The organism is Sulfitobacter sp. 1A12779 (assembly GCF_043557315.1).
Taxonomy (GTDB): domain Bacteria; phylum Pseudomonadota; class Alphaproteobacteria; order Rhodobacterales; family Rhodobacteraceae; genus Sulfitobacter; species Sulfitobacter faviae.
On the sequence record NZ_JBIFFU010000004.1, the window covers coordinates 167,066 to 224,214 of the forward strand.

Annotated in this window: 47 protein-coding genes and 1 tRNA gene (1 of these 48 cut by a window edge); 14 read left to right on the forward strand and 34 right to left on the reverse strand. The window is 64.0% G+C overall.

Annotated elements, in window-relative coordinates; translation table 11 throughout:
• Nucleotides 1–1,044: the 3' portion of a PhoX family protein gene (locus tag ACGYLQ_RS07190; protein ID WP_394441545.1), read on the forward strand. It extends 978 nt beyond the left edge of the window; only the last 1,044 of its 2,022 coding nucleotides appear in the window; its start codon lies off the left edge, out of view; its stop codon occupies nt 1,042–1,044.
• Between the two features lie 99 nt (nt 1,045–1,143).
• Here ACGYLQ_RS07190 and ACGYLQ_RS07195 read toward each other — a convergent pair whose 3' ends face one another.
• Nucleotides 1,144–2,343 (reverse strand): zinc ABC transporter substrate-binding protein, encoded by a 1,200-nt coding sequence (locus ACGYLQ_RS07195; protein WP_394441548.1) that lies wholly within the window; start codon nt 2,341–2,343, stop codon nt 1,144–1,146.
• Nucleotides 2,344–2,426: 83 nt separating this feature from the next.
• Between ACGYLQ_RS07195 and ACGYLQ_RS07200 the strand changes: the two genes are divergently transcribed.
• The 3 genes from ACGYLQ_RS07200 to ACGYLQ_RS07210 are packed head-to-tail and all read left to right on the forward strand — an operon-like array spanning nt 2,427 to nt 4,460.
• Nucleotides 2,427–2,906, forward strand: a complete 480-nt coding sequence (locus tag ACGYLQ_RS07200) for a Fur family transcriptional regulator (protein WP_394433925.1) — start codon at nt 2,427–2,429, stop codon at nt 2,904–2,906.
• Nucleotides 2,903–3,661 (forward strand): metal ABC transporter ATP-binding protein, encoded by a 759-nt coding sequence (locus ACGYLQ_RS07205; RefSeq protein ID WP_067267519.1) that lies wholly within the window; start codon nt 2,903–2,905, stop codon nt 3,659–3,661. The genes ACGYLQ_RS07200 and ACGYLQ_RS07205 overlap by 4 nt, the downstream gene beginning before the upstream one ends.
• Nucleotides 3,654–4,460, forward strand: coding sequence for a metal ABC transporter permease (locus tag ACGYLQ_RS07210; protein WP_209218728.1), 807 nt, complete (start codon nt 3,654–3,656; stop codon nt 4,458–4,460). The genes ACGYLQ_RS07205 and ACGYLQ_RS07210 overlap by 8 nt, the downstream gene beginning before the upstream one ends.
• An 18-nt stretch (nt 4,461–4,478) precedes the next feature.
• Here the strand turns inward: ACGYLQ_RS07210 and ACGYLQ_RS07215 are convergent, their stop codons facing one another.
• From ACGYLQ_RS07215 to ACGYLQ_RS07280, 14 genes are all read right to left on the reverse strand, one after another.
• Complete coding sequence (locus ACGYLQ_RS07215; protein ID WP_394441551.1) at nt 4,479–4,877, reverse strand: RidA family protein; 399 nt, start codon at nt 4,875–4,877, stop codon at nt 4,479–4,481.
• Nucleotides 4,878–4,900: 23 nt separating this feature from the next.
• Nucleotides 4,901–5,590, reverse strand: a complete 690-nt coding sequence (locus ACGYLQ_RS07220; protein WP_394441554.1) for an ABC transporter ATP-binding protein — start codon at nt 5,588–5,590, stop codon at nt 4,901–4,903.
• A complete protein-coding gene (locus tag ACGYLQ_RS07225; protein WP_394441677.1) occupies nt 5,587–6,342 on the reverse strand; it encodes an ABC transporter ATP-binding protein in 756 nt (251 codons plus the stop codon). The genes ACGYLQ_RS07220 and ACGYLQ_RS07225 overlap by 4 nt, the downstream gene beginning before the upstream one ends.
• 4 nt (nt 6,343–6,346) lie before the next feature.
• A complete protein-coding gene (locus ACGYLQ_RS07230) occupies nt 6,347–7,330 on the reverse strand; it encodes a branched-chain amino acid ABC transporter permease (protein ID WP_394441557.1) in 984 nt (327 codons plus the stop codon).
• A gap of 3 nt (nt 7,331–7,333) precedes the next feature.
• Nucleotides 7,334–8,251 carry a branched-chain amino acid ABC transporter permease gene (locus ACGYLQ_RS07235; RefSeq protein ID WP_394441560.1) on the reverse strand — a complete coding sequence of 306 codons (918 nt, stop codon included), beginning with the start codon at nt 8,249–8,251 and terminating at the stop codon, nt 7,334–7,336.
• 97 nt (nt 8,252–8,348) lie between these two features.
• Entirely contained in the window at nt 8,349–9,494 is a 1,146-nt protein-coding gene (locus ACGYLQ_RS07240; RefSeq protein WP_394441563.1) for an ABC transporter substrate-binding protein, read from the reverse strand.
• Nucleotides 9,495–9,581: 87 nt separating this feature from the next.
• The gene (gene kynU / locus ACGYLQ_RS07245) at nt 9,582–10,769 is read right to left on the reverse strand and encodes a kynureninase (RefSeq protein ID WP_394441566.1); all 1,188 of its coding nucleotides are present in this window, start codon (nt 10,767–10,769) and stop codon (nt 9,582–9,584) included.
• Nucleotides 10,770–11,597: a tryptophan 2,3-dioxygenase gene (locus ACGYLQ_RS07250; RefSeq protein WP_394441568.1), complete on the reverse strand. Its 828-nt coding sequence runs from the start codon at nt 11,595–11,597 to the stop codon at nt 10,770–10,772.
• Nucleotides 11,594–13,216 carry an AMP-binding protein gene (locus ACGYLQ_RS07255; RefSeq protein WP_394441571.1) on the reverse strand — a complete coding sequence of 541 codons (1,623 nt, stop codon included), beginning with the start codon at nt 13,214–13,216 and terminating at the stop codon, nt 11,594–11,596. Before ACGYLQ_RS07255 ends, ACGYLQ_RS07250 begins: the two co-directional genes overlap by 4 nt.
• The gene (locus ACGYLQ_RS07260; protein WP_394441574.1) at nt 13,213–14,364 is read right to left on the reverse strand and encodes an acyl-CoA dehydrogenase family protein; all 1,152 of its coding nucleotides are present in this window, start codon (nt 14,362–14,364) and stop codon (nt 13,213–13,215) included. Before ACGYLQ_RS07260 ends, ACGYLQ_RS07255 begins: the two co-directional genes overlap by 4 nt.
• Nucleotides 14,365–14,408: 44 nt before the next feature.
• Nucleotides 14,409–15,209, reverse strand: coding sequence for an enoyl-CoA hydratase family protein (locus tag ACGYLQ_RS07265; protein ID WP_394441577.1), 801 nt, complete (start codon nt 15,207–15,209; stop codon nt 14,409–14,411).
• On the reverse strand, nt 15,199–15,660 hold the full coding sequence (locus tag ACGYLQ_RS07270; protein WP_209218718.1) for a MarR family transcriptional regulator: 462 nt from the start codon (nt 15,658–15,660) through the stop codon (nt 15,199–15,201). The genes ACGYLQ_RS07265 and ACGYLQ_RS07270 overlap by 11 nt, the downstream gene beginning before the upstream one ends.
• The gene (locus ACGYLQ_RS07275) at nt 15,657–16,388 is read right to left on the reverse strand and encodes an SDR family NAD(P)-dependent oxidoreductase (RefSeq protein ID WP_394441580.1); all 732 of its coding nucleotides are present in this window, start codon (nt 16,386–16,388) and stop codon (nt 15,657–15,659) included. Before ACGYLQ_RS07275 ends, ACGYLQ_RS07270 begins: the two co-directional genes overlap by 4 nt.
• A complete protein-coding gene (locus ACGYLQ_RS07280) occupies nt 16,385–18,676 on the reverse strand; it encodes a bifunctional salicylyl-CoA 5-hydroxylase/oxidoreductase (RefSeq protein WP_394441583.1) in 2,292 nt (763 codons plus the stop codon). The genes ACGYLQ_RS07275 and ACGYLQ_RS07280 overlap by 4 nt, the downstream gene beginning before the upstream one ends.
• A gap of 181 nt (nt 18,677–18,857) precedes the next feature.
• Here ACGYLQ_RS07280 and ACGYLQ_RS07285 point away from each other — a divergent pair, with 181 nt between their 5' ends.
• A complete protein-coding gene (locus ACGYLQ_RS07285; RefSeq protein WP_394441586.1) occupies nt 18,858–19,736 on the forward strand; it encodes a 2-dehydro-3-deoxygalactonokinase in 879 nt (292 codons plus the stop codon).
• 26 nt (nt 19,737–19,762) lie between these two features.
• On the opposite strand, the gene hpaR is transcribed toward ACGYLQ_RS07285, so the two are convergent.
• Nucleotides 19,763–20,233, reverse strand: a complete 471-nt coding sequence (gene hpaR / locus ACGYLQ_RS07290; RefSeq protein WP_331710992.1) for a homoprotocatechuate degradation operon regulator HpaR — start codon at nt 20,231–20,233, stop codon at nt 19,763–19,765.
• 186 nt (nt 20,234–20,419) lie between these two features.
• Here hpaR and ACGYLQ_RS07295 point away from each other — a divergent pair, with 186 nt between their 5' ends.
• The gene (locus ACGYLQ_RS07295) at nt 20,420–21,820 is read left to right on the forward strand and encodes a pyridoxal phosphate-dependent decarboxylase family protein (RefSeq protein ID WP_394441589.1); all 1,401 of its coding nucleotides are present in this window, start codon (nt 20,420–20,422) and stop codon (nt 21,818–21,820) included.
• On the opposite strand, the gene ACGYLQ_RS07300 is transcribed toward ACGYLQ_RS07295, so the two are convergent.
• A complete protein-coding gene (locus tag ACGYLQ_RS07300; protein WP_394441592.1) occupies nt 21,817–22,692 on the reverse strand; it encodes a hypothetical protein in 876 nt (291 codons plus the stop codon). The genes ACGYLQ_RS07295 and ACGYLQ_RS07300 overlap by 4 nt on opposite strands.
• A 127-nt stretch (nt 22,693–22,819) precedes the next feature.
• Here ACGYLQ_RS07300 and ACGYLQ_RS07305 point away from each other — a divergent pair.
• Nucleotides 22,820–22,895: transfer RNA gene (locus tag ACGYLQ_RS07305), tRNA-Thr, on the forward strand.
• Nucleotides 22,896–22,983: 88 nt separating this feature from the next.
• Here the strand turns inward: ACGYLQ_RS07305 and purU are convergent.
• Together purU and ACGYLQ_RS07315 are read right to left on the reverse strand one after the other, a co-directional pair.
• Nucleotides 22,984–23,868 (reverse strand): formyltetrahydrofolate deformylase, encoded by an 885-nt coding sequence (gene purU / locus ACGYLQ_RS07310; protein WP_067263074.1) that lies wholly within the window; start codon nt 23,866–23,868, stop codon nt 22,984–22,986.
• 234 nt (nt 23,869–24,102) lie between these two features.
• Entirely contained in the window at nt 24,103–29,220 is a 5,118-nt protein-coding gene (locus tag ACGYLQ_RS07315) for a GEVED domain-containing protein (RefSeq protein ID WP_394441595.1), read from the reverse strand.
• 373 nt (nt 29,221–29,593) lie between these two features.
• On the opposite strand from ACGYLQ_RS07315, the gene ACGYLQ_RS07320 reads away from it, so the two are divergent.
• Both ACGYLQ_RS07320 and cueR read left to right on the forward strand, forming a co-directional pair.
• A complete protein-coding gene (locus tag ACGYLQ_RS07320) occupies nt 29,594–32,113 on the forward strand; it encodes a heavy metal translocating P-type ATPase (protein ID WP_394441598.1) in 2,520 nt (839 codons plus the stop codon).
• A gap of 9 nt (nt 32,114–32,122) precedes the next feature.
• On the forward strand, nt 32,123–32,515 hold the full coding sequence (gene cueR, locus ACGYLQ_RS07325) for a Cu(I)-responsive transcriptional regulator (protein WP_067260948.1): 393 nt from the start codon (nt 32,123–32,125) through the stop codon (nt 32,513–32,515).
• Between the two features lie 68 nt (nt 32,516–32,583).
• On the opposite strand, the gene choV is transcribed toward cueR, so the two are convergent.
• From choV to dctP, 14 genes are all read right to left on the reverse strand, one after another.
• Nucleotides 32,584–33,600 carry a choline ABC transporter ATP-binding protein gene (gene choV / locus ACGYLQ_RS07330; RefSeq protein WP_394441601.1) on the reverse strand — a complete coding sequence of 339 codons (1,017 nt, stop codon included), beginning with the start codon at nt 33,598–33,600 and terminating at the stop codon, nt 32,584–32,586.
• The gene (gene choW, locus ACGYLQ_RS07335) at nt 33,597–34,430 is read right to left on the reverse strand and encodes a choline ABC transporter permease subunit (RefSeq protein ID WP_067260944.1); all 834 of its coding nucleotides are present in this window, start codon (nt 34,428–34,430) and stop codon (nt 33,597–33,599) included. The genes choV and choW overlap by 4 nt, the downstream gene beginning before the upstream one ends.
• A gap of 86 nt (nt 34,431–34,516) precedes the next feature.
• Nucleotides 34,517–35,437, reverse strand: a complete 921-nt coding sequence (locus tag ACGYLQ_RS07340; protein WP_394412750.1) for a choline ABC transporter substrate-binding protein — start codon at nt 35,435–35,437, stop codon at nt 34,517–34,519.
• A gap of 128 nt (nt 35,438–35,565) precedes the next feature.
• On the reverse strand, nt 35,566–37,182 hold the full coding sequence (locus ACGYLQ_RS07345; protein ID WP_394441603.1) for a caspase family protein: 1,617 nt from the start codon (nt 37,180–37,182) through the stop codon (nt 35,566–35,568).
• A gap of 118 nt (nt 37,183–37,300) precedes the next feature.
• Nucleotides 37,301–37,696 carry a monovalent cation/H(+) antiporter subunit G gene (mnhG, locus tag ACGYLQ_RS07350; protein ID WP_394412756.1) on the reverse strand — a complete coding sequence of 132 codons (396 nt, stop codon included), beginning with the start codon at nt 37,694–37,696 and terminating at the stop codon, nt 37,301–37,303.
• Nucleotides 37,693–37,980, reverse strand: coding sequence for a K+/H+ antiporter subunit F (locus ACGYLQ_RS07355; RefSeq protein WP_067260936.1), 288 nt, complete (start codon nt 37,978–37,980; stop codon nt 37,693–37,695). The genes mnhG and ACGYLQ_RS07355 overlap by 4 nt, the downstream gene beginning before the upstream one ends.
• Complete coding sequence (locus ACGYLQ_RS07360) at nt 37,977–38,477, reverse strand: Na+/H+ antiporter subunit E (protein ID WP_067260934.1); 501 nt, start codon at nt 38,475–38,477, stop codon at nt 37,977–37,979. Before ACGYLQ_RS07360 ends, ACGYLQ_RS07355 begins: the two co-directional genes overlap by 4 nt.
• A 1-nt stretch (nt 38,478) precedes the next feature.
• Nucleotides 38,479–40,023, reverse strand: a complete 1,545-nt coding sequence (locus ACGYLQ_RS07365) for a monovalent cation/H+ antiporter subunit D (RefSeq protein WP_394441606.1) — start codon at nt 40,021–40,023, stop codon at nt 38,479–38,481.
• Complete coding sequence (locus ACGYLQ_RS07370; RefSeq protein ID WP_067260931.1) at nt 40,020–40,367, reverse strand: Na+/H+ antiporter subunit C; 348 nt, start codon at nt 40,365–40,367, stop codon at nt 40,020–40,022. Before ACGYLQ_RS07370 ends, ACGYLQ_RS07365 begins: the two co-directional genes overlap by 4 nt.
• Nucleotide 40,368: 1 nt before the next feature.
• Nucleotides 40,369–43,227, reverse strand: coding sequence for a monovalent cation/H+ antiporter subunit A (locus ACGYLQ_RS07375; protein ID WP_394441609.1), 2,859 nt, complete (start codon nt 43,225–43,227; stop codon nt 40,369–40,371).
• 174 nt (nt 43,228–43,401) lie between these two features.
• The gene (locus tag ACGYLQ_RS07380) at nt 43,402–44,919 is read right to left on the reverse strand and encodes a malonyl-CoA synthase (protein WP_394441612.1); all 1,518 of its coding nucleotides are present in this window, start codon (nt 44,917–44,919) and stop codon (nt 43,402–43,404) included.
• 165 nt (nt 44,920–45,084) lie between these two features.
• Nucleotides 45,085–46,401, reverse strand: coding sequence for a TRAP transporter large permease (locus tag ACGYLQ_RS07385; RefSeq protein ID WP_209218702.1), 1,317 nt, complete (start codon nt 46,399–46,401; stop codon nt 45,085–45,087).
• 1 nt (nt 46,402) lies between these two features.
• Nucleotides 46,403–46,885: a TRAP transporter small permease gene (locus ACGYLQ_RS07390; protein ID WP_394441615.1), complete on the reverse strand. Its 483-nt coding sequence runs from the start codon at nt 46,883–46,885 to the stop codon at nt 46,403–46,405.
• 19 nt (nt 46,886–46,904) lie between these two features.
• Nucleotides 46,905–47,876: a TRAP transporter substrate-binding protein DctP gene (gene dctP, locus ACGYLQ_RS07395; RefSeq protein ID WP_394441617.1), complete on the reverse strand. Its 972-nt coding sequence runs from the start codon at nt 47,874–47,876 to the stop codon at nt 46,905–46,907.
• Between the two features lie 223 nt (nt 47,877–48,099).
• Here dctP and ACGYLQ_RS07400 point away from each other — a divergent pair, with 223 nt between their 5' ends.
• Together ACGYLQ_RS07400 and ACGYLQ_RS07405 are read left to right on the forward strand one after the other, a co-directional pair.
• Nucleotides 48,100–49,335, forward strand: a complete 1,236-nt coding sequence (locus ACGYLQ_RS07400) for a putative DNA modification/repair radical SAM protein (protein WP_394441619.1) — start codon at nt 48,100–48,102, stop codon at nt 49,333–49,335.
• A complete protein-coding gene (locus tag ACGYLQ_RS07405; protein ID WP_394441622.1) occupies nt 49,335–50,765 on the forward strand; it encodes a UdgX family uracil-DNA binding protein in 1,431 nt (476 codons plus the stop codon). The genes ACGYLQ_RS07400 and ACGYLQ_RS07405 overlap by 1 nt, the downstream gene beginning before the upstream one ends.
• Here ACGYLQ_RS07405 and ACGYLQ_RS07410 read toward each other — a convergent pair.
• On the reverse strand, nt 50,762–51,400 hold the full coding sequence (locus ACGYLQ_RS07410; RefSeq protein ID WP_394441625.1) for an SOS response-associated peptidase: 639 nt from the start codon (nt 51,398–51,400) through the stop codon (nt 50,762–50,764). The two genes, ACGYLQ_RS07405 and ACGYLQ_RS07410, sit on opposite strands and share 4 nt — an antisense overlap.
• A gap of 145 nt (nt 51,401–51,545) precedes the next feature.
• Between ACGYLQ_RS07410 and ACGYLQ_RS07415 the strand changes: the two genes are divergently transcribed.
• Genes ACGYLQ_RS07415 through ACGYLQ_RS07425 form a run of 3 tightly spaced genes read left to right on the forward strand, consistent with a single transcriptional unit; the run spans nt 51,546 to nt 57,044 of the window.
• Nucleotides 51,546–52,280, forward strand: coding sequence for an ImuA family protein (locus ACGYLQ_RS07415; RefSeq protein ID WP_394441628.1), 735 nt, complete (start codon nt 51,546–51,548; stop codon nt 52,278–52,280).
• Nucleotides 52,228–53,715 (forward strand): Y-family DNA polymerase, encoded by a 1,488-nt coding sequence (locus ACGYLQ_RS07420; protein ID WP_394441680.1) that lies wholly within the window; start codon nt 52,228–52,230, stop codon nt 53,713–53,715. Before ACGYLQ_RS07415 ends, ACGYLQ_RS07420 begins: the two co-directional genes overlap by 53 nt.
• Entirely contained in the window at nt 53,715–57,044 is a 3,330-nt protein-coding gene (locus ACGYLQ_RS07425; protein WP_394441631.1) for an error-prone DNA polymerase, read from the forward strand. The genes ACGYLQ_RS07420 and ACGYLQ_RS07425 overlap by 1 nt, the downstream gene beginning before the upstream one ends.
• The last annotated feature ends 105 nt before the right edge of the window (nt 57,045–57,149 follow it).

The window sequence follows — 57,149 nt, forward strand, 5'->3', positions numbered from 1 at the left end:
CCCAATAAGTTCGGCTGGGTGGTCGAGGTTGACCCGATGGACCCGACCTCAACCCCCGTCAAACGCACCGCTCTGGGCCGTTTCCGCCATGAGGGCGCCGAGACCACGGTGAGCAAAGATGGCAAGCTCGTGGTCTATATGGGCGACGACAACCGCTTTGATTATCAATACAAATACGTCTCCGCCGGGACCGTTTCCGATGATCCGGCGGCCAATGGCACTCTGCTGGACGATGGCACGCTCTACGTCGCGCGGTTTGAGGAGGACGGCACGATCAACTGGCTGCCGCTGGTGCATGGCACCGGGCCGCTGACCGCCGAGAATGGGTTCAACGACCAAGGCGACGTGATGATCGACACCCGTCTGGCCGCCGACCTGCTGGGCGCCACCCCGATGGACCGCCCCGAAGACGCGCAGCCGCGCGGCGATGGCACGGCCTATATCCTGCTGACCAACAACACCAAGCGCAAGCAGGGCGACACCAATGCCGCCAACCCGCGCCCGGAAAGCAGCTTTGGCCATATCATCGAGATCAAGGAAGCGAATGCTGACCACGCCGCCACCAGCGGCACTTGGTCGATCCTTGTGCAATGTGGTGACCCAAAGGTGGCCGAAGTCGGCGCCCAGTGGAACCCTGAGACATCGGAGAACGGCTGGTTCGGCAGCCCCGACAATGCCGCGATGGATGCCGACGGGCGCCTCTGGATCAGCACCGATCAGGGCAGCAGCTGGGGCAAGACCGGCAAATCCGATGGGCTCTACGCGCTTGAGACCGAAGGCGAGGCGCGCGGCACCTCGAAGCTGTTCTTCCGCTGCCCCGTGGGCGGTGAGATGTGCGGCCCCTACTTCACCGAGAATGGCGAAACGCTCTTCGTCGCGGTGCAGCACCCGGGCACGGATGGCACCAAGGACATTCCCGGTTTCGAACGGGAAAGCACCTTTGAGGACCCGGCCACCCGCTGGCCTGACTTCGACCCCAAGATGCCCCCACGCCCTGCGGTGGTCGTCATTACCAAGCAAGGCGCCGGTAAGATCGCCGTCTGATCAGAATTCTATAAAAGTCATTTCAGCATGTAAGATGTGGTGCAGCTTCCCCGGCTGCACCACTTTTTATTGGGCTGTTCCTATTGACCAGCGCCTAAATCAGTCCGACAGGCAGTCAGACATGCTCTGCGCCATGCCGCGCAGCAGATCGGGGTAGAAAGAAACACCTAGTTCCAGATCCGCGCCGATCGGGTCAAGCGTGCCGGTCCCGGTCTCCTGCCCTTCGGTCACGGCGGCAATCAGGCCGGGGTTGAACTGCGGCTCGGCAAAGACGCATTTCGCGCCGCTCTCGGCCACCAAGTCGCGCAGCTCTGCCACACGCGCAGCCCCCGGGGCGCGGGCGTCATTCTCGCTGATGGCACCATGGGCTTCAATGTCGAAATGCGCTTCGAAATAGTGGTAGGCGTCATGGAAGACGATGAAGGGGCGGTCTTTGACCGGGGCGAGGGTCTCGGCGATGTCTTCCTCCAAGACTGCAAGCTCGGCCTGAGCGGCCTCGGCGTTCTCACGGTATTGCGCGGCGTTCTCGGGGTCTAGCTCCGCCAGCGCCTCGGCGATCTGGCCCAGCCAAAGCTGCCCGTTGCGCGGGTCGAGCCAGACGTGGGGATCGTCGCCGTCATGGGCGTGATCGTGACCTTCGTGGCCGTGATCGTCGTGGCCGTGGTCCTCATGATCGTGGTCGTCATGGCCGTGACCTTCATGGCCGTGGTCGTCATGATCCTTCTCGCCATGTCCGTGATCGTCATGATCCCCGTGGTCGTGCCCCTCGTGGTCATGCGCCTCGTGGTCGTGGTCGCCTTGGTCATGCTCTTTGTCTTGCTCCTCGTGACCATGCTCTTCGTGGTCATGATCGTGATCATCATGCCCATGCGCGTCGTGGTCATGCCCTTCCTCGGCGTGATCATGGCCCTCATGCCCCTCGTCACCGTGGCTATGCGGCTCAAAGGTCGCCCCTTCGCGGAAGGCCAGAACCCGCGTGCCGGGCTGCTCCATCAAGGCCAGATGGCTCGCACTGCTGGCCAGCGATTGCAGCGGATCGGCCAGCCATGGGGTCAGCGACGGGCCGACCCAGACGACCAGATCGGCCCCGCTCAGCGCGCGCGCCTCGGAGGGGCGCATGGCGTAGCCATGGGGCGAGCTGCGCGGCGGCACGATGAGGTCGGGCGTGCCGACCCCTTCCATCACCTGCGACACCAGCCCATGCACCGGGGCGATATCTGTCGCAACGGCGGGGACATCCGCCCAAAGCGGCGACGCGGCAGCGGCGAGAACGGCGGCGGGGAGCGTGAAACGATACATGGCAGACCTTCAAAATGTTATAGTATCACCTTGCTAACACCGCTGTTATAACATATCAATACCGAAACGAATTGAGGTTCCCCATGCGCCCCATAGGATTCAGTGATCATGACCACGCCGCCTGCGTGCGGAGCACCATGCAGGTGGCCGAAGCGCAATGCGCCGAACGCGGGCTGCGGCTGACCCCGGTACGCCGCCGCGCGCTTGAGATCCTGCTGTCGGAACACCGCGCCTTGGGCGCCTATGACCTGCTCGCCCGCCTGTCGGCCGAGGGGCTGGGCGCGCAGCCCCCCGTGGCCTATCGCGCCTTGGATTTTCTGGTGAAAGCCGGGCTTGCCCATAAGATCGAAGCGCTCAATGCCTATGTCGGCTGCGTGCACCCGGGCGAGGATCACGCGCCCGCCTTTCTGATCTGTCGCAGCTGCCGCTCGGTGGCAGAGGCCGATACCACCCCGAACAGAAGCCGCCTTGGCGATGCCGCCCGCGCCGCCGGGTTCCGGATCGAGCGCAGCGTGGTCGAGGCCGAGGGCCTCTGCCCCGCTTGTCAGGAGCCCGGTGCATGAGCCTGATCAATACGCGCGGCCTGACCCTGCGCCACGACGGTCAGATCGCCCTGCGCGACGTGAACTTCAATATCGACGCGGGTGAGATCGTCACCATCGTAGGTCCCAACGGGTCGGGCAAATCCAGCCTGCTGCGCGCGCTGATCGGCGCGCTGAAACCGGCGGCGGGCAAGATCACCCGCAAACCGGGGCTGCGCATCGGCTATGTGCCGCAAAAGCTGCAAATCGACGCGACCCTGCCGCTCACCGTGCGCCGTTTCATCAACCTGCCCCGCCGCCAAAAGCCCGAGGCGATCCGCGACGCGCTGGCCACCGCTGGCGTGCCGGAACTGGCAGAGCGGCAGATGGTCGACCTTTCGGGCGGGCAATTCCAACGCGTGCTGCTGGCCCGCGCCCTGCTGGAAAGGCCCGATCTGCTGATCCTCGACGAGGCGACGCAGGGGCTGGACCAGCCCGGCTCCGCCGCCTTTTACCGCCAGATCGAAGCCGTGCGCCAAGACCTCGGCTGCGCCGTGCTGATGGTCAGCCACGATCTGCACGTCGTCATGGCGGCGAGCGACCGTGTGCTCTGCCTCAACGGTCATGTCTGCTGCGAAGGCACGCCCGAGACCGTCTCCGAAGCGCCCGAATACCGCGCCCTCTTTGGCAGCGGCACCCAAGGGGCGCTCGCGCTCTACCGGCACGATCACGACCATCACCACCACCATCACGGCGCCGCCTGTGACGGCCACCACCAAGAGACCGAGAATGCTTGACGATTTCATTCTGCGCGCCGCCCTCGCGGGTCTTGGCGTAGCGCTGGCCGCCGCCCCTTTGGGCTGTTTCGTGATCTGGCGCCGCATGGCCTATTTCGGCGATGCCACCAGCCATGCTGCCCTCTTGGGCGTGGCGCTGGCGCTTGCGACCGATCTGCCGATCACCGCGGGCGTGCTTTTGGTAGCGCTCGTCATGGCGCTGGTGATCAGCACGCTATCGGGCCGCAATGTCAGCGCCGACGCGCTTTTGGGCGTGATGGCCCATTCCGCGCTGGCGCTTGGCCTCGTGGCCGTGTCCCTGTTGCCGGGGCAGCGGGTCGATCTGTCGTCCTACCTCTTTGGTGAAATCCTCGCCGTGACGCGCTTTGACCTTGGCGTGATCTGGGGCGGTGCCGTGGCGGTGGCGCTGTTGCTGGCCTGGCGCTGGTCGGCCCTGCTGGCGGCGACGCTGAACCCCGATCTGGCGCAGGCCGCGGGCGGCAATCCGCGGCGCGAGCAGTTGATCCTGACGCTGGCGCTGGCAATCATGGTGGCCGTGGCGATCAAAGTGGTCGGCGCGCTGCTGATCGCGGCGATGCTGATCATCCCGGCCGCCACTGCCCGCCCCTTTGCCCGCACGCCGGAAACCATGGCTTTTTGGGCCATGGGTCTGGGCGCGGTGGCGGCCCTTGGGGGGCTGCTGGCCTCGCTGGAGTTCGACACGCCCACGGGGCCCAGCATCGTCAGCATTGCGGCGGGTCTCTTTGCGCTTTCCTCGGCCTTTTCGGCGGCCCTTCCGGCGCTGCGCCGCCGGGGCTGACCCCGACGGCGGCTTGGCTTAGCGCCCGATCACCGCGTCGGCTTCGATCTCAAGCTTGGCCTCATCCTCGACCAGACCGGCGACGACAACCATCGCCATGGCCGGGAAATGCTTGCCCATCACCTCGCGATAGGCGCGGCCCACGTCCTTTTGCGCGGCGAGATATTCTTTCTTATCCGTGACATACCACGTCAGCCGGGTGATATCCTCGGGCGTGCCGCCGGCGGCTTCGACCACGTCACGGATGTTTTGCAGCGCCTGTTTCATCTGGCCTATGAAATCGTGGCATTCGAACTTCTGCTCGGCGGTCCAGCCGATCTGACCGCCGACGAACAGATGACCATCCGCGCTCAGCACGCCGTTTGCATAGCCTTTCGCGGGGGCCCAACCTTCGGGCTGAATGATTTGATGCGACATGTCGTGTTCCTTTTTGTTAACAGTCACACGCCGAGGAATTGGTCGGCGATTTGAGTATCGAGCGCGGGCATCGGACCGGACCAGACCGAGCGGCCCCGTTCGAGGATGACGGCGTGATCGGCCACGCGCCGCAGCTCGGCGAGGGATTTGTCCACCACCAGAAGCGCCAGACCGCTGTCGCGCTTCAACTCGGCCACGGCGGCCCAGATCTCTTGACGCACCACCGGGGCCAACCCTTCGGTCGCCTCATCCAACAACAGGAGTTGCGGGTTGGTCATCAGCGCGCGGCCAATCGCCAGCATCTGCTGCTCCCCACCCGAGAGTGAGCCTGCCGCCTGATCCCGCCGTTCGCCCAAGCGGGGGAAGAGCTTGACCACACGCGCCTCGTCCCACGGGCCGGGGCGCGCGGCGGCGATGAGGTTTTCATGCACCGTCAGCGTCGCGAAACAGCGCCGCCCCTCGGGCACTAGCCCCACGCCAGCCTGTGCAGCGCGAAACGACGGCAGCCCCGCAATGTCGCGCCCATTCAGACGCAGGGTGCCGCCGTCATGTTTCAGCATCCGGCAGATCACCTTGATGGTCGAGGATTTGCCCATCCCGTTGCGCCCCATCAGCGCGCAGACCTCGCCTGCCTCCAGCGCAAGATCGACACCGAAAAGCGCTTGTGTCGGCCCGTAGGAGGCGGTGATGTCCTTCAGTTCCAGCAGGCTCATGCCGCGTCCTCCTCGCCCAGATAGGCCACGCGGACCTGTGGATCGGCCTTGATCTCGGCCGCCGTGCCGCTGGCGATGATGCGCCCGTAAACCAGCACCGAGATGCGGTCGGCGAGTGCAAAGACCGCGTCCATGTCATGCTCCACCAACAGGATCGGCGCCTCGGCCCTAAGGCCATCGAGAAACCCGGTCATCTCGCGCGACCCACTTGCCCCCAGCCCCGCCATGGGTTCGTCCATCAAAAAGACCTTGGGCCGCAGCGTCAGCGCCACGGCGACCTCAAGCTGGCGCCGTTGGCCGTGCGACAGGTCCGAGGTGCGCTTGGCCGCGTGATCGGCCAGCCCCACCAGTTCCAGCGCGCGCATCGCCTCGGCCCGCAACGCCGCCAGCCGCATCACCGGGGCGAAGAAACGCATCACCCGTCCTGACTGGCCAAGCGCGCCCAACACCGCGTTTTGCAGCACCGTGTATTCCATCGCCAGCGAGGAGATCTGGAAGGTCCGCCCCAGCCCCGCCCGCGCACGCTGCACGGTGCTGAGCGGCGTCACGTCCTGCCCCGCGAAATGCACCGAGCCACTGTCCGAGCGCAGCCCGCCCGCGATCTGCTTGATCAGCGTCGACTTGCCCGCCCCGTTGGGGCCGATGAGCGCATGGATCTCGCCCGGGCGCAGGGTGATGGAGACATCATCCGTGGCCTTCAAGGCGCCAAAGCTCTTGTGCAGGTTGCGCACATCCAAAAGCACATCAGTCATTTGTTCAGTCATGGGCCACCTCCCGTCCGGCGATGAGGCCGATCATGCCGCCCCGGGCAAAGAGCACCACCATCAGCAGCAGGAAGCCGAGGTAGATGTGCCAGAACTCCGACAATCCGCCCAGCACATGCTCCAGCAAGATAAACAGCGCCGCCCCGGCCACCGGGCCAAAGAGCCGCCCCACCCCGCCGAGGATCACGAAGACCATGATCTCGCCAGAGGTGTGCCACGAGAACATCGTGGGGCTCACGAAGCGGTTGAGATCGGCAAAAAGCGCGCCCGCAAGGCCCGTGACCGCGCCCGAGATGACAAAGGCCACCAGCCGCAGACGGAAGGGCGCAAGGCCGACGCTCTCGACCCGCTCGGCGTTCTGTCGCGCCGCCGAGAGCGCGAGGCCGAAGGGCGCACGTGCCAGACGGCCCGCGAAGAGCAGCACCAGCGCCAGCACAGCAAAGGCGATGGCAAAAAAGGTCAGCGGGTTGAGCGTGTTCAGCCCCGGAAAGCCGTTGCGCACATAGATCGACAGCCCGTCCTCGCCGCCATAGGCCGGCCAGGAGATCGAGAAGTAGAACAGCATCTGCCCGAAGGCGAGCGTGACCATGATGAAATAGACGCCCGAGGTGCGCAGAGACAGCGCCCCGATCAGCAGTGCCGCCAGCGCGGAGACCACGATCGCCACCAGCCAGATGATGGGCATCGACTTCGTGCCCTCGATCAGGAAAGGGCTCTCCATGATCGGCGTGTAGCTTTGGGCATGGGCGGCGAGGATGCCCATGGCGTAGCCGCCAAGACCGAAGAAGGCGGCGTGGCCGAAGCTCACCAGCCCGCCCAACCCGAGCGCGATGTTCAGCCCCACGCCCGCCAGCGCGAGGATCGCGGCCTTGGTTGCCAGCGTGATGATGAAAGGCTCGTCCAGCGCGAAGGCCGCCAGCGCCGTGACCGGCAGGAGCAGGAAGAGAAAGACGTTTACAAGTGTTTCGCGCATCATGGCTCAGGCCTCCCCAAACAGGCCGGTGGGTTTGAAAAGCAAGACCCCCGCCATGAGAATGTAGATCGACATGGAGGCGAGCGAGGAGCCGACCGAGGTGGCCGCCGAGGCCTCCATGAAATTGGCAAAGAAGAGCGGCAACAGGACCGAGCCCAGCGTATCCGTCAGCCCCACCAGCAGCGCGCCAATAAGTGCGCCCTTGATCGAGCCGATGCCGCCGATGACGATCACCACGAAGGCAAGGATCAGCACCGGCTCGCCCATGCCCACCTGTACCGACTGGATCGCCCCCACCAACGCCCCGGCGAGCCCCGCAAGGGCGGCCCCGAGTGCGAAGACCAGCGTGTAGAGCTTAGCGATATCGACGCCGAGCGCCGCGATCATCTCGCGGTCGGCCTCGCCCGCCCGGATCTGGATGCCGATGCGGGTGCGGGCGATCAGCAGGAAGAGACCGGCGGCGATGGCAAGCCCCACGCCAATGATGACAAGGCGGTAAAGCGGATACTGGATGCCGCCCGGCAGCGTCACCGGCCCCGCCAGCGCGGCGGGGATATCGAGAAACAGCGGGAAGGAGCCAAAGAAGAACCGCGTGCCCTCGGAAAAGATCAGGATCATCGCAAAGGTCGCCAGAACCTGATCGAGGTGGTCGCGGTCATAAAGGCGGCGGATCACCGTCATCTCGATCAGGCAGCCCGCAAAGGCGGCAGCGGCAAGTGCGGCCACCAGCGCCAGAAGGAAGGACCCGGTGGCCGCCGCCACCGCCGCGGCGGCAAAGGCGCCGACCATGTAGAGCGAACCATGGGCGAGGTTAATGAGCCCCATGACCCCGAAGATGAGCGTGAGCCCGGCGGCCATGAGAAACAGCATGACCCCGGATTGGACCCCGTTCAGCACCTGTTCGACGAGCAGGATGAATGACATTTGGCAAAGCCTCCCGGCGCGCCGGACGAAGCCCGGCGTGAAAGCGTTAGTTTGTCGGCCCCGGCGTGACCGAAATCAGCGCCGGGGCCGCGCGGGATTACATCTTGCAGTCGGCCGCGTAGGCGTCAGCGTGATCGGTCAGCGAGGGGCCGATGAGCTTGTTGGTATAGACATCGCCCTCCTTGACCACTTCGCGCACGTAGTAGTCTTGGATCGGGTGGTTGTTGTTACCAAACGAGAATTTGCCCCGCACGCTGTCGAAATCAGCCTCTTTCAGCGCCGCGCCAAAGGCCTCGGCATCCGACACATCGGCCTTCTCCATCGCGCTCAGCAGCAGGTTCGCGGTGTCATAGCCCTGGCTTGCGTAGAGCGAGGGCAGACGGTCGTATTCCTCCTGAAAGGCTTCGACAAAGGTCTTGTTGGCCGCGTTGTCGAGATCCTTGTTCCACTGGCTGGTGTTCTTGATCCCAACAGCGGCTTCGCCCACGGCCTGAAGGATGCCCTGATCAAAGCTGAAGGCTGGCCCCACCACGGGCAGTTCCACGCCGGAGTTGGCATATTGCTTGAGGAAGGAAATCCCCATGCCGCCGGGCAGGAAGAAGAACACGCTGTCGGCGCCCGAGGCGCGGATCTGCGCGATCTCGGCGGCATAGTCTGTCTGGCCCAGATCGGTATAGACCTCGCCCCCCGCTTCGCCCTCATAGGTGCGTTTGTAACCGGTCAGCGCGTCCTTGCCCGCCGGGTAATTCGGCGCCAGCATGAAGGTGTTCGCGTAGCCCGCGTCGTTCGCATAGGCGCCCGCGGCCTCATGCAGGTTGTCGTTCTGCCATGCCACGTTGAAGTAAAGCGGGTTGCAGCCCTTGCCCGCCAGCGCCGAGGGACCGGCGTTGGGCGAGAGGTAGAATTTGCCCTGCGCCGTCGCCGCCGGCACCACAGCCATGGCGAGGTTGGACCAGATGATGCCGGTCATGACGTCGACCTTCTCGGATTGGATCATCTTGTCGGCCAGTTGAACCGCGATCTCGGGCTTGCGCTGGTCGTCCTCGACCACAACCTCAAGGTTCTCGTTCCCGGCCATCTTGGTGGCCAGCAGGAACCCGTCGCGCACGTCGATGCCAAGGCCCGCGCCACCGCCTGAAAGCGTGGTGATCATGCCGACCTTCACCTTGCCCTCTTCGGCCCATGCGCCGCCCGCCGTCAATGCCGCGACCGAGGCCGCCATCACCAGTGATTTCATCTTCATTTCAGTCTCCCTTGGTTGGTTTGGGCCTCTTTGCCGGGCCCGTTCTGTTGGGTCGTTTTGCCAGCTTAACGCCTGCGCCTGATACTGTCAGGTCACCCGCGCGCGGGTCTTGTATTTTTCGTTATCCCAGAGGCGGTTCTCCATCACGTCGCGGATGATCGCGACCGCCTTGGAGACATCCTCGGCGTCCAGATAAAGCGGCGTGAAGCCGAAGCGCATGATGTCGGGCGCGCGGAAGTCGCCAATTACGCCGCGGTCGATCACCGCCTGCATCGCGGCATAGCCTTCCTCGAAACGGAAGGAGACTTGGCTGCCGCGTTCGGCGCTGTTGCGGGGGCTTGCCAGAGTCAGTTGGGGCACGTCGCGCTCGATCTCCTCGATGAACTGCTCCTGCAACGCCACCGAGGCCTCGCGCAGCGCCTGCATGTCGACATCGGCCCAAAGCTCCATCGCCACTTCCAGCGCGGTGAGCTGAATGACCGGCGGCGTGCCGACGCGCATCCGCTCGATCCCCTGCCCGGGCTGGTAGCTTTGCTCAAAGGCGAAGGGCTGGCGGTGGCCAAGCCAGCCCGCGAGCGCCGGCTGCACCGCGTCGGCCAGATCGGGGCGGACGTAGATGAAGCCCGGCGCGCCCGGCCCGCCGTTGAGGTACTTGTAGGTGCAGCCCACGGCGAATTCGCAGTTGGAGCCTGCAAGGTCCACCGGCAACGCGCCCGCGGAATGCGCCAGATCCCAAATCATCACCGCGCCATTGGCATGGGCCAGTTCGGTGATCGCCTTCATGTCGTGCTTGCGGCCGGTGCGGTAATCGACCTCCGTGAGCATCACGGCGGCGATATCCTCGCCAATGGCCTCCGTCACCTCCTCGGGCGCCACGGTGCGCAGCTCATAGCCCTGCTCCAACAGCCCCACCAGCCCCTCGGCCATGTAGAGGTCCGACGGGAAGTTGCCGTTGTCCGAGAGGATCACCTTGCGCCCGGGCCGCAGCTTCAGCGCCGAGGCCAGCGCCTGAAACACCTTGATCGAGAGCGTGTCGCCCATGACGACCGAACCCTCGGGCGCGCCGACGATCCCCGCCACCATATTGCCGACGCGGGCAGGCTGTTCCATCCAAGCGGCCTTGTTCCAGCCGCGGATCAGCATCTCGCCCCATTCGTCCGTGATCATCTCCTGCACCCGCGCCGCGGCGGCCTTCGGCAGCGGCCCCAGCGAGTTGCCGTCGAGGTAGATGACTCCCTCCGGCAGGACAAACTGATCTTTTTTCAAAACAGACACTTACAGTGCTCCTCTCACATGCCAAAGCTCGGGGAAGAGCTCCACTTCGAGCATTTTACGCAGGTAGGTCACACCCGAGGTGCCGCCCGTACCGCGCTTGAATCCAATGATGCGTTCCACGGTGGTGACGTGGTTGAACCGCCAACGGCGGAAGTAGTCCTCAAGATCGACGAGTTTCTCGGCCAATTCGTAGAGTTCCCAATGGGTTGCCGGGTCTTCATAAACCTTTTTCCAGAGGTCTTGCACCTCTTGCTTGGCCTCCCACGCGCGCGGTTCGGGCTGGCCGGCGAGCGAGGGCACCCCCATCCGGTCACAAAGCAGATCGACCGCCACCTGATAAAGGCTCGGCTGCTGCATCTCCGCCACCAGCGCCGCATGCGGCTCGGGCGTGTGTTCGTGCAGCTTGGTCAGCGCCGCGATGCGGTTGCCCAGAAGATATTCGATCAAGCGATACTGATAGGACTGGAAGCCCGACGACGCGCCAAGGTAGGGGCGGAACTGCGTGTATTCGCTGGGCGTCATGGTGCGCAGCACGTCCCAGGCGCAGTTAAGCTGTTCAAAGATCCGTGCCACGCGGGTCAACATCTTGAAACTCGGGCGTAAATCACCAGCCTGCAGGGCCTTGCGACAGGCCGTCAGCTCGTGGATGGCAAGCTTCATCCAAAGCTCGGACGTCTGGTGCTGGATGATGAACAGCAGCCCGTCATGCGCCATGTCGAGCGGGTTCTCGGTGGTCAGTATCTGGTCCAGCCCGAGGTAATCGCCATAGGACTTGTCCTTGGCGAAATCCATCTTGGCGCCCTTGGAGGCTTCGTCGAAAGTACTCATGTGCCCTCTCTCAGCGCGAAACGCTGGATCTTGCCGGTGGCGGTCTTCGGCAGTTCCTTGATGAACTTGATGTCGCGCGGGTATTTGTAAGGCGCGATCGTCGCTTTAACATGATCCTGCAAGGTCTTGATAGTATTGGCATCTTCGGGCGTGCCCTCAACCAGAACCACATGGGCCTGCACGATGGAGCCGCGCGCCTCGTCGGGGGCGGCGACCACGCCGCATTCGCTGACCCAAGGGTGACTCAGAAGTGCGGCTTCGACCTCCGGCCCGGCGATATTGTAGCCCGAACTGATGATCATATCGTCGTTGCGAGCGGCGAAATGCAGGTAGCCGTCTTCGTCCATGATGAAGCTGTCGCCGGTGATGTTCCAGCCGTCCTTGACGTAATCGGCCTGCCGCTTGTCGCCCAAATAGCGGCAACCGATGGGCCCGCGCACCGCAAGCCGCCCCACCTCGCCGCGGGGCACCTCCTTGCCCTCTGCGTCGATCACCCGCGCCTCGTAGCCCGTCACCGGTTTGCCTGTGCAGGCCGCGCGGTGATCGTCGAAGCGGTTGGAGATGAAGATATGCAGCATCTCCGTCGCCCCGATGCCGTCGAGCATGGGCTTGCCGGTTTTCTCCTGCCATTCATGGTAGACCGGCGCGGGCAACGTCTCGCCTGCCGAGACGGCGGCACGCAGGCTGCTAAGGTCCGCGCCCTCCTCCATCGCCTGCATCATGGCGCGGTAGGCGGTGGGCGCAGTGAAACAGACGGTGGCTTTGTACTTCTCGATGATCTCGATCATGTTGGGCGGGCTGGCGGTCTCCAAAAGCGTCGCCGCGGCGCCGAAACGCAGGGGGAAGACGGCAAGACCGCCGAGCCCGAAGGTGAAGGCCAAGGGCGGCGAACCGACAAAGACGTCCTGCGGCGTAACGCTGAGCACCTCGCGCGCATAGCCATCCGCGATAATCAGAAGATCACGGTGAAAATGCATCGTTGCCTTGGGGTTACCGGTAGTTCCTGATGTGAACCCGAGCAGCGCCACATCATCCTGCGCGGTGTCCACCGCCTCAAAATGAACCGGCTTTTCAAGCGCCAGACGGTCCAACTCGGCGTCGTGGTTGCTGGTACCGTCGAAGCCCGCGACGGTCTTGAGGAATTTCGAGGTCTTGGCACATGCCGTCATCTCATCCATCAGCCGCGTGTCGCAGAGCGCATGGGTGATTTCGGCCTTGTCGACGATGGCCGAAAGCTCACCCGCGCGCAGCATCGGCATGGTGTTCACGACCACCGCCCCCGCCTTGGTCGCCGCCAGCCAGCAAGCCACCATGGCGGGGTTGTTGGCCGAACGGATCAGCACCCGGTTGCCCGGCTTCACGCCCAAGTCCTCAACCAGCGCCGCGGCCAGACGGTTGGTCCAGTCCGACAACTCTTTATAGGTACGCCGCCGCCCGTTGCCGATCAGCGCGGTGTGATCGCCAAACCCCTTTTCCACCATTTTATCAGTGAGTTCAACGCCGACGTTCAAGCGTTCTGGATAGTCGAAACGCTCCAGCAACAGATCCGGCCACTGGTCGAAGGGCGGCAGGTTGTCGCGGGCAAATGTGTCTTCATGTCTGGTCGGATGCAGCTTCATGACATGGCTCCCAAAGTCTGTCGCGCGATGACAACACGTTGCACGTCCGACGCGCCCTCGTAAATGCGCAAGGCCCTGATTTCACGGTAAAGTCGCTCGACTGCCTCGCCATTACGCACACCATCGCCGCCGTGCAATTGAACCGCCTTGTCGATGACCTTTTGCGCCTGATCTGTGGCAAAGAGCTTCGCCATTGCCGCCTCGCCGGTGACGCGCGGCGCGCCGCTGTCCTTGGTCCAGGCGGCGCGGTAGACCAGCAGCGCCGCGGCATCGACGTCGAGCGCCATGTCCGCGATATGGCCCTGCACCATCTGCAACTCGCTCAAGGGCGCGCCCTGCACCTGACGGCTGGTGACGCGCCTGAGCGCCTCGTCCAACGCGCGGCGGGCAAAGCCGAGGGCCGCGGCCGCCACGGTCGAGCGGAAGACGTCGAGGACCGACATGGCGATGGCGAAGCCGCGTCCCGCCTCGCCCAGAAGCGCCGAGCCGGGCAGTTTCACGCCGTCGAAATGCAGCGTCGCCAGCGGGTGCGGGGCCATGACCTCAAGCCGTTCCTCGACCTTTAGCCCCGGCGTGTCGGCGGGCACGATGAAGGCCGAAAGCCCCTTGGCGCCCGGCGCCTCCCCGGTGCGCGCAAAGACGGTGTAGACATCCGCGATGCCGCCGTTGGAAATCCATGTCTTGCGCCCGTCGAGCACATAGCCGTTGCCATCCGGCGTCGCGGTCATGGTGGAATTGGCGACGTCCGAGCCGGACTGCGGCTCGGTCAGGGCAAAGGCCGAGATCGCCTGCCCCGAACGGGTCTTCGGCAGCCATTCGGCCTTCTGCTCATCTGTCCCAAAGAGCGAGATCGCCCCGGTGCCAAGCCCCTGCATCGCAAAGGAGAAATCCGCCAGCCCGTCGTGCCGCGCCAGTGTTTCGCGGATCAGGCAGAGGGTACGGACGTCGAGCATCTCGTCGCCTTCCGCACCGCTGTGGCGCAGCCAGCCGTCCTGCCCCATCATCATTACCAGATCGCGGCAGGCGCCATCGGTGTCGCCGTGATCCACGTTTTTCAACTCGCGCCCGGCCCAGTCGTCGAGCTTCAGCGCCAACTCCTTGTGGCGCGGCTCGAAGAACGGCCAGTCGAGAAAACTTTTGTCAGCCATGGTTACGCCTCCCCGCGTGTTATCTTTTGGCTTTCGTATTCGGCTCAGTCCCCTTCGAAGACCGGGCGCTCCTTGGCGACGAAGGCGTTGTAGGCGCGCTCGAAATCACCCGTTTGCATGCAGATCGCCTGCGCCTGCGCCTCGGCCTCGATCGCCTGTTCGATCGACATGGCCCATTCTTGGGCCAGCATCGTCTTGGTCATCATATGCGCGAAATTGGGGCCGGCCTGGATTTTCTTGGCCAGTGTCATGGCCTCTTCCTCCAGCGTCTCGCCCGTTACCAGCCGGTTGAAGAAGCCCCAGCGTTCGCCTTCTTCGGCTGACATCGAGCGGCCGGTGTAGAGCAGCTCGGCCGCCCGTGTCTGGCCGATGATGCGCGGCAGGATCGCGCAGGCGCCCATGTCGCAGCCGGCAAGGCCCACGCGGGTGAAGAGGAAAGCCGTCTTGGCCTCCGCCGTCGCCAGCCGCAGGTCCGAGGCCATGGCGATGATCGCGCCCGCGCCGACGCAGACACCGTCGACGGCGGCGATCACCGGCTTGCCGCAGTTCACGATGGCCTTGACCAGATCGCCGGTCATGCGGGTGAATTGCAGCAGCTCTTTCATGTTCATCTTGGTCAAAGGGCCAATGATATCATGCACATCCCCGCCAGAGCTAAAGTTACCCCCGTTGGAGCCGAAGATCACCACGTCGACGTCATCGGCATAGACCAGATCGCGGAACCAGTCGCGCAGCTCGGCGTAGCTGTCGAAGGTCAGCGGGTTCTTGCGGTCGGGCCGGTCGAGCCGCACGGTGGCGATCCGGTCTTTGATCTCGCATTGAAAATGCGTCACATCACTGCGCATTGGCTTTTTCCTCTTCTTCCGTTTGGGCGGCGAAGGCTTGTAGGCGGGCCGCCATGGCGCGGGCTTCCTCGGAGGAGATTCCGCGCAGTTTTTCGTTGATCCAGTCTTCATGCGCCTGCGCTTGGCGGGCGAATTGCGCCGCCCCCTCAGGCGTCAGCCGCAGCATCATCGCACGCCGGTCGCCCGGCACGGGGATGCGCTCCACCAGCCCCTCTTCGCTGAGGCGGTCGGCGATGCCGGTGACATTGCCGTTGGACACCCGCAGCACGCCGGAAAGCTGGCTCATCTTCAGCCCCTCGGGGTGGCGCGAGAGGGCCGACATCACGTCGAAACGCGGCAGCGTGGTGTTATGCTCGCGCCGCAGCCTGTCGCGCAACTCCTGCTCCAGCCCGCGCACCACTTTCAGCAGCCGCAGCCAGAGCCGGACGCGATCCTTGGCTGCGTCGCTCACACCTCGCCCCCCGATAGCGCCAGCGCGTGGCCGTTGACGGAAGCCGCCGCGTCTGAGAGCAGATAGAGCACGGCGCCCGCAACCTCGGAGGTCTCCACGAAGCGGTTCTGCGGGCTGGCGCGTTTCAGCAGGGCGCGGGCCTCCTCGGCGTTCTTGCCGGTGGTCTTGGTGATATTCTCGACCGAGCGTTCCAGAAGCGGCGTGTCGATGAAACCGGGGCAGATCGCGTTCACGGTGATGCCGGTGCGCGCCAGTTCCAGCGCCAGCGCGCGGGTGAGGCCGACGACACCGTGTTTCGCCGCGACATAGCCCGCGACATATGGGTAACCCTTGAGGCCCGCGGTCGAGGCCACGGCGATGAGCCGCCCCTGCCCGGCCTCCTTCATCTCCGCCAGTGCCGCCTGCCAGACGTTGAAGACGCCGGTGACATTGACCGCCATCATGTCGGTCATGTCCTGCGCGGTGATCTTCTGGAAAGGCGCGGAATGGGCCGCGCCCGCATTGGCGACGACGCCGGTGATGGGGCCATTCTCAGCGCGCGCGGCGGCGAAGGCGGCCTGCACCGCTTCCGGATCGGTCACGTCGCAGGTCTGGAACGGCACCCCCTGCTCGCGCAGGGGCGCTTCGCGGCGGCCCATGATGGTCACCTTGGCGCCGGTGTCGGCCACCGCATGGGCGATCTCGGCTCCCACGCCGGTGCCGCCGCCGGTGATGACGATATGGCTCATACCTTCTCCATCTCCGCGGCGCGGTCCGCCAGACGCCATGCCTGGTCCCGGCCCGGGCCGTAGGGCAGCGGCCAGTCGGCGTGGCGGTCACCGATGGCGGCGGCGGCGTGCAGGGTCCAATAGGGATCGGCCAGATGCGGGCGGGCGAGGCAGACCAGATCGGCGCGGCCCGCCATGAGGATCGAGTTCACGTGGTCGGCCTCGTAGATGTTGCCCACGGCCATGGTCTTGATCCCGCCGTCGTTGCGGATGCGGTCACTGAAGGGCGTCTGGAACATGCGGCCATAGACCGGCTTGGCCTGTTTCGAGGTCTGGCCCGCCGAGACGTCGATGATGTCGGCCCCGGCCGCGCTGAACATGCGCGCGATCTCGACCGCTTCCTCGGGCGTGACGCCGTCTTCCTCGACCCAGTCGTTGGCCGAGATGCGCACCGCCATCGGCTTTTCCTCGGGCCATGCATCGCGCATCGCGCGGAAGACTTCCAGCGGGTAGCGCATGCGGTTCTCAAGGCTGCCGCCGTATTCATCTTCGCGCTGGTTCGACAGGGGGGAGATGAAGGACGAGATCAGGTAACCGTGGGCCGCGTGCAGTTCGATCATGTCGAAATTGGCGCGGTCCGCCATGCGGGCGGCCTCGACAAATTCGTCGCGGATCTGGTCCATGTCTTCGCGCGTCGCTTCCTTCGGCACGGCGTTGTTTTCCGACCACGGGATCGGCGATGCCGAGATGATCTCCCAGTTGCCGGCTTTCAGCGGCGCGTCCATTTCTTCCCAGCCGAGTTGGGTCGAGCCCTTGCGGCCCGAGTGGCCGATCTGGCAGCAGATCTTGGCGTCGGTCTCGGCATGGACGAAATCCGTGAGCCGCTTCCACGCCGCCTCATGCTCGGGCGCGTAGAGGCCGGGGCAGCCCGGCGTGATCCGGCCCTCGGGAGAGACGCAGGTCATCTCGGTATAGACCAGCCCTGCGCCGCCCTTGGCGCGTTCGGCGTAATGGATGAGATGCCAGTCGGTGGGGCAGCCGTCGACGGCCTTGTACTGCGCCATGGGCGAGACGACGATGCGGTTTTCGAGTTTCATGTCGCGCAGGCGGAAGGGGGCGAACATCGGGGCACGGATCGGGCCATTCGTGTCGGCGCCGGCCTGTTCGAGGAACCATTTCTCGGCCCCCTCAAGCCATTTCGGATCCCGCTCGCGCAGGTTCTCGTGGCTGATCCGCTGGCTGCGCGTCAGCATGGAGTAGTTCAACTGCACCGGGTCGAGATCAAGATAGCGCTCCACGTCCTCGAACCATTCGACCGAGTTCCGCGCCGCCGATTGCAGGCGCAGCACCTCAAGGCGGCGGGCCTCCTCGTATTTCTCGAAAGCCGTCGGCAGATCGGCGTCGTCGGTGACGTGTTTCGCGAGCGAGATCGCCGATTCCAGCGCCAGTTTCGTGCCCGAGCCGATCGAGAAATGCGCCGTGGCCGAGGCATCGCCCAGCAGAACGACATTCTCGTGGCTCCACTTTTCGCACAGCACGCGGGGGAACTTGATCCAGGCCGAGCCGCGGATGTGGCTGGCGTTGGTCATCAGCTTGTGCCCGTCGAGGTGGTCTTTGAAGATCTCCTCGCAGATCGCGATCGTCTCTTCCTGCGTCTTCTCGCCGAAGCCGTAGGCGTCGAAGGTCTCCTGGCTGCATTCGACGATGAAAGTCGCCGTGTCCTTGTCGAATTGGTAGGCGTGAACCCAGATCCAGCCCTCGTCGGTCTTTTCGAAGATAAAGGTGAAGGCGTTGTCGAACTTCTGATGCGTGCCGAGCCAAACGAAGGGGCAGCGGCGCACGTCGATGTCGGGCTTGAAAGTGTCTTCGAACTCCATCCGGGTCTTGGAGTTCAGACCGTCCGAGGCGACAACCAGATCGTAGTCGTCCATGTATTCCGAAGCGGCCTTCACCTCGGTCTCGAACTGCAGATTCACACCCAGCTCGCGGGCCCGCTCCTGCAGGATCAGCAAAAGGCGCTTGCGCCCGATGCCGCAGAAACCATGGCCGGAGCTGAGGATCGTGTTGCCCTTGTGGTGGAGCGCGATGTCGTCCCAATAGGCGAAGTGGCTGCGGATTTCCTTGGCCGAGACGGGATCATTGGCCTCGAGGTTGTCCAGCGTCTCGTCCGAGAGCACGACGCCCCAGCCGAAGGTGTCATCGGGGCGGTTGCGCTCAAGCACGGTGACATCGGCCTCGGGCTGGCGCAGCTTGAGAGAGATCGCGAAGTACAGCCCCGCAGGACCGCCGCCAAGACAGATTGCACGCATCGAAATTCCCCTCTGGTTCGCTTTGGAAGGGAGCCTAGGGCGAGTCGCTTTTTCGTTCAAGAATAAATATTTTAGGCTTGAAGCAAATTGGTGGTTCGTCTGTTTGCGTCCAGCGGACGCGTTGAACCCGCAGGCCATAGGGCCTATGCCGTCGGAACATTCCACGACGAGGGGCAGCGCGATGACGGGTTTGAGCAATGCAGATTGGCTGGCGGTAGAGGTTCACGAGGCGCGTTTGCAGGTCTGGGCCATGCAGGGCGCATCGGCGCTTGAGAGCGCCACGAGCGATGGCGAGACTGCCGAACCCGGCGACCTCGCGGCCTTCGACGCCGCGCTCGCTAAGCTGACCGCCCCGTGGCAACTGCCCCGCCTGCCGGTTTTCGTCGCTGGCTTGCCCGCAGGCAGGACCGATGCCACGCCGCGCATGGTGCCCTGCTCCGCCACGGCTGAGCGCACAACGGCTGTCGCCACCGACAACTTCGACCTTCAGGTCATCCCATCCCTGCGCCAGCAGACCCCCAGCGGCCTGCTGCAAGGGGCCGAAACGCGCATCGCGGGGTTTCTGAGCCTCAACAAAGACTGGGACGGGGTGATCTGCCTGCCCGGAGACACGTCGGTCTGGGCGCAGATCAGCGCGGGCGAGGTGGTGAGTTTTCAGACCTTCCTGACCGGGGAATTGCTGGCCCTCTTGGGCGATGGCACCCCTGCTGAGGGCACGGCGCTGGACGACACGGCCTTTGACGATGCGCTCAGCGATGGGCTGTCGCGGCCCGAGCGCATGGCGGGGCGGCTGGCCTCGATCCGGGCCGATCTGGCCTTGCAGGACATCCCGCCACCAACCGCAGAGGCGCGGCTGGCCGGCACTTTGATCGGGGCGGAACTGGCGGCGGCGCGGGCCTATTGGCTGGGGCAAACGCTGGCGGTGATCGGCACGAGCGGGGCTGTGCCGCTCTATCTGCGGGCGCTGTCGCAACAGGGCGCACCGGCGACCGAGGCCGATGGCAGCCGCATGGCGCTGGCGGGGATCTGCGCGGTACGGCGGATGGCGCAAGGGGGCTAACCCCCTGCCCGCTAACACCTTTCCCGTCAGTCTTTCTTTTGCCCGTCGGTCTTTTTCTGCATGTCCAGATTGACGAGATCTTCAAGCATATCGAGCAGGTCTTCCATTCGCTGCTTGCCGAAACGCGCCTCGAAGTCAGAGAACAGCGCCGCCGCATCACCCGCGTGGTCTTGGATCACCTGACGGCCCTGATCGGTGATCGTGACGATGGATTTGCGCCCGTCATCGGGATCGCTGGCGCGGCTGAGCAGCCCCTCCTCCTCCATCGCGCGCAGCATGCGGGTCAGGCTCGGCAGCAGCAGACAGGCCTGCTGCGCCAGTGCGGTCTGCTCCATCGGGCCGGATTCCTCGACCACGCGCAGCACGCGGAACTTCTGTTCCGAGATGCCGCTTTCGTTCAAGATCTCGCGGATCGGCCCCATCACCCTTTCCCGCGCGCGCAAAAGCGCAATCGGAAGGGAGCGGGCAGTGCGGCGCAGGGGGGGCATTGGGGCCATTCTTGACGGTTTCCTGATCGCTACTTACCAAGTCAAAGACCGCCCAAAAGGGCGTGACGACCACCATAGCCGCTGCGACAACATTCTTGAAGAGGTCAAGCCCAGCGGAACAACAGTGAGACAATACAACAACATGGGGCGGGAAATGCGGATGACAACCAGAATTCCACAGCAAGGGAGCGGCGCATGAATTGGGAGGAGTTCCGAGCTTGGGGCCGCCGCGCCGCCGATTGGGCTGCCGATTACCACGCAGGTCTGCGCAACCGCCCGGTGCGCGCGCAGGTGGCCCCCGGCGCGGTGCTATCCGCCCTGCCCGATGCCCCGCCCGAAGGGGCCGAGGCGATGCAGGCGATCTTCGACGATTTCGAACAGACCCTCATGCCGGGCATGACCCATTGGCAGCACCCCCGCTTCTTTGCCTATTTCCCCGCCAATGCCGCGCCGGTCTCGGTGCTGGCGGAATATTTCGTCTCAGCCATCGCGGCGCAATGCATGCTGTGGCAGACCTCTCCGGCAGCGACGGAGTTGGAGACCCGCGTTTGCGATTGGATGCGTCAGGCGATCGGCCTGCCGGATGGCTTTACCGGGGTGATCCAAGACAGCGCCAGCTCCGCCACGCTTTGTGCCGTGCTGACCATGCGCGAACGCGCGCTTGATTGGCAGGGCAACCGCGCGGGGCTGTCGGGGCAGCCGCGCCTGCGGGTCTATTGCTCGGCAGAGGTGCATACCTCGGTCGACCGAGCCATTTGGATCGCGGGGCTGGGCGAAGAGAACCTTGTCCGCATTCCGACCCAAGGGGCGACCCGCGCGATGGACGCCGGTGCGCTCCGCGCCGCCATCGCCGCCGACCGCGCGGCGGGGCATCTGCCTGCGGGCATCATCGCCTGCACCGGCGGCACCAGCGCGGGGGCCAGCGATGACATTGCCGCCGTGATGGATGTGGCCGAGGCCGAGGCGCTCTACACCCATGTCGACGCCGCTTGGGCCGGGTCGGCGATGATCTGTCCTGAATTCCGCAGCCTTTGGGCCGGGGTCGAACGGGCCGACTCGGTGGTGATGAACCCGCATAAATGGCTGGGGGCGCAGTTTGACTGCACGACCCACTTCCTGCGCAATCCCGACGATCTGGTGCGTACCTTGGCGATTCAGCCGGAGTATCTGAAGACCCATGGCGCGGATGGCGTGGTGAACTATTCCGAATGGTCCGTGCCGCTGGGCCGCCGTTTCCGCGCGCTCAAACTGTGGTTCCTGATCCGCGCCCATGGGCTGGAGGGGCTGCGCGAGATGATCCGCAACCATGTGACATGGGCGCAGGATTTAGCCGCGCGGCTGGACGCGACGGAGGGGTTCGAGATCGTGACCCAGCCGATGCTATCGCTCTTCACCTTCCGCCATCTCGGCGGCGAAGACCTCGATGCCCATAACCAAGACCTGCTGAACCGGATCAACGACGATGGGCGCATTTACCTGACCCAGACCCGCATCGACGGAGCATTCGTGATCCGCTTCCAAGCAGGTGCCTTCACCGCCACGGCCGAAGATGTGGCCATGGCCTATGACGTGATCACCGAATTGGCCGGGGCTTAGGGCGCGATCAGGGTGACGCCCGGCATGGCGCGGATGACCTCGACATCCGCGTCATAGATCGCCGTCATCCGCTCGACCAATTCCTCGGTCCAGCCGGGCATGTCGAGCTCTTCTTCGATCTCTTCCTCAAGCGCGTATTTGTCGAGGAACGCGGTGATCACGCGGCGCTTCTGCGCCTCGGACATATCGGGGTGGGTGTCGAGATAGCCGCGAAAGCGCTTCATCCCCTCCTCCGACATGATCGTCTGCAAAAGATCGAAACCGCCTTTGATCTTGGTCTCGGGCGCCAGCCCCGCCATCTCGCGAATGATCTGCGCCCAGATCAGCGGCGCGTCTTCATTGCACCACAGGGTGATGGAAATCCCCGGCGCCGCCTCGCGCAGCTGGCCGATCGTCTCGGACCAGCGCAGGTCCTCCGGCCCCCGCTCTCCCCAGAACGCGGCCGAGGTTTTATCCGCAGCTTTCTCATAAAGCACCGGCACGAGGGAGGCGGGATTGCGGATCGCCATAAAGATGCGAATCTCATCCTCGGGGAAAAGCTGCGCCATGCGCAGCATGCGCACGGCGGCGGCGGGATAAAGCACGCCTTCTTGCAGGGCCGTGGCAGGCGAGCGGAAGAAATTCGCATCCGACAGGATCACCCGGCTGGCTGTCCCATCATCGAGGATCGCATCCAACAGTACATCCCGCGCCACCTCCGACGGCTCCGCTTTATGCATCGCGTTGAGCGTGTCGCGAAACAGGTTGCGATAGGTGCTGGGCCCGGGCACTTTGACGCCCGTCTTGGCGAAATCGTCCTGATTGCGCAGCAGGCATTTCAACAGCCGCTCGTCTTCCGTGAAATGGACACCTGTGTGCAAAACGAGCTGCATGATACTCTGCTTACCCTTGAAAATCTCGGCGTTGAATAGCCCGTCCCGGCGCGCGTGTAAAATCCGAAAGAATCTCGCATTTCCCCTCTTGCACCCCCCGGCTCCTTTCTCTAAATGAGCCCTCAGTGCCCCTATAGCTCAGCTGGTAGAGCAACTGATTTGTAATCAGTAGGTCCGCGGTTCGAGTCCGTGTGGGGGCACCACTTCTCTCTTTAAATCATGCGCTGATCCGCTGCTGTTGGACGCTGGTTTACGCCTGCCTACAGGCTCGGCCAAGCCGCCCGATGGCCCCTAGCCCATCCGCTTGGAGCTGTAGCTGCCGGGCGATGCGGGAAAGACCACGGTTTTATTGCCGTTCAGAAACACCCGGTGGTGGGCATGGGCGTGAATCGCGCGCGCCAAAACGCTCGCCTCCACATCGCGACCGAGCGAGACATAATCCGAGGCGCTTTGCGCATGGGTGATGCGCACGATGTCCTGTTCGATGATCGGCCCCTCGTCCAGATCGGCGGTGACGTAATGCGACGTGGCACCGATCAATTTCACGCCCCTTTCATAGGCCTGCTTGTAAGGGTTCGCCCCCTTGAAGGACGGCAGGAAGGAATGGTGAATGTTGATGATCCGCCCTGACATCTTCTGGCACATGGCGTCAGACAAGATCTGCATGTAGCGCGCCAGCACGATCAGCTCGGCGCCGGTTTCCTCAACCACTTCCATGATCCGCGCTTCGGCCTGCGGTTTGTTCTCCTTCGTCACCTTGATGCAGTGAAATGGAATATCGTGGTTCGCCACAACCTTTTGATAATCCATATGGTTCGAGATCACGGCGACGATCTCAATCGGGAGCGCGCCGATGCGCACCCGGTAGAGCAGATCGTTCAGGCAGTGGCCAAAGCGCGAGACCATGACCACAACCTTCATCGTGGTGTCTTGGTCGTGGAATTCATAGGTCATGCCAAAGGGTTCCGCGACCGCTGTGAACCCCTCGCGCAGGGTCTCGAGCGTGGCACCGGTTTCGGCCTCGGCGCTGATGCGCATGAAGAACTGGCCGTTTTCGGTGTCGTCGAACTGCGCGCTGTCGGTGATGTTGCAGCCGGTTTCAGCGATGTAATTGGCGATGGCGGCAACGATCCCGCGTTGCGAGGGGCAGGTCACGGTCAGGCAGAACTTGGTCATGGGCGGTCCTTAGGGGGGTTGGTCGGGGCGGCAGGGCTTGCGTCGCTTACTCTACCGTTTGCAGGCTCCGCGGGGGAAGGCAAGCGATAGCGCGCGTATGACGGGGGTCGCCCATGCCAAGATCGGCAGCCCTGTTTGGGTGCCGTTTTCCTATGCGCATCAATGTTGATCATCCGTCAAAAAACGGCTGGCGACGCATCAAAATGCACCGCCACTCCGACACGCACTAGCGACCTATTGAATGCCGACCCTGAATTGCACGGCCCCGGTCTCTCCCGGCAACATATGGCCCGTGCAATTCCACTCGATCGTCCCGGCATAGCTGGCCACATTGCTTGTCGGCGCCACCAGATCACAGCTGAGGTTGGGCGAGACCTGTTGCGGATCGACGATAGGCTCCGACAGCTGCGTATAAGGCGGGGTTCTATCGTAGATCTTGACGTTGGACGCCTGCGTGGTCGCGTTGTTTTGCAGATAGATGCGGTACAGAAGGATATCATTCACACTGCCGAGGTTGGTGGTGCCCTCCCCGGTGCCTTGGGTCTCATTCTCGACCGTTTTGCGCAGTTCGATCTGGGTGGAACGCCCCCCGACCGAAACCTCATCGGTATTGCTGGCCGAACTGGTCACCGTGGTCCGGGCGAATGCCGTGGTCGCCAGCACCTGATAGGTGTAGGTACTACCCTGCCCAGCGCCCGAACCGGCTGATACCCGTGAGACGATACAGATGGTCTGCCCCGTGGTGACGGCGATGGGGCCGGTGATCGGCCCATCGACGTTATCGTCACAGCCGATATCTTGGAACAGCGCCGCGCTGAACGCGCCTGTGGGGGTCGAAGTGGCACCGGCGTAGGAGAAGGTCACCTGCCCGTCTGAGGTGGCGGTATAGATATGCGGCAAGGTCGCAACCTGCCCCTGTGCGACGGTCGTGGTCCGGTCGTTGGTCAGACTGGGCAGTTTCAGCAGACCGATGTCCAACCCCATGCGATTGCCGAAAGCCTCGGGCGTGAAGGTGAATTCACCGTCATGCGGGTTGGTGTCGACCAAATCAGGCAGGCCAGTCGTCGCTTCCGAGATCGCCCGGTAGTCATTCGCCGGGATCGCGCGGATCGTGATCGGCCCGCTGTAGCTGCCAGAAAGCCCATAGCTCCAAGTGCCATCGGTCGCGAGACCGGGGGTCGCCAGTACCGCACCACCACTGTCGAGGATCTCCAATACCGCCGAAGATGCCCCCCCTTCGCTGCCGTTGCGGAGGGCGTCATGGGCGGTGCCGCCATCTGCACCATTGTCGATAAAGACACGGCCCGTCAAAATCCGCTCTCCGGTGACGAGGGTCACGGAATAGGAAGCTTCGTCATCGTCGGGCAGTTGGTCGAACAGGTCATCGGTCAACGGCCCCGTGCTGGGATCGCTGTCGGGATCGGGTAGAGAGCTATAGATGATCTCGGCCTGATTGGTGAAATCACCACTGCCCAGCACCGTGGTGGTGATGGTCAGGGTCTCGCTCTCTCCGCTGAGCAGTTCATCCACGAACCACAAGCCTGTGTCGGGGTCATAGGTATCCCCCGTCGCGGGCGCATCGTCCGAGACATAGGCGAAACCGCTTGGGATCTGGTCGATCACCTTGACCCCCGAGGGCGAGCCGCCGCTGACATTGGTGATGGTGATGATCCAATCGATGGTATCCCCCTCCGACACATTGGTGATCGGTGTCGTGGTACCGGTAGCGGCGGCGATTTTGCTGAGTTCGAGGTCACTGCCTGCGGGATCGAAGCCAAAGTCTTGGTCACTGGTCACGCTATTGCCGGAGACAGGAACGCCAAGCAGCGGGTTGGAGGTGCCGATGGTCAGCCCCGAAGGCAGATCGGGGTCCGCCTCGTCCAATGCGACACGGTAGGTCGTGTTCACCATCAACTCCCCCACCGCATAGGTGCCATCGGCCAAGGTATCCGTGGTTACTAGAAAGATGTCATCGGCGGTATTGGCCGGGGTGCCATTGTCGGCAAAGACCGAGATGCCCACACCCGCGCCGAAATTAGTCTCCCCATTGTCTCTCACGTCCGAGGCATCCGCGTCTTCGTAGATGTTGCCCGAAATGCCCCCCAGTGGGATCGGTGCCGGCCCCCGGCAAGAGATGCCATCGCTGCGCCCGCCCTCATCGACGGGAATGCCGGATACCAGTTGCGGCACACCTGTCGCCGTTGAGATGACGAAGAGGTTGTTGGTGGTGTTGGAATAGCCGTACAGCCGGCCATCACGGTCGAACCACAATGCGTCGAAGACGCCTGAATAGACAGCTGCGCCAATGGCTTGCGGCGTTACCGTGCCCGGCGTGCCATTGTTGACAGCCGCGCGGAACAGCAGACCGGTAAAGCTGTCGATCCCATAAACCAGACCATCCACGGGATTATAGGCCAAGTCTTCGGGGTTCACGCTTACGGTGAGATTGATCTGCCCCAGGGCGAGCGGCGTGGCGGGGTTGGTAAGATCGACAACTTGCCAAGTGGTCTGATCAGCCTCGTAGATCATTCGGCCGTTGGGTAATATGTCTCCGGCATTCCGCGCATTCTGCGCCCCGGGGATATTGCCGAAGTCCGTAATGTCGCCCGCGCCATCGATCCGGAAAAGCCTGCGGCTACTTTGATCCACCCCATAGATATAGCCGTCCAGCGCGTTATAGCCCCAGGCGCCGTCGCGGTTCTGTCCGGTGCTGCCCGAGGTCTCAACCGTCGTGGCATAGCTCCCCCCACCATCGCGGAAGGTCATACGCCTCAGCGCAGAGGGGCTGTCGACGATGGCATAGAGCGAAGCATCGCAGACCAGCGGCGGCGGATCGCTTGAAATGGTGAGCGTATAGTCCTCCACCTCCCCCTCAAAGGCTGTGACAAGGCCAGTGCTGTCGGTCGACCAGCGAAAGCGGGCATAGGTGGGCAGTGTCGTGGCCCCCGCGGGCACAGCCACTTCGAACAGGATCGTGCCATTGCTGAGGCCGTCCTTATCCTGCGGGCCGCCGTCTTGCAGGTTCACCGCCACCTGCTCCCCGGCTTGGTTAAAGGTGCCATCGCCATCGAAGTCGATAAAGGCCTGCAGATAGGACGACCCCGGCGCGGCAATCAGATCGCTGACTGTCACCGTGATCTCGGCCAGACCACCACGGTAGAATTGCGGCAGGGTCACCCCGTCCTCATCATCCGACCCATCGGCATCATCCCCCGTGGCCCCGATGGAGTTCTGCGTCAGCAGATCGATATCCGGCGGGGTGCTGCCCAGATAGATCTCAGGCGCGCCCGGGCCTTCGATGATATGCTGCGGATCGCCATAGCTCGCAGGGGCATCGCCCCGGTCGGCGTCGGGCGGTGTCCTGATGGTGATGCCATAGTCTTCGACCTCCCCATCCGGGGCGGGGGTGATCGCATCAAGCCCCGCGGTCGAGGACCAGCGCAGCCGGACGAAGGTCGGCGTCAGAACGGCGGTGACCGGCACGCTGACGGGGAATGAGATCTCACCATTCACCACCCCGTCGAGGTCTTGCGCCCCGCCGTCTTGGATATCCGTCGCGACCTGATCACCAAGGAAGAGGCCATCGCCGCCGAAATCAACGAAAGCCTGTAGGTAACCGGTGCCGGGGGTGGGCTCGTTCACCACCACGGTCACCGTGCGGGTCAGATCGCCATAGAGCTGGGGAAAGCTCTCTTCGCTTTCGTCATCCTTACCGTCGAGGTCATCGCCGGTGCCATCGACGGAATGTTGCGCCGAGCCGTCGCCGTCACCGTTGAGTGCGCCGATCCAATATTGCGCGGTGTCCGCGTGCTGCGGATCGCCATAGGTGACCGGCGCATCCCCCCGGTCGGGGCCGGAGCCTGCGTAGATCGTCGTGGGATCATCACGCCCTTCGCCCGGCCCGTTCGACGCCACGCCATCCCCGTCACCGGGGTTCTCGGAATCCGACAGGTCCGAGACTGCCGTCCCCCCCGGTGTCTGGGCCGTGACCTCCGCTTGGTTGCTGATCGTGGTGTCCAGATCCTCAGGCACCAGCGTGTAAGTCGCCGTATAGACGGCCTTCTCCCCGACCAGCAGCGTACCTTCGGGCGACAGCGACGTGGCGGCCTGAAAGGTGATCACCGGGGGCACGCCCTTGCCGCTGAACTGCGTCTCGGCAAGCTGCACATTGGTGAGATCGACATTGCCGAAGTTCTCAGCGGTAAAGACATAGGCGATCGTCTCACCCGGATCGGCATAGCCGTTGAGGTTGGTATCGACCAATTGCGCCAGTTTCAGCAGACCGACAGAGCCCACATCGATCGAGACCTGCGCGGGCGCGGAATAGGCCCGCGGCTCATTCGGCAGGATGATGGGCGATTGATAGCGGTAGCTGATCGGCGTCGGCGCGGCAAAGAAGGCGACGAAGGGGGTGAAGGTCAACTCCCCGGTCAGGTCGTCATAGCTCCATGTGCCCTCGCCCAGAATGTCGAAACCCACCCGGTGGCCTTCGGAATCTGTCACGATGTTCTGCGCCCCGGCAGGGGGGATCAGATCGACAGCCTGTTTCGCATATTCGCTGGGCTGGCCCGAATTATTCGCCGGCGCATTGTTGTTTTCCGTCGCGACACTGTCGTTGAACAGGATGTTGACCACCACAGGCTCGCTCAGCACCTGTTCTTTCAGATCGTCCTGCAAAACGGGCGCTTTGAAGTCACCGCATTGCAGGTCATAGGTCTGCGCTTCGTCATAGGTCGGATTGGCGAGCAGGACGAGGAAGCCACTGTTGGCGGTCCGACCAAAGCGGAAGGTCGAGGTCTGCGGGTAGAAGATTTCAAGCCCCGATACCGGCTGGTTGCTATAGTTGCGGTCCCCGGCGAGATAGAACACCTCTGTCCCAAGGTTCGCATCCGGCCCTTCGATATAGCCCCGATAGGTCGTCGCGCCGCGGTCAATGCGGACATATTCGACCGTGCCGTCGCAGACGTTCACATAGACCTGCTCATTCAACGGACCGTCGATGTCATTGATCTGAATGAAAACATCCGCAACCACCGGAACCCCGCCGGTATTGGTCGTGATGTTATGGGTGCCCGCCTCATAGAGGTAGAAATCCATGAAATGCGGGTCTTGCCCGGTCGAGGTAATCTGGATTTGCCCATTGCCAGAGGCGAAAACGTGATCCCGGCCCGCAAAGGCCATTTCACCGACGATATCGACCGACACCCCGCCAACCGTACCTGCGTTGCGCCACAAGGCCCGCTCGCCCACGCCTGCCCCGACCACGGTGGGCGCGGCGACGGGATTGAGAATGAGCTGCTGCGCCAAGGCGGCTCTGGTCAGCAAAGCCAGCAAGAACAAAGTCCAAAACATTGCCGCGATCATCCGAAGCCAAGGCCCCTGCCCTGCCAAGGCCGAAAGGCGGCGCAAGTGCTGCGCCGTGAACGTGCCGAGAAAATAAGTGTAAAAATGCATATCTTTGTTCACAACCTTTTAAGATACAGCCTAGCGACGAAGCGGGTTCTGAGGACTTACGCAGAAAGGTATTAAGATATGCTTCCGGTTATAGGGGCGGTGAAGGGATAGGTGGTGGTCGCTCTTGTGCATATGCCTCTGTGCCCTAGCGGGCCGCAAAACTGCCGCGCCTGTGCCGCCGCGCTACCAAATCAATTTTCCGAAAATGACCACTTGACCCTCCAGCAACTGGAAGCCCCATACTCAGCCCAAGACGAATAGAGGGCGTGAAATGGGCAAAGCGGAAACACTCACTTTTGGCGTGCAGAACATAAGCTGCGCGTCCTGTGTGGGGCGTGTCGAAAAAGCGCTAAACGCGCTGGAGGGGATCGGTGAGGCCCGGGTGAATCTTGCGGCAGAAACCGTGCGCGTGACGGCACACCCCGCGTTTAACGCAGGCGAGCTCGACGCCGCCTTGGCGCAGGCGGGCTACCCGGCGCGCAAGACCACCCATCGTTTGCGGCTGTCGAACATGAGCTGCGCCTCCTGCCTGGGCCGTGTGGAACGCGCGCTGCTTGCGGTGCCGGGGGTGCTCTCGACCACCGTGAACCTCGCCAGCGAAGAAGCGCGGGTCGAAACCTTGGAAGACGCCGATCTTTTGCCCGCCCTGCGCGATGCGGCGGCAAAGGCGGGCTATCCCGCCAGCGTCGACACGCCCGAGGCGGGCACCCCCGACGCCGCGACGCGCAAGGAAGCGGAGGCCATCCACCTCAAACGGATGACCCTGCTGGCCGCCGCGCTCACCTTACCCGTTTTCGTGCTTGAGATGGGCGGCCATCTGGTGCCCGCTTTTCACCATTGGATCGCGGCGACCATCGGGACGGAGACAAGCTGGCTTATTCAATTCCTCCTCACCACCCTCGTGCTGGCATGGCCGGGCTGGCATTTCTATAGCAATGGCCTGCCTGCGCTGGCGAAGGGCGTGCCGGATATGAACTCTCTCGTGGCACTTGGATCGGGGGCGGCTTGGCTCTACTCGGTCACCGCGCTCTTTGCGCCGGGGCTGTTGCCCGAAGGCAGCCGCGTGGTCTATTTCGAAGCCGCCGCCGTCATCGTGACGCTGATCCTGCTGGGCCGCTATCTTGAGGCCCGCGCCAAGGGGCGCACCGGGGCCGCGATTGCCAAGCTTATGGGCCTGCGCGCCACCAGCGCACGGGTCGAGCGCGACGGCGCTGTCATCGAACTGCCCTTGGAAAAGGTCGAAACCGGCGACATCATCTACCTCCGCCCGGGTGAGAAGATCGCCACCGACGGCATCGTCGTCGAAGGGCGATCCTATGTCGATGAAAGCATGATTACCGGCGAGCCTGTGCCGGTGGAAAAGGCCGGCGGCGCGGCACTTGTCGGCGGCACGGTCAATGGCACCGGCAGCCTGACCTATCGCGCCACGAAGGTTGGCGGCGACACGGTTCTGGCGCAGATCATCCGCATGGTCGAAGAGGCCCAAGGCGCGAAACTGCCCATTCAGGACTTGGTCAACCGCATCACCCTGTGGTTCGTCCCCGCGGTGATCGCCGTTGCGCTGGTGACCTTTGGCCTCTGGCTGGCCTTTGGCCCCTCGCTCAGCCATGCATTAGTGGCGGCAGTGGCGGTGCTGATCATCGCCTGCCCCTGTGCCATGGGGCTGGCCACGCCTACGTCGATCATGGTCGGCACCGGGCGGGCGGCGCAACTGGGCGTGCTGTTCCGGCAAGGCGATGCGCTGCAAAGCCTACAGGGCGTCAAGACCGTTGCCTTGGACAAGACCGGCACGCTGACCAAGGGCACCCCCGAACTTACCGACCTCGTGCTGATGAACGACATGACCGAGGAGAGGCTGCTGCCGCTGATCGGCGCGGTCGAGGCCCGCTCAGAACATCCCATCGCCCAAGCCATCCTGCGCCGGGCCGAAGCGGCTGGCCCCGTGCCGCGCGAGGTGAGCGATTTCCAATCCCATACCGGCTACGGCGTCAGCGCATTGGTGGCGGGCCGCCGGATCACGCTGGGCGCGGACCGCCTGATGACCCGCGAGGGGATTGATCTGGGCAACGCTCAGCGGATCAGCGCGGATCTGGCCAAGGCCGGCAAAACCCCGCTGTTCGCCGCGATCGACGGCAAATTAGCGGCGGTCATCGCCGTGGCGGACCCGATCAAACCCGGCACGCCCGAGGCCATCGCGCGGCTGCACGACCTCAACCTCGAAGTGGCGATGATCACCGGCGACAACCGCGGCACGGCAGAGGCCATCGCGGCGCAACTGGGCATCGACCGCGTCGTCGCCGAGGTACTGCCCGATGGCAAAGTGGCCGCCATCGACGACCTGAGAAAAGGTGACAACCGCATCGCCTACGTGGGCGACGGGATCAACGACGCGCCCGCGCTTGCGCAGGCCGATGTCGGGCTGGCCATCGGCACCGGCACTGATGTGGCGATCGAAGCGGCGGATGTGGTGCTGATGTCGGGCGATCTACGCGGCGTGGTCAATGCCATCGACGTAAGCCAGCGCAGCATGGCGAATATCCGGCAAAACCTCTTCTGGGCCTTCGGCTATAACGTCCTGCTGATCCCCGTGGCCGCTGGCGCCTTCTACCCGCTGACCGGTTGGCTCTTGTCGCCCGCGCTGGCCGCCGGGGCGATGGCCTTGTCGAGCGTTTTCGTTCTCAGCAACGCCCTGCGCTTGCGCTGGATCGCCGCCCCTCTGACTGAGAGCGCCACCCCATCCCACGGCCCCCGGGCCGCCGCCCCCGTGGCCGCAGACGTAGCCGCAGAATAGGATCGTCCCATGAATATCGGAGAAGTCTCACAACGCACCGGGCTGCCGCCCAAAACCATCCGCTATTATGAGGATATCGGGCTGGTCAAACCGCTGCGCGACGCCAATGGCTACCGTGCCTTCCGCGAAAGCGAGATGCACAAGCTCGCCTTTTTGGGCCGCGCCCGCACGCTGGGGTTCAGCATCGAAGATTGCCGCAACCTGTTGGCGCTATGGGAGGACAAGAACCGCGCCAGTGCCGATGTGCGGGCCATCGCCAAGGACCATCTGGCGCAGATCGAGGCCAAGATCAGCGGCCTGCAAGAGATGCGCGACACGCTCAGCACGCTGGTCCGCGATTGTGCGGGCGATGACCGGCCAGATTGTCCGATATTGAAGACGCTCGGGACAGCGGCGAACTGATCCCTATCGACCACGGTGGGCAGCGCTGCCCTCGGTGAGACAGCGCTGCCGGGCGGGTGGACCCCGCCCTAGCGTTTCAGCCGTTCCACGATGCTATGCGCCGTCACCGTGCCGATCTGCCTGCCCTCGTCCATCACGGCGAAACCCGCCTCCGGGCCGCGCAGACCGTCCATCAGATCCCGCACTGGCGTCTCGGCGCTGGTCTCAGGATGGGCGGCCCCATCGGCTGGCCCCATCACATCGCGGGCGGTCAGCACCTCAAGCGGGTTCATATTGGCCACGAATTCCGCCACATAATCCGAAGCGGGGTTTGAGAAAATCTCGCGCGGGGTGCCGATCTGCACGATGCGCCCGCCTTCCATGATCGCAATACGCCCGCCCAGTTTGAACGCCTCATCAAGGTCATGGCTGACGAAAATGATCGTGCGGTTAAGATCGCGTTGCAGGTCCAACAGCTCATCCTGCAACCGCGTGCGGATCAGCGGATCGAGGGCCGAAAAAGGCTCATCCATCAGCAGGATCGGCGCTTCGGTGGCAAAGGCACGGGCAAGGCCCACACGCTGCTGCATCCCGCCCGAAAGCTCCCCCACCTTGCGGTCGGCCCAATCGCTGAGCCCCACCAGCTTCAACTGCCGCTCGGCCCGCTCCAACCGCTCGCCCTTGGGCACATTGGACAGTTCCAGCCCAAGCGCCACATTGTCGCGCACCGTGCGCCAGGGCAGCAGGCCGAACTGTTGGAACACCATCGACACGCCTTCACGGCGCACCCGGCGCAGCTCTGCCGCGTTGCTCTCATGCACATCGCAGGACCAGCCCTCGGCATGGACCCGCACCGTGCCGCGCACCATGGGGTTGAGCCCGTTCACCGCCCGCAACAGCGTCGATTTGCCCGAGCCCGACAGGCCCATCAGCACAAGGATCTCACCATTCTCAACGGTGAGCGAGCAATCATGCACGCCCAGCACCTGCCCCGTCGCCGCTTCGATCTCGGCGCGGCTTTGGCCTTCGTCCATCAGCGGCAGCGCCTTCTCCGGCTTGTCGCCAAAGACGATGGATACGTTATCGAATTCTACTGCTTTCGTCATTTCCGTCCCACCCGCAGGATACGGTCGAGCATGATCGCCACGACAACGATCACCAACCCGGATTCAAATCCCAAGCCTGTGTTGACTTGGTTCAGGGCACGCACCACCGGCACACCCAAACCGTCTGCGCCCACCAATGCTGCGATCACCACCATCGAGAGCGACAGCATGATGGTCTGGTTCAGACCCGTCATGATCTGCGGCAACGCATAGGGCAGCTCAATCTTCCACAGCGTCTGGCGCGGCTTGGCGCCGAACGCCTGCGCGGCCTCAAGAAGCGCCTTGGGGGTCGAGGAGATGCCCAGTTGCGTCAGCCGGATCGGCGCAGGCAGCACAAAGATCACCGTGGCGATCAACCCGGGCACCATGCCGATGCCGAAAAAGACAATCGCGGGGATCAGATAGACGAAGGTCGGCAGCGTCTGCATCAGGTCCAAGACCGGGGCCACCCATGCATAAAGCCGGGGCCGATGCGCCACGGCAATGCCAATCGGCACGCCCACGCCCATGCAGACCACACAGGCCGAGAGCACCAGCGTCAGGCTCTCCATCGTCTCTTCCCAGTAATCTTGGTTCAGAATGAACAGAAAGCCGAGCACCACAAAGGCCACGGTTTTCCAATTGCGCTGAATGGCCCAAGTGATCGCGGCGAAGACGGCGATCAGGATCAGCGGATGCGGGGTTTGCAGCACCCAGAGGATCGCCTCGATCAGCCGTTCCATCAGGTCCGACAGCCCGTCAAAGAACCACGCCCCGTTCGTTTGCAACCAATCCAGCGCGTCTTCGGCCACATCGGCCACGGGGATCTTGTTTTCTGTCAGCCAGTCCATGTCAGTCCTTCAGGATTGGAGAATTGCGCATGAGAATGACCCGCCCCATCGATCTGGGGCGGGTCTTGTCCATCATAGCGTGAGGATCACTTCAGCGAAGCGACAGCTTCCATCGCATCGCCGCCATCGACGGTGGTCACACCGTCCAGCCATGTGTCGAGCACGTCAGCGTTCGCCTTGATCCAATCGGCGGCGGCCTCTTCCGGCTTTTCGCCGTCATCGAGGATCGCGCCCATGATCTCATTCTCCATCTCAAGGCTGAATTCGAGGTTCTGGAGGAATTTGCCAAGGTTCGGGCATTCTTCGACGAAACCGGCACGGGTGTTGGTGTAAACCGTCGCACCGCCCAGATCGGGGCCAAAGTAATCGTCACCACCCTCAAGATAGGTCAGGTCGAAATTGGCGTTCATCGGGTGCGGCTCCCAACCAAGGAAGACAACAGGCTCTTCCTTGCGGCTGGCGCGCTGCACCTGAGCGAGCATCCCCTGTTCAGAGGATTCGACGACTTCGAATTCGCCCAGTTCAAAGGCATTCTCGTCGATCATCGACTGGATCAGGCGGTTGCCGTCATTGCCCGGCTCAATGCCGTAGATCTTGCCTTCGAGTGCGTCGGCATTGGCAGCGATGTCGGCGAAGGTCTTGATGCCCATATCCGCGGCGGCTTTGTTTACGGCCAGCGTGTATTTCGCGCCTTCGAGGTTCGCGCGCACGGTGTCAACGCTGCCCTCTTCGCGGTATTTGGCGATATCGCCTTCCATCGTCGGCATCCAGTTGCCCAAGAACACGTCGATGTCGCCGGAGGCCATGGAGGTATAGGTCACCGGCACGGCGAGGATCTTGGTCTCGGTGTCATAGCCGAGCGCGTCGAGCACGACAGAGGCGGCGGCGGTGGTGGCGGTGATGTCGGTCCAGCCCACGTCGGAGAAGGTGACTTCGCTACATTCGGCAGCGGCCAGCGATGTCGCGGCAACTGTCGCCAAAGCGGATGTCATAAGCAGTTTTTTCATTGGTGTTCTCCCCAGAGAAGTTTTTATTGACTGATGCGCCAATCAAAAGCCATCGGCCGCGATATTGCAACCGGATTAATTTTGCCAACTTACTGGAGGGGAAAAAGCAATACTACTTGTTTCAAAATTCACTCCCGCGCGGCCTGTTTGGGACGCAGAACCGGGGTGACATTTTCCCCCGCGCCGGGCTCTGGCTCGGCATCGATTTTGGGGGTGTCTTCGGTTTGGGTTGTCGGCTCTTGGTCAGGCTCCTCTTGCGGCGTCTCGGATGTTATCGGAAGCGTTTCCGACGTCTCGGCCTCCGCCGTTTCCTCAGTCGTTTCAGTGGCTTCGGCCTGAGCCGCACCCGCCTCCATCCCAAATGCCGCGCGGATCGCGGCTTGGGTACCGTCGCCATAAAGCCCGTCGATCGCACCGTCATAAAACCCGAAATCCGACAGCTTGCGTTGCAGCGCTTTGCGGGTATCACTGTCGAACAAACGGGGCTCCTCCTGCATCAGCCCCAGCAGGGTGCCATCCCCCGCCCGCAGCGCACGATAGAGGTAGAGCGCGGCGTCCGCCGCCCCGCGCCCCGGCACTTTGTCATCGTCGATCATCGCGGCAAAGTTGAACATCGCAGCAGGGTGTCGCCTGTCGGCTGCACGGCGGAAGTAATCGAGCGCCAGTTCGGGGTCAGCCTTTTGCCCCAATTCGCCCTGCAAATGGATGAAGCCCAGATCGTTCAACGCCCCGGCGTGGCCTCGCTCGGCAGCGTCGCGATAAAGCTGCATCGCGCGGGCCTCGTCCTGCTCCACGCCCCGCCCCTCTTCGTAGAGCTGGGCCAGTTGATAGCGCGCTTCGGCTGAGCCGGTCTCAATCGCGCGCGTGAGCTGCGCCGCCGCATTCTGCGGATCATAGCGCGGATCGTCGGGATCGCTTTGCAGGGCGGCGAGGCCGAGTTGCGAGCGGGTATCGCCCTGCCGCGCCAATTCGGCCAAACGGTGGCCCTGCGTCTCGTTCAAATCGGCCCAGCCCCCCGGGGCCGCCTCCCCGTCACCGCCGCCGAGGAAGAACGGCGTGGGGTTCAACCGCCCAAAGCGCCGCGCAGACAGCGTGCCACCGCTTCGGCTGCGCAGAGCCGCGCGGAAATCGTCCAGCATGGCCCCGACCTCGACCTCCGGCTGGGCCAAAACCTCGGCCAGCGTTTCGGCGAAAAGGCCCGCGTTTTCACCACCCTCATCACAAGCGCCCACCTCGCCAGAAGTCACGACCAAGGTGCCAAGGCGTGGCTCAGGCGGTGGCAGGGGCGCGGTGGCTTGCTGCGGGGCGGCGTGGCAGTTGTCGAGCAGCACAAGCCGTATCTGCCGGGCCTTGCCCGCCGCACGCAGGAGCGCAGGCAGGGCCACCCCCTCGCGCCGCAGCGCCGAGGCCGGGGCCAAGGACGCATCAACCGGGATCAGATAGCTCTGCCCCCCAGAAGCGACGCGGCGGCCTGCGTAGTAAATCAGGGCGATGTCCGCTGTTTCGGCCTGAAAGGCAAAGTCGGAAAGCGCTTGTTTGAACGCCGCGCTATCAGCGTCGATCAGCGTGGTGACGTCGAAGCCCTGCCCCTCCAGCGCCTCAGAGAGCCGCGCCGCATCCGCGCGCGGGCCGTCAAGCGTGGTGCCGTCCTCATAGGCGGAGTTCCCGATGACCATCGCCACACGGTCTTGCGCCGCTGCGGCGATGGGCAGGAACAGCATCAGCAGAAGCGCGGTCAGACGCATATGGCAGGATCCTTTCGGTCAGCTTCGGTTGGGCAGCGCCGCCCATTAACCTATGCTGGCAGGAAAAGGTTTCCACCATCGTAACAGTTTGAAATGAATCCGACCTTGGCCCAACCCCTCAGGCGTTGGGCGAAGTCTCTTCGATCTCGCGGTCTTCTTCCGGCACGTTCAGCGTGGCCCAAGTATCGCCATCCGGCAGCTCCGGCGGGTTTGGCAGGCAATCGCGACGATGGATATTCGCCTTGGCCATGAAATTGGCTGACACCGGCGCGGTGACAAAGATGAAGGCCATGATCAGCAGCTCATGCAGCGACCCCGTGCCCGAAAGGAAAGAGTTCACCATGGCCGCCAGCAGATAGGCCCCGATCCCCAGCGTCGCGGCCTTGGTCGGCGCGTGCAGACGGGTCATCGGGTCGTTCAGCTTGAGCAGACCAATCCCGGCGACCAGCACGAAGAAACTGCCGATCACCAGCAGCGCGATAACGAAATAGGTGGCGATGACGTCGGGGCTCATTCGATGATATCTCCGCGCAAGACGAAACGGGCATAGGCCACGGTCGAGACGAAACCGAGCATGGCAATGATCAGCGCGGCCTCAAAGTAGATCTGCGTGCCCTGCAAGACGCCCAAAAGCACGATGATGCCGATGGCGTTGATGAACATCGTGTCCAGCGCCAGAATGCGGTCCCCGGTGCCGGGGCCGATCCACAGACGGATCATCGCCATGAACTGCGCAATGGCGACGAGGGTCAGCGCCCCATAAAGCGCCAGCGTCAAAAGGTCGGTCGCTTGGGTCATACGAAAATCTCCTTCAAGCGGCGTTCGTAGCGGTCTTTGATCTCATCACGCACGGCGTCGGGGTCGCTCGCGTCCAGCGCGTGTACCAAAAGGTAGCGCCCGTTGTCCGACAGGTCCGCCGAGACGGTGCCGGGGGTCAGCGTGATGGTGCCCATCAGGATCGTGATCGCCTCGGGTTCTTTCAGGTCCAGCGGCACGACAACCCAAGCGGGCGACATGCTGGCGTTGGATTTGGTCAGGATGATCCAAGCCACCTGAATATTGGCGATGACGATGTCCCAGATCACCAAGAGCACATAGGCCAGCGTCCGCAGCGGGCGGATGCCCTGCGCGCGGTCGGTCCACCAGCGCGCGGTCAAGATCGGGATCACGACACCAAGGATCAGGCCAAAGACCAGCATGCCGGCGCTGAACTTGTTTTGCAGCAGGATCCACACGGCGGTCAGCAGCAGGGTCAGAAACGGGTGCGGCAAAAGCCAACGGATCGGTCGCATCATGTCAATGGGCCTCCTCTTTGCCGTCCGACAGTTTGCCGGGGGTCTCCAACACGGTGGTCAGGTAACGTTCCGGCCCGAACAATTGCTTCGAAATCGCGGTGGCATATTGGGTGGCCGGTCCGGCCAGCAGGGTATGTGCCACCAGCAGGGCCAAGAGCCCGCCCACCGCGACATAGCTCAGCGCCGAGGGGCGCTCGGCCGGGGTTGCCCCCTTCTCCGGCGTGACGCTGCGCGCCTTCCAGAAGACCACGCTGCCCGCACGGCCAAAGCCCACGAGGCTCAACAGGCTCGCGCCCAAGATCACGGCCCAGATCCAGACCCAAGCATCGCTGGCGGCGGCGGCATCCATGATCAGCAGCTTGCCCAGAAAACCCGAAAGCGGCGGCACGCCGACCATGGCGATGGCCGCGACAAAGAACAGGGCCGAGGTCAGCTTGGCCCCCGCCACCTGCGGCTGCGCCGTCAGATCAAGGTTGTCGCGCCCGGCCCGCGCGAGATCGGCGATCAGGAACAACGCGCCCGAGGCCAGTGTCGAATGCACGATATAATAGAGCGCCGCGGCGATCCCCTCAGGCGTGAACAGCGCGATTGAGATCATCACCATGCCCATGGAGCCGATGACGGAAAAGGCCACCATACGGTCCAACTGCTTGGCCGCCAGCACGCCGATCATGCCAAGCGCCAGCGACAGCAGCGCGGCGGGCAGCAGCCATGTGGTGTGCAGATCCGCCGTCACGGCCAGTTCGGGCGGGAAGATCAGCGTATAGACGCGGATGATCGCATAGGCGCCGACCTTGGTCATGATGGCGAAAAGCGCCGCCACCGGCCCGGGCGCTTCGGCATAGCTCGACGGGAGCCAGAAGTGCAGCGGCACCACGGCGGCTTTGACCGCAAAGACCATCAGGAGCAGCACCGCCGCAATGCGGATGCCCACGGTCGCGCCCGCGTCGATCAGGGCAACGCGCTGCGCCAGATCGGCCATGTTGAGCGTCCCAGTCTCGGCATAGATGGCGCCGAGCGCAAAAAGGAACAACGTCGAGCCCAGCAGGTTATAGAGCACATATTGCACCCCCGCCCGCAGCCGCGGCGTGCCACCGGCGTGGATCATCAACCCGTAGGAGGCGATCAGCAGCACTTCGAAAAAGACGAAGAGGTTAAAAAGGTCGCCCGTCAGGAAGGCGCCCATGATCCCCATCAGCTGGAACTGGAACAGCGCATGAAAATGCCGCCCGCGTTCGTCCCATTTGGAGCCGATGACATAGAGCAGTACAAACAGCGCCAGCACCGCCGTCAGCGTGACCATCAGCGTCGACAGGCGGTCGCCGACCAGCACGATGCCAAAGGGCGCGGCCCAATCGCTGAGACGGTAGAGCATAACACTGCCGCTCGCCGCCTCGACCGAGAGGCCAAGCCCCACGACGACCAGCGCCAGCGCGCCAAACAGCGACAGCACCCGCTGGATGGTGATGTGATAGCGTGCGGCCAGAATGATGAAAGGCGCGATAAACGCAGGCAGCACGATGGGCAGGATCAGCCAATGGGTCATGTGCGGTCCTCCGCCTTGGTATCGGTCAGCGGCTCATCGACATGATCATCCTTATTGCCCAGATAGGCCCCGAGGGCGATCATCACCACCACGGCGGTCATGCCAAAGGAAATCACGATGGCGGTCAGCACCAGCGCTTGGGGCAGCGGATCGGTATAGCGCGCGGCATCGCTCAGGATCGGCGGCGCGCCCACGGTCAAACGGCCCGAGGCAAAGAGAAAGACGTTCACCGCATAGGTCAGCAGCGACGTGCCCATGATGACGGGAAAGCTCCGCAAGCGCAGCACGAGGTAGAGGCCAGAGGCCGTCAGGATGCCGATGGCGGATGCGACGAGAAGTTCCATTTTATGCCTCCGCCTTGGTGTTGTCTTCGCGCGATGGGTCGATGTCCATCGGGTGATCGGCTTCGGGCACATGCGCCCGGCGCGCCAGCCGCGAGAAGCTTTCAAGCGACAGCATCACCGCCCCCACCACGGCAAGGAACACGCCCAGATCAAACAGCGCCGCCGTCGCCAGTTCGAACTTGTCGAAGGGCGGGATGCGCACATAGGTGAAATCCGATGTCAGGAACGGTTTGGCAAAGAGCCACGATCCGATCCCCGTCAGCCCCGCGATCAAAACGCCGGTGCCGATGATCCCATGATAAGGATAGCGCAGCCGCGCCGAGGCCCAGGCAAAGCCGCTGGCCATATATTGCATCACCACGGCGATAGAGACGATCAAACCGGCGATGAAACCGCCGCCCGGCTCGTTATGACCGCGCAGGAAGATGTAGAAACCCACCATCAGCACCACCGGCATGATCACGCGGGTCATCACCACCATCATCATCGGGTGCCGGTCGCCCGCGCGCGGCTGGTCGGGCTTGCGGTTCAGCAAACGCGCCCGCACCGGGCCCGAGAGCAGCGTCTCGGTCAGCGCGTAGATCAGCAGGGCCGCGATCCCCAGCACGATGATCTCACCATAGGTGTCGAAACCCCGGAAATCGACGAGGATCACGTTCACCACATTGGTGCCGCCGCCACCCTTGTAGGAGTTGGCGAGGTGGAATTCGGAAATGCTCGGCGCCACGGTGTCGCGCAGCAGGTAGTGATAGGACAGCGCCATGGTCGCCGCCCCCGCCGCGAGGGAGACGACAACGTCCCGCGTCCGACGCAGCACGCTGCTTTCGATTGGTGTGCGGTTGGGCAGAAAGTTCAGCGCCAAGAGGAGCAGGATGATCGTCACCACCTCGACCGTCAGCTGGGTCATCGCCAAGTCAGGCGCGCTGAAGAAGACGAAACCAGCCGAGACGATCAACCCGACGATGCCGATCAGGATCAGCGACAACAGGCGGTTGCGGTGCAGGAAGACAAGGCCGCAGGCCGCCGCGACCAGCATCAGCCAGCCCGCGATCTGCACGGCATTGGTCGGCTGAAGCGCGCGGCTCGCCGCGCCCACCGTGCCGGTGGCCCAAGCGTAATAGCCCACGCCCACCACAGTCACCGCCATCACGGCAGCATAGCGTGAGAAAGCCCCGTTGTGCAGCCGCAGCGATACCGCCTGCGACAGGCCGACAGAGGCCGCGATGATCCGGTCAAAGATACGCTTGGCCTCGGGCCGGGGTGCGGCATCCCAGATGCGCAGCAAGGGGGTGAAGAGCGCCAGCAGGATCAGCCCGCCCACGACCGCGATGATCGACATATAAAGCGCCGGACCCAGCCCGTGCCAGATTTTGAAATGCGCAGAAGGCATCTCGGCCGCGTCGCCGAGGACAGAGGCGGTCACCAGCTTGACGAAAGGCTCGGCCAGAAACGGCGCGAGGCCGATCACCACCACGGGGATGATCAACAGCGCCGGCGGCAGCCACAGGCCGGGCTTGGGATCATGCGGATGGTCGGGATAGTCGTCGCGCTCTTTGCCAAGGAAAGTATGGCCGATCAGCCGGAAACTATAGGCCGCGGAGAAGAGCGCGCCAAAGGTCGCCAGCGCGGGCACCAGCCACGGCAGATCGAAGAGCGTGGTGTGCAGCGTCTCTCCCAGCATCATCTCTTTCGACAGGAAGCCATTGAACAGCGGGATCCCCGCCATCGAAAGCGACGCCAGCGTGGCGATGACGAAGGTCACCGGCATCAGATGGCGCAACCCGCCCAAACGGCGGATGTCGCGCGTATGTACCGCGTGATCCACGATCCCCGCCGACATGAAGAGTGCCGCCTTGAAGGTCGCGTGGTTCAGGATGTGAAACACCGCCGCCAGCGCGCCAAAGGCCGTGCCAGTGCCCAAGAGCATGGTGATCAGGCCAAGGTGGCTGACGGTCGAGAAGGCCAAAAGCGCCTTCAGGTCATGTTTGAACAGCGCGATCACCGCGCCCAGCACCATGGTGATCAGCCCCGCCGTAGTGACGATGACGAACCACTCCGGCGTGCCCGAAAGCACCGGCCACATCCGCGCCATCAGGAAGATCCCCGCCTTCACCATCGTGGCGGAGTGCAGATAGGCCGAGACCGGCGTGGGCGCGGCCATGGCATGGGGCAGCCAGAAGTGGAAGGGGAACTGCGCCGATTTGGTGAAACAGCCCAGCAGGATCAGGATCAGCGCAGGCAGATAGAGCGGCGAGGCTTGGATCGCCTCGCGGTTCTCCAAGATCACGCTCAGGTCATAGCTGCCGACGATCTGCCCCAGCAGCAACATGCCACCGATCATCGCAAGCCCGCCCATGCCCGTCACGGTCAGCGCCATCCGCGCGCCTTGGCGGCCTTCGGGCAGATGCTTCCAATAGCCGATCAACAGGAAGGACGACAGCGAGGTCAGCTCCCAAAAGACCAGCAGGATCAACACGTTATCGCTTAGAACGATGCCCACCATCGCGCCTTGGAACAGCAAGAGGTAGGTGAAAAACTCACCCATATGATCGTCGCGCGACAGATAAGAGCGCGCATAGGCGATGATAAGCAGACCGATGCCAAGGATCAGACAGGCAAAGAAAAAGCCAAGACTGTCGAGCATCAAGGTCAGGTTCAGACCAAGCTGCGGGATCCAGTCAACCCGCGCGGTCAGCACCTCTCCGGCCAATACGGCGGGCAGATGGGTCAGCAGGCCGACAAAGGCCACGAGGGTAACCATGAAGGTGACCCCGGCGCAGGCTTGGCGCCCTGCGGAATTCATCAGTCCGGGTAGCAAAGCACCAAGGAAAGGCAAGGCAACGATAAGGAAGAGGGACACGCGAACTCCTGATCTAGCGGACTGAAAGGTCACCACGTTCTGTAGAAATTTTCCCGGCACATCAAGCGAAACCGGGCATTAAACGCCAGATTGTCGCAGGTTACGCCCCCGCCCTACCCCGTGGGAGGGAGATGCCCGTGCCTTTGCCCGTCCGACAGTCCCCCTCGGGCCGCGTCACCCCGGCTGGAAGAGGTCCCGGTAGCTTTCGCGCAGCACATTCTTTTGCACCTTGCCCATCGTATTGCGCGGCAGTTCCGGCAGCACGATCAACTTCTGGGGCTGTTTGAACTTGGCCAACGATCCGGCCACGCCCTCAGCGATTTGCTCCACGTCCAGATCCACCCCCCGGCGCGCCACCAGCACCGCCACGACGCTTTCGCCGAAATCGGGGTGCGGCACGCCGATCACCGCGCTTTCCAACACGCCCGGTTGGTCGTCGAGCAGCAGTTCGACCTCTTTGGGGTAGATGTTATAGCCGCCCGAGATGATCAGATCCTTGTCGCGGCCCACGATGGTGACATAGCCATCCGCATCACGCCGCCCCAAATCGCCGGTGATGAAAAACCCGTCTTCGCGCAATTCGGCGGCAGTCTTCTCGGGCATTTGCCAATAGCCTTTGAAGACGTTGGGACCGCGCACTTCGATGCTGCCGATCTCGCCATCCGGCAGGGTCGCGCCGGTTTCGGGGTCGGTGATCTTCAACTCCACATCCGGCAGCGGCAGGCCCACGGTGCCCGCGCGGCGCTCGCCCTCATAGGGGTTACTAGTGTTCATATTGGTCTCGGTCATGCCGTAACGCTCAAGGATACGGTGGCCGGTCCGGGTCTCGAAATCCACATGGGTTTCCGCCAAAAGCGGGGCGGAGCCCGAGATGAACAGCCGCATATTCGCCGCCGTCTCGCTGGTAAAACGCGCGTCGTCCAACAACCGGGTGTAGAAGGTGGGCACCCCCATCATCGCGGTGGCATGGGGCATCCGGTCGATCAATCGGTCGATGTCGAGCTTGGGCATAAAGATCATCGCGCCCCCCGCCACCAGCGTCACATTGGTCGCCACGAACAGCCCGTGGGTATGGAAGATCGGCAGCGCATGGAGCAGCACATCCGCATTGGTGAAGCGCCATAGATCGGCCAGCGTCTGCGCGTTGGACAAAAGGTTCGCCTGCGTCAGCATCGCCCCCTTTGAGCGCCCCGTCGTGCCGGAGGTATAGAGGAAGGCCGCCAGATCATCGCCCCCACGCGCGACGGTCTCGAACTGATCGGGGGCCGAGGCCGCACGGTCCGCAAAGCTGCCATCGTTTTCGGTGCCCAGCGTCTCAAGCTGGCAACCCGTATCCTTGGCCAGCGGCGCCATCTCATTGCGCCGCGCAGGCTGGCAGACAAACGCCGCCGCCCCGCTATCGGTCACGAAATAGCGCACCTCATCCGCCGTATAGGCCGGGTTCAGCGGCAGAAAGATCACCCCCGCCTGCACGCAAGCGGCATAGAGCGCCAGAGCATCCGCGGATTTGTCGATCTGCACCGCCAGCCGGTCACCCGGCTTCACCCCCAGCCCGCTCAGCACATTGGCAAAGCGGCCCGCCCGGCTCAGAAAGCCCGCATGGGTCAGCGTCACCCCGCCCTCAAGGTGCAAAAAGGCGGTCGTCTTGCCAGCGTGACGGCCAAACAGAGTGTCATAAAGGGGGTTTGCCATCACGGTGCTCCTCACGTGTTGTTCTTGGGGAAGCCGATTGCCTCCTCGCGGAATTACAATCGTATTACGCAGGGTAATGCAAGCAGGTGGAGGGCTGCGGTGAGGGGAAATGTTGAACCGAGGCAATAGCTTGTAGGGCGACGCTCGGGCGCGTCGCCCTGCGGATTAGCGGCCCATCAAGCCCGGCAACCAAGTACCGATGCCCGGCAGCCAAACAACCAGCGCCAGCACGAAGAGCTTGATTAACAAAAAGGGCATCACCGAGGCATAGATTTGCGGCATCCGGATCTCTTCGGGCGCCACGCCCCGCATGACGAAGAGAAGCAGCCCGAACGGCGGTGTCAGGAGACCGATCTCCATGGTCAGCAGGTAAACCACGCCGAGGGTCAGCTCGTTGATCTCCATCGCGCCCGCCAAGGGCACGAATACCGGGACCGTCACCATCAACATCGACACTTGATCGATGAAACACCCCAGAAACAGCAGGATCGCGATCATCCCCAAGAGCACCATCAGCGGCGTCGGATCGACCGCGTTGATTGCATTGATCAGCCCGTTGGTCGCGCCCGAAAAGCTCAGCACCTGCGCAAAGGTCTGGCTGGCCGCAATGATGAACAGGATCATCACCGACAGTTTCAACGTCTCCATCAGGGCACGGCCCATCTTCTCCCAACTCAAGGCCCGATAGGCTGCCCCGATGATCACCGCCGTGATACTGCCCAGCGCAGCGCTCTCCGTGGGTGTGGCGATCCCTGCGAGCAAAGAGCCGATTACCACCGCGAAAAGTACCGTCAGCGGCAAGACGTAGATCGCGAAAGGCGTCCACCGTTCGCGCAGCGACATATCCTCGTAAACATCGGGCGGCGCGACCTTTGGGTCCAGTACACTGCGCCCCACCACATAGGCCACGAAAAGCACCGCCAGCAGCAAGGCCGGAAGTACCCCCGCGATCAGCAGCCCCGCGATGGAAATACCAGCGAGCGAGCCCACCAGAACCGCCAACGCCGACGGTGGGATCAGCATCGCAATCGCCCCCGAAGCCATGATCGGCCCCATGGCCATCGACGGGTGGTAGCCCCGTTTCAGCATCCCCGGCAGCAGCGTGCCGCCCAGCATCGCGGTATTGGCGATGGTCGAGCCTGAGAGTGCAGCAAAGATCGTGCCGCCAAAGATCGTCACCACTGACATGCGGCCCGGGATGCGCGTCACCACCCGCTCAATGGCGTCGATGGCGCGGTGCGCCACCCCGGTCTGAAAGAGTATCTCTCCCATCAGGATGAACAGGGGTATCGGGGCAAGCTGGAAATTCGCCACCGACTGCGCCGAGTTGCGCGCCAGTTGCAGAATGCCGCGCTCGCCACCCAGCACGAAGTATGCGCCCACGGTGGTCACGGCGATAAAGGCAAAGGCGACCGGCAAGCCGATCAGCAAAAGCACCGCGAGGCTGCCCAGCATGAGCGTCAGGATCAAAGCCCAATCCATCTCAAAGACCACTCAGACTACGCTCGGCCGTTTCCGGATAGAAAAGGCGGCGGATAAAGATAATCGTGCAAAGCGCCAATGACAGCGGCACAAAGGCCAGCATCCACCATTCCGGGATGACGAATGACGTCCGGATCATCGACCCCCGCGCGGCCGACGCCAGCACTGCTTGCAATCCGTACCACCCCAGCACCCCCGCCGTGACAGCGCCGATGGCGCTGGTAAGACGGGTGAGCACATGGCCCGTGCGTGGCGCAAGATTGCTGGTGATCAGATCCACCTTCACATGGCCACCGATCGACAGCACCCAAGGCGCGCCAAGGAAGGTGGCGATCATCAGCGCGTATTGGATCGCATCCAGCGCGCCATAGACCACCGGCAGGCCAAGATTGCGCAGCACAACATTGAGAGCGATGAACACCGCGATCACTCCGAGGATACCAGCCGAAAAGACGGCCAGCCCCCGGAGTGTCCGGTCAAACATTCGAGAGATCATTGGAGGATCACTTGGTCATGCAGGCGCGCATCTGCTGCGCAAGATCGGCATCGACCTCTTCCACCGCGGCCCAACCGGCATCGCGGGCGGCAGCGATCCAAGTCTCGGCATCGGCCTCGCCGAAGGTGATCGTCTCGATACCCGCCTCGGCCTGCGCCGCATATTCCGAGGCGTTCCGATCCGCGTTGTCGTTGTTCAGCTTTTCCATCCAAGCGGCACCTTCCGCCAACTTCGCGCGCTGCGCCTCCGTTAGCCCGTTCCAAGTGTCAAGGTTCACCAGAACGTTAACATCGACGTTGTAAAAGCTCGGGTCGACACGGTACTTCGTCTGCTCGTCCCAACCAAGGTCCAGCACCCCCTGCGAGGGCCAGCCGTAGCCGTCAATCGCACCACGCTCCAGCGCGCTGTAGACCTCCCCCGGCGCGGTCCGCACGAGGTTGGCACCAAGCTGCGTAAACATCGCTTGGTAAACCGGCGTGGTGCGGATGGTCAGACCGCTCAGATCCGGCCCCTCGACCGGTTTGGTGAGATAAAGGTGATAGCCGATCCCGTCGCCCGCATGGGCGAGGTATTTCACGTTCATCTGCTCTTGATGGATACGGTCGACCAGTTCATAGCAGCCATTGGCGCGCTGGTCCTGAATGGTGTTCTCGGCCAAATGCAGTGCGTCGCCGGTGGGCAGCAGGTTGGGGTAATAGGCCGTAGTGTTATTTGCGATGTCGACGACGCCGGACTGCACCGCATTGCCCAGTTCAAAAGGCGGCACGGCCTCAGGACCGCCGACCAGATTGATCTGCACGACCCCTTTGCCGTTCTCGTTGATCCACTCGACAAAGGACTCGAACTCGCGGCTAAAGGCGGTGCCAAGGGTAAAGGCCGAAACGGCGCGCAGGGTCACTTCTTCGGCCTGAGCGATGCTGCCGGTGGCAAATGTGCTGACGGCAAAGACCGCCGCGCTAAGCGTGGTTGTTGTTTTCATGGTCGTCTCCCAGTTGTGATCAAAAGCCCGCGATCTTTGCCTCGGTGCCCTCGCATGCAAATGCATAATATGTATCTGCATGTAATTGGTAGCGACTAGATTTCCCTACGTCAATTTAATCTCGGCGCCACGGGGCCACCCCCCTCAGCAGCCCCCCGCGCAAATTGTCGCGGCATTAAGATAGATTAATGACGCCGCCCCCTTGAGAACATATATAGAACGCATGACCAAACAGACCCTCGAACAGAAACTGGCGATTCTCAGCGACGCGGCAAAATACGACGCCTCCTGCGCCTCCTCGGGCTCCACCAAGCGCGACTCGCGCGATGGCAAGGGGCTGGGCTCCAACGAAGGCAGCGGCATCTGCCATGCCTACGCCCCGGATGGGCGCTGCATCAGCCTGCTCAAGATCCTGATGACCAATTTTTGCATCTACGATTGCAGCTATTGCATCAACCGCGTCTCCTCGAACGTGGAACGCGCGCGCTTCAGCGTGGATGAGGTGGTGAAACTCACCATCGAGTTCTACCGCCGCAACTATATCGAGGGGCTGTTCCTGTCCTCGGGTGTGATCCGCTCGCCCGATGCCACGATGTCGGACATGGTGCAGATCGCCCGCAAGCTGCGCCACGAGGAGAATTTTCGCGGCTACATCCACCTCAAGACGATCCCCGACGCCTCCCCTGAGTTGATCGAGGAAGCGGGCCGTCTGGCGGACCGTCTGTCGATCAACGTGGAACTGCCCACCGACACGGCGGTGCAGCAATATGCGCCCGAGAAAAAGCCCGAGCAGATCCGCCGCGCCATGGCCAACGTGCGGATGACCAAGGAGGCGAGCAAGGAGAAGTCCTTCTCCGGCAAGCGCCCGCCGCGCTTCGCCCCCGCGGGCCAGTCGACGCAGATGATCATCGGCGCGGATGGGTCCAACGATGCCACGGTGCTGGGGCAATCGACGCGGCTTTATTCCAGCTACAAGTTGAAGCGGGTCTATTACTCCGCCTTCTCGCCCATTCCCGACAGTTCGTCGAAACTGCCGCTGATCCGCCCGCCCCTGCAGCGCGAGCATCGGCTCTATCAGGCCGACTGGCTGCTGCGGTTCTACGACTTTCAACTGGACGAGATCACCTCCGTCACCCGCGACGGCAACCTTGATCTGGAGGTCGACCCCAAGCTCGCCTGGGCGCTGGTGCACCGCGAGCATTTCCCGCTCGACGTCAACCGCGCCAGCCGCGAGATGCTGCTGCGGGTTCCGGGGTTCGGGGTGAAGACCGTCACCCGCATCCTCGCCGCGCGTCGCCATCGCGCGTTGCGCTACGAAGACCTGACCCGCATGGGCGCCTCGATGAAAAAGGCCCGCGCCTTTGTCACCGCGGGGGGCTGGACCCCCGGCGGCCTCACCGACAGTGCCGACCTGCGCGCGCGTTTCGCGCCGCCGCCCGAGCAATTGACCCTGTTCTGATGCACCGCGTCTCCCTTCCCCCCATCGGCACCGCCAAGGCATGGCGCGAGGCGGCGCGTGGCTTTCTGGCCGCGAGCGTGCCGCCCGAGCAGATCCTCTGGGGCGATCATGCCGCCACCCCCGACCTGTTTGGCGAGGAAGCCGCACCGGCCGCCTCGGGCCGCGTCGCGGTGCCGCGCAGCTTCGTATCGATGGCCGAAACGGCGGTCTGGCACAGCGACCCGGAGCGTTTCGCGCGGCTTTATTCCTTCCTCTGGCGCGTGAAGGACGCGCCGCATCTGATGTCCGACCGGGGCGATGCCGACCTCGCCGTGCTGCGCGGGATGGAGAAGAACGTCCGCCGCTGCCAGCACAAGATGAAGGCCTTCGTCCGCTTCCGCGAGATCGGTGATCCAAACGCCCCGCGCCGCAGTTTCGCGGCCTGGTTCGAGCCCACGCATCACACGGTGGAGCCGACGGCAGATTTCTTCGTGCGGCGGTTTTCCGACATGGACTGGCGCATCCTGACGCCCGATGTCTCGGCCATCTTCGAGGGCGGCAAGCTCAGTTTTCAGGAAGGCCACGCCAAGCCCGACCTGCCCGAGGACGCGGGCGAGCAGTTGTGGATCACCTACTTCCAGAACATCTTCAATCCCGCTCGCCTGATGGTGAAGGCCATGCAGTCGGAGATGCCCAAGAAATACTGGAAGAACATGCCCGAGGCCGCCTTCATCCCCCAGATGATCGCCGAGGCCCCAGCTCGCGCCCGGGCCATGGCCGAGGCCGCCCCCACCCTGCCGCCCGCGCGGATGGACCGGGTGCAGGCGCAGCTTTCGGCTTTTGATTCCGCTTGGGATGGCCCGATGGAGGAGCTGCCCGCAGCGATCCGCGCCTGCACCCGCTGCCCGCTGCATTGCCACGCCACGCAGGCCGTGCCGGGTGAAGGGCCACGAGATGCCGATCTCATGGTCGTGGGCGAACAGCCCGGCGATCAGGAAGACCTCGCGGGTCGCCCCTTCGTCGGGCCGGCGGGGCAGATGTTCGACCGCATTGCCGGGGAAGCGGGGCTGGACCGAGACGCCGCCTTCGTCACCAATGCGGTCAAACACTTCAAGTTCACCGCCCGCGGCAAACGCCGCATTCACCAGCGCCCCGAGACGCCGGAGATCGACCAGTGCCGCTGGTGGATGAACGCCGAGGTGGCGCAGGTGCAGCCGAAGCTCATCCTCGCCATGGGCGCTACGGCGGCGCAGAGCCTCACCGGCAAGGGCGCGGGCATCCTGAAACGCCGCGGCACGATCGAGGCGGGGCCGGAGGGCATTCCGGTGCTGATCACCCTGCACCCCTCCTACCTCTTGCGCGTCCCCGACCCCGCATTGCGCGAGGAGGCCGAGGCGCAGTTCCGCTCGGACCTCGCGATGGCAGCACGGATGATGGCGGAGGCGGCTTAATCATCGGGGTCGATCACCTGCAGGGCCCCGTCGGGCAGCGGGCGTTGCAACGCCGCAAGGTCGGTGGTCTCGGCACTCAGCCACGTCTGCACCTCATCGGGCGTGGTCAGGATCACCGGCATCGCCTTGGGGTGCACGGCACCGACCTCGGCATTGGGCTCGGTCGTCAGGAAGCCATAGAGGTTATCGGTGGTCTCACCGTCCTTCAGTTTTCGCACGGAGGTCCACTGCGTCCAGACCCCGGCGAAGAAGGCCAGCGGGCGGTCCTCGTCAAGCGCGAACCAGACCGGGCGCGAACGCTCCCCGGGGCGGTTCAGCGGCTCGGAAAAGGCGGTGAAGGGCACCACGCAGCGATGCTCCCGCACCAGCCAGCGCCGCCAATGCGGTGAGGCGATGTTGCGGATGTTGGTGACGCCGCGGTCGGTCTTCTTGCCCTTGAGCGCAAAGGCCGGGGACGGCATGCCCCACCGCATCATCTCCAGCACCGGGCCGCTATCGCCATGGCGCACTACTGGGGCGGGATAATCGGGGTAGATGCCGGGCATGGGCGGCAGATTGCCTGCATTGTCCTCGATCCCGTCGAACCAGCCGCGGATCGCGTCCTGCCCCTTGGTGAGGGAATAAAGATTGCACATTTTCGCCTCCTATCGCCGCCCTTCGCCCAGTAGATGCGGCTTTTCCACGCCCCGGCAAGGGCTTCGCGGCGGCCGCTCAAAATTTTGACAAGGCCGCAGTTCGTCGTTTATGAATAGAACAAAGTGTGAACATATGGAGTCGTGCATGACAACCGATTCTACATATGGGCAGGTCCTTACCCTGCCGCGACGCCGGCCGTCGACACCGCCCGAACCGGGGGTTCTGGCCACGCATGCGCCGCTGACGGATGTCTTTCCGCAGGCCTTCGCCAGTGCTTCGGCCAGTGGCTTCGTCCTGTCGCTGCTGCCACGCGGCAAGGGGCCGGTGCTCTGGGTGCAAGACTTCCTGTCGCGGCGCGAGAACGGCGCGCCCTATACGCCGAGCCTTGCGGCTTTCGGGTTGGAGCAGCCGGTGCTGCTGGTCACCGCCAGCCATCCGCGCGACGTGCTTTGGACGATGGAGGAAGGCGCCGCCTGCGCCGGTCTTTCCGCCGTGGTGGGCGAGGTGCATGGCGGGCCGGAGGTTCTGGATTTCACCGCCACCAAGCGGCTGTCGCTCCGGGCCGAGGCCTCGGGCGTGCCGCTCTACCTCATCCGCAGCGGCGACCCCGGGGGCCTGAGCGCGGCGCGGATGCGTTGGCGCATTGCCTCCCTGCCCGCGCAGGCGCATCCCGACGACCCGCAGGCCCCGGGCGCGGCCCGCTGGGACCTCGACCTGTTTCGCGCGCGCGGCCATGCGCCCGGCCGCTGGGTGGCCGACCATGAGCCCGACAAACGCCACAGCCCCCGCGCCGCGGATCGTCTCCGTCTGGTTCCCCGATCTGACGATGGAGCGTTGGCGCCGGGTGATCAGCCAATACCGCAACGTTCCGGGGGATGAGGTGCCGGTGGTCCTGTCGCGCGACGGGACGCACGGGCCGGTGGTCCATGGGCTGAGCACCGCCGCCCGCGCCCGCGGCATCGAGGTGGGCGCGCGGGTGGTCGACGTGCAGGCGATCCACCCCGACCTGCATGTCGAGCCCGCCGATCTGGAAGGCGATATCACCCTGATCAAGCGGCTGGTGCATTGGGCGCGGCGCTGGTGCCCTTGGACGGCGCGGGATCAGGACCACGGTCTGCTGCTCGACGTGACCGGCTGCACGCATCTGTTTGGCGGCGAGGCGGCGATGCTGCGCGACATCCGCAGCCGTTTCGCGCTGCAGGGGCTGACCGCGCGCTGCGCCATGGCCCCCACCCCCGGTGCCGCGCAGGCGCTGGCGCGTTTCGGCTCCGGCGCGCATATCTGCACCGCCGAAGATGTGGGCACCGCCCTCGCCCCCCTGCCCGTCGCCGCCCTGCGGCTCGACGCCCAGACCACGCGGCTGCTGGAACGGCTTGGCCTCAAGACCATCGGCGCGCTGAGCGATCTGCACCGCGCCGCGCTGATGCGCCGCTTCGCCAACCTGAAGCCCGAGCGCAACCCGCTGATCCTACTCGACAAAGCGCTCGGCAAGGCCGCCGATCCGCTGAACGCCCCGCCCGACCACCGTCACTTCATGGCCCGCAGCCGCCTGGCTGAGCCGGTGCTCGACCCCGCCCCGCATCTGCCCGCGCTGGTCGAGGACCTCTGCGCGCAACTGGCCCGGGCGGAACTCGGCGCGCGGCGGCTGCGGCTGACGGTCTACCGCATCGACGGCGATTGGCGCGGCCTCGACACCGCCACCGCCCGTGCCAGCCGGGACGCCGCGCATCTGCGCCGCCTCTTCGACGGCAAGCTCGAGAATATCGACAGCGGCTTTGGCTTTGACCTCATGACGCTGGAGGCGCTGGCGAGCGAGCCGCTGCCGCTGATGCAGGACCACCTCGACGGCAAGCGCGACCCTTCGGCGGATGTGGCCGGGCTCTTGGACCGTCTGGTGGCCAAGCTCGGCCCGGAAAAGGTGAGCTGGCCGCAGTGGCGCGAGACCCACAAGCCCGAGGCGGTGGAAGAACGCGCCCCGGCCCTGCAGGCCAGCCCCGCCGCCGCACCGGTGCGGCTGCGCGAGCGCCCGCTGCGCCTCTTGACCCCGCCCGAGGAGGTACGCGTGATCTACGCCGTGCCCGAAGGCCCGCCCTCGCAGTTCAACTGGCGCCGCGTCACCTACAAGACCACCCGCCACGCGGGGCCTGAGCGGATCGCCCCCGAATGGTGGCGCGACCGCCCCGGCACCCGGCTGCGCGATTACTATAAAGTCGAGGTCGCGGGCGGCCAGCGCTTCTGGCTCTACCGCGAGGGCGTGATCCACGACGGTCGCGGGGCCGAGCCGCGCTGGTTCCTGCACGGGATGTTCGCCTGATGCCGCAGCAGGAGGGACATAAGCGCCGCACCTTGGGCGAGGACGGGCTCAGCGCCCCCGCCCGCGCAGAATATGTGGAATTTGGGCTGGCGAGCTGCTTTTCGTTCCTGCGGGCCGCCTCGGACGCCGTCGATCTGGTCGAGACGGCGCATCACCACGGCTACGACAGCCTCGGCATCGCGGATCACAACACGCTCGCGGGCGTGGTGCGGCTGCATGTGGAGGCGGAGAAAGCCAATATCCGCCCCCTGATCGGCGCGCGTCTGGTGCTGCTCTGCGGGACCGAGATCCTCGCCTATCCGCAGGACCGCGCCGCCTATGCGCAGCTTTCGACGCTTCTGTCGGCGGGCAAGATGCAATCGGTCGACGGCGAATGGCAGCAAAAGGGCGAGACCCATCTGACGCTGGAGATGCTGCAAGGCCACGCCGAAGGGCTGCACCTCATCGTCATGCCACCCGAGAACCTCGATCTCTTTGCCGCGGGCCTGCCGCGGCTGCTGAAGGCGCTGCCGGGGATGCGCCATATCGGGGCGAGTTTCCTCTACCGGGGCGACGACCGCGCGCGGATCAACCGGCTCGATGCGCTGGCCCGCGCCCATGGGCTGAGGCTGCTTGCCACCAACGACGTGCTCTACCATGCCCGCCACCGCCGCCCCCTGCAAGACGTGATGGTGGCGATCCGCGAGGGCGTGATCGTGCCCAAGGCGGGCTACCTGCTGGCCGCCAATGCCGAGCGACACCTGAAATCGCCGGAGGCGATGATGCGCCTCTTCGCCGACTGGCCCCATGCCATTGCCGAGACGCGCCGCTTGGCGGACAAGATCGACTTCCGCCTCACCGATCTGGCCTATGAATACCCCCATGAGATCGTCCCCGAGAGCCGCACCCCGATGGAGGAACTGGCGCGCCTCACATGGGAAGGCGCCGCCCGGCGCTACCCCGAAGGCGTGCCCGAGGCGGTGAAAAAGACCATCGAGAAGGAATTCGCGCTGATCTCCTCCAAGAAGATCGCGCGTTATTTCCTGACCATCTATGACATCGTCCGCTTCGCCCGCGAGGAGGCCGAGCCGCCGATCCTCTGCCAGGGGCGCGGCTCGGCGGCCAATTCCGCCGTCTGTTTCTGCCTCGGCATCACCTCGGTCGACCCGGCGGTGCATGACCTGCTGTTCGAGCGGTTCCTCAGCGAGGAACGCGACGAGCCGCCCGATATCGACGTCGATTTCGAGCATGAGCGGCGCGAGGAAGTGATCCAGTACATGTACGGCAAATACGGCCGCCACCGCGCCGGGCTCTGCGCCACGGTGATCCACTACCGCCCGCGCTCGGCCATCCGCGAGGTCGGCAAGGCGATGGGGCTTTCCGAAGACGTGACCTCGAAGCTCGCCGGCACCGTCTGGGGCAGTTTCGAGGGCGAGATGGACGACGCCCGCGCCCGCGAGGCGGGGCTAGACCTCTCGGACCCCTACTTGCGCATGGTGCTGAAACTGGCCAGCCAGATGATCGGCATGCCGCGGCACCTGAGCCAGCACGTCGGCGGTTTCATCCTGACCGAGCGCCCCCTGACCGAGATCGTGCCCATCGGCAACGGCGCCATGCCCGAGCGCAGTTTCATCGAATGGGACAAGGACGACATCGACGCCTTGCAGATCTTCAAGGTCGATATCCTCGCCCTCGGCATGCTCACCTGTATCGCCAAATGTTTTGATCTGATCGAGGCGCATTACGACCGCCCGCTGGAACTGGCCACGGTGCCGGTGGAGGATCACGAGGACGACGCCACCGGTCGGCCCACCTACGACATGCTCTGCCGGGGCGACAGCCTTGGCGTCTTTCAGGTCGAAAGCCGCGCGCAGATGGCGATGCTGCCGAAACTGCGCCCGCGCGTCTTTTACGATCTGGTGATCGAGGTCGCCATCGTCCGCCCCGGCCCCATTCAGGGCGACATGGTCCATCCCTACCTGCGCCGCCGTCAGGGGTTGGAGAGCGTCGTCTACCCCGCCCCCGGCCCAGCCTATCCGCAGGACGAGCTTTTCAGCATCCTCAGCCGAACCTTGGGCGTGCCGATCTTTCAGGAACAGGCGATGAAGATCTCCATCGACGCGGCGCGGTTCTCTCCGGCCGAGGCCAATGAGCTGCGCAAGGCCATGGCCACATTCCGCTCGCGCGGGACGATCGAGAAACTGCAGGACAAGATGGTGGGCCGCATGACCGAGCGCGGCTACGATCCCATCTTCGCGCAGCGCTGTTTCGACCAGATCAAGGGCTTTGGCGAATACGGCTTTCCCGAAAGCCATGCGGCGAGCTTCGCCAAGCTGGTCTATGTCTCAAGTTGGATGAAATGCCACTACCCCGCGGCCTTTGCCTGCGCGCTGCTGAACTCACAACCCATGGGATTTTACGCCCCCGCGCAGATCGTGCGCGATGCGCGCGAGCATCAGGTCGAGGTGCGCGGCGTCGACGTGAACCTCTCGGACTGGAACTGCACGCTGGAGCCTTGTGGCGACGGTTTCGCCCTGCGGCTGGGGCTGCGCATGGTGGACGGGCTGCAAGAGAAGGCCGGCGCGCGGATCATGGACCGGCGCGAGACGCCTTACGCGGATGTCGAGGACCTCAAGACCCGCGCGGGGCTGGATGCCAAGGCGATCCGCCAGTTCGCCGCCGCCGACACGATGCACAGCATGGGGATCGACCGGCGCCAAGCGCTCTGGCAGGCCCAAGGGCTGCGCGACGCGCCTGCCCTGCCGATCTTCGATCATGCCGAGGCTTCGGCCCGCGGCCCGGAGCCGGAGGTGCATCTGCCGGTGATGCCGAAGGCGGAGCAGGTCGTGGCCGACTACCAGACGCTGCGCCTGTCGCTGAAGGCGCATCCGATGTCCTTTTACCGTGCCAGCCTCGCCGCGCAGGGGTTTTCCTCGGCCCGGGATCTGGCGCGCATGGGCCACGGGCGGCGGGTGAAGCTGGCGGGGTTGGTGCTGGTGCGCCAGAAACCCGGCAGCGCCAAGGGGGTCTGTTTCATCACGCTGGAGGACGAATTCGGCGTCGCCAACCTCGTGATCTGGCCAAACATGTTCAAGCTCTACCGCCCCACGATCATGTCGTCGCGGCTTCTGGTCGTGGAGGGGCGCGTGCAGACCGACGGGCGGGTGATCCACGTGGTGGCCGAGCGGCTTGAGAACCGCTCCGACCGGCTGGCAGCACTATCGGAAGCACCGATGCCCGGCATCACGACGCGGGGCGATCACCCGACCCATCCGCTGCCCGGTCAGGTGGCCATGCACGGCCACCCGCGCGATGCCAAAGTGATCCCCAAATCGCGGGATTTTCATTAACAAATCCTCATGCAATGCATGAGGTACACACCGCAACTAAATGATATAAAACACAAACCAATAAATAACCGATCCCCTGTTGACCCTATGAACGCCCCTCGCTAG

Bases quoted from the DNA above. Each gene is read 5' to 3' on its own strand.
- ACGYLQ_RS07210 (WP_209218728.1), top strand. From the start codon at position 3,654: ATGCTTGACGATTTCATTCTGCGCGCCGCCCTCGCGGGTCTTGGCGTA.
- ACGYLQ_RS07225 (WP_394441677.1), bottom strand. From the start codon at position 6,342: ATGACTGATGTGCTTTTGGATGTGCGCAACCTGCACAAGAGCTTTGGC.
- dctP (WP_394441617.1), bottom strand. From the start codon at position 47,876: ATGAAAACAACAACCACGCTTAGCGCGGCGGTCTTTGCCGTCAGCACA.
- ACGYLQ_RS07200 (WP_394433925.1), top strand. From the start codon at position 2,427: ATGCGCCCCATAGGATTCAGTGATCATGACCACGCCGCCTGCGTGCGG.
- ACGYLQ_RS07345 (WP_394441603.1), bottom strand. From the start codon at position 37,182: ATGCGTCTGACCGCGCTTCTGCTGATGCTGTTCCTGCCCATCGCCGCA.
- ACGYLQ_RS07410 (WP_394441625.1), bottom strand. From the start codon at position 51,400: ATGTGCAATCTTTATTCCCTCACCAAGGGGCAGGACGCGATCCGCGGC.
- ACGYLQ_RS07405 (WP_394441622.1), top strand. From the start codon at position 49,335: ATGCACCGCGTCTCCCTTCCCCCCATCGGCACCGCCAAGGCATGGCGC.
- ACGYLQ_RS07275 (WP_394441580.1), bottom strand. From the start codon at position 16,388: ATGAGCCATATCGTCATCACCGGCGGCGGCACCGGCGTGGGAGCCGAG.
- cueR (WP_067260948.1), top strand. From the start codon at position 32,123: ATGAATATCGGAGAAGTCTCACAACGCACCGGGCTGCCGCCCAAAACC.
- ACGYLQ_RS07280 (WP_394441583.1), bottom strand. From the start codon at position 18,676: ATGCGTGCAATCTGTCTTGGCGGCGGTCCTGCGGGGCTGTACTTCGCG.
- purU (WP_067263074.1), bottom strand. From the start codon at position 23,868: ATGACCAAGTTCTGCCTGACCGTGACCTGCCCCTCGCAACGCGGGATC.
- ACGYLQ_RS07215 (WP_394441551.1), bottom strand. From the start codon at position 4,877: ATGTCGCATCAAATCATTCAGCCCGAAGGTTGGGCCCCCGCGAAAGGC.
- ACGYLQ_RS07385 (WP_209218702.1), bottom strand. From the start codon at position 46,401: ATGGATTGGGCTTTGATCCTGACGCTCATGCTGGGCAGCCTCGCGGTG.
- ACGYLQ_RS07295 (WP_394441589.1), top strand. From the start codon at position 20,420: ATGAATTGGGAGGAGTTCCGAGCTTGGGGCCGCCGCGCCGCCGATTGG.
- ACGYLQ_RS07355 (WP_067260936.1), bottom strand. From the start codon at position 37,980: ATGACCCAAGCGACCGACCTTTTGACGCTGGCGCTTTATGGGGCGCTG.
- ACGYLQ_RS07415 (WP_394441628.1), top strand. From the start codon at position 51,546: ATGACAACCGATTCTACATATGGGCAGGTCCTTACCCTGCCGCGACGC.
- ACGYLQ_RS07380 (WP_394441612.1), bottom strand. From the start codon at position 44,919: ATGGCAAACCCCCTTTATGACACTCTGTTTGGCCGTCACGCTGGCAAG.
- ACGYLQ_RS07390 (WP_394441615.1), bottom strand. From the start codon at position 46,885: ATGTTTGACCGGACACTCCGGGGGCTGGCCGTCTTTTCGGCTGGTATC.
- ACGYLQ_RS07285 (WP_394441586.1), top strand. From the start codon at position 18,858: ATGACGGGTTTGAGCAATGCAGATTGGCTGGCGGTAGAGGTTCACGAG.
- ACGYLQ_RS07205 (WP_067267519.1), top strand. From the start codon at position 2,903: ATGAGCCTGATCAATACGCGCGGCCTGACCCTGCGCCACGACGGTCAG.
- ACGYLQ_RS07360 (WP_067260934.1), bottom strand. From the start codon at position 38,477: ATGATGCGACCGATCCGTTGGCTTTTGCCGCACCCGTTTCTGACCCTG.
- ACGYLQ_RS07370 (WP_067260931.1), bottom strand. From the start codon at position 40,367: ATGGAACTTCTCGTCGCATCCGCCATCGGCATCCTGACGGCCTCTGGC.
- ACGYLQ_RS07240 (WP_394441563.1), bottom strand. From the start codon at position 9,494: ATGAAGATGAAATCACTGGTGATGGCGGCCTCGGTCGCGGCATTGACG.
- ACGYLQ_RS07420 (WP_394441680.1), top strand. From the start codon at position 52,228: ATGGAGCGTTGGCGCCGGGTGATCAGCCAATACCGCAACGTTCCGGGG.
- ACGYLQ_RS07320 (WP_394441598.1), top strand. From the start codon at position 29,594: ATGGGCAAAGCGGAAACACTCACTTTTGGCGTGCAGAACATAAGCTGC.
- ACGYLQ_RS07365 (WP_394441606.1), bottom strand. From the start codon at position 40,023: ATGACCCATTGGCTGATCCTGCCCATCGTGCTGCCTGCGTTTATCGCG.
- ACGYLQ_RS07230 (WP_394441557.1), bottom strand. From the start codon at position 7,330: ATGATGCGCGAAACACTTGTAAACGTCTTTCTCTTCCTGCTCCTGCCG.
- choW (WP_067260944.1), bottom strand. From the start codon at position 34,430: ATGGACTGGCTGACAGAAAACAAGATCCCCGTGGCCGATGTGGCCGAA.
- ACGYLQ_RS07195 (WP_394441548.1), bottom strand. From the start codon at position 2,343: ATGTATCGTTTCACGCTCCCCGCCGCCGTTCTCGCCGCTGCCGCGTCG.
- ACGYLQ_RS07400 (WP_394441619.1), top strand. From the start codon at position 48,100: ATGACCAAACAGACCCTCGAACAGAAACTGGCGATTCTCAGCGACGCG.
- ACGYLQ_RS07425 (WP_394441631.1), top strand. From the start codon at position 53,715: ATGCCGCAGCAGGAGGGACATAAGCGCCGCACCTTGGGCGAGGACGGG.
- ACGYLQ_RS07300 (WP_394441592.1), bottom strand. From the start codon at position 22,692: ATGCAGCTCGTTTTGCACACAGGTGTCCATTTCACGGAAGACGAGCGG.
- ACGYLQ_RS07235 (WP_394441560.1), bottom strand. From the start codon at position 8,251: ATGTCATTCATCCTGCTCGTCGAACAGGTGCTGAACGGGGTCCAATCC.
- hpaR (WP_331710992.1), bottom strand. From the start codon at position 20,233: ATGGCCCCAATGCCCCCCCTGCGCCGCACTGCCCGCTCCCTTCCGATT.
- ACGYLQ_RS07255 (WP_394441571.1), bottom strand. From the start codon at position 13,216: ATGAAGCTGCATCCGACCAGACATGAAGACACATTTGCCCGCGACAAC.
- ACGYLQ_RS07340 (WP_394412750.1), bottom strand. From the start codon at position 35,437: ATGAAAAAACTGCTTATGACATCCGCTTTGGCGACAGTTGCCGCGACA.
- choV (WP_394441601.1), bottom strand. From the start codon at position 33,600: ATGACGAAAGCAGTAGAATTCGATAACGTATCCATCGTCTTTGGCGAC.
- ACGYLQ_RS07220 (WP_394441554.1), bottom strand. From the start codon at position 5,590: ATGAGCCTGCTGGAACTGAAGGACATCACCGCCTCCTACGGGCCGACA.
- ACGYLQ_RS07315 (WP_394441595.1), bottom strand. From the start codon at position 29,220: ATGTTTTGGACTTTGTTCTTGCTGGCTTTGCTGACCAGAGCCGCCTTG.
- ACGYLQ_RS07265 (WP_394441577.1), bottom strand. From the start codon at position 15,209: ATGCGCAGTGATGTGACGCATTTTCAATGCGAGATCAAAGACCGGATC.
- mnhG (WP_394412756.1), bottom strand. From the start codon at position 37,696: ATGAGCCCCGACGTCATCGCCACCTATTTCGTTATCGCGCTGCTGGTG.
- ACGYLQ_RS07260 (WP_394441574.1), bottom strand. From the start codon at position 14,364: ATGGCTGACAAAAGTTTTCTCGACTGGCCGTTCTTCGAGCCGCGCCAC.
- ACGYLQ_RS07250 (WP_394441568.1), bottom strand. From the start codon at position 11,597: ATGAGTACTTTCGACGAAGCCTCCAAGGGCGCCAAGATGGATTTCGCC.